The organism is Streptomyces sp. VTCC 41912 (assembly GCF_045799175.1).
Lineage (GTDB): Bacteria > Actinomycetota > Actinomycetes > Streptomycetales > Streptomycetaceae > Streptomyces > Streptomyces albulus_C.
Genome location: NZ_JBJMAB010000005.1, coordinates 318,250 through 368,816, shown reverse-complemented (window position 1 = coordinate 368,816; position 50,567 = coordinate 318,250). Strand labels below are relative to the sequence as shown.

Sequence of the window (50,567 nt, the reverse complement as noted above, 5' to 3'; positions counted from 1 at the left end):
GAACAGGATCGACAGATTGACGTTGAAGCGCGTGTCCGTGAAACCCATAGGTCCCGGCGCTCCTTCCGGATAGCGGATTTCTGTTTTTGCTTTACGGGATGTTGATGGGGGCCGGGCGCGACCGTCAAGCCGCGCCCGGCACATCGTCCGGATCGGGTCCGGAAACCGACCCCTCGATCAGACCTTGAGCGGCTTGATCGCAGTGGGGGCGTGACCGGGCTCGGTCGCGACCTCTTCCCACTCGTTGACCTTGTCGATCTCCGCGGCGGCCATCGAGATGTTGGTGATCCGCTCCAGGATCGCCTCGACGACGACCGGGACGCGGTGCTCGGCGGCCAGCTTCTTGGCCTCCTCGAAGGCGGCACCCAGCTCGCTGGGGTCCGTGACCCGGATCGCCTTGCAGCCCAGGCCCTCGGCGACCTTGACGTGGTCCACGCCGTAGACGCCCAGCTCGGGCGAGTTGATGTTCTCGAACTCCAGGTTGACCTGGAAGTTGATGTCGAGGTTGCGCTGCGCCTGGCGGATCAGGCCCAGGTACGCGTTGTTCACCAGGACGTGGACGTAGGGGATCTTGTGCTGGGCGCCGACCGCCAGCTCCTCGATCATGAACTGGAAGTCGTAGTCACCGGAGAGCGCGACGACGGGGGTCTCCGGGTCGGCCTTGGCGACGCCCAGCGCGGCCGGGATGGTCCAGCCCAGCGGGCCGGCCTGGCCGCAGTTGATCCAGTGGCGCGGCTTGTAGACGTGCAGCATCTGCGCGCCGGCGATCTGGGAGAGGCCGATGGTGGTGACGTAGCGGGTCTCCGGGCCGAACGCCTTGTTCATCTCCTCGTAGACGCGCTGCGGCTTCATGGGGATGTTGTCGAAGTGCGTGCGGCGCTGGAGCTGGGCCTTGCGCTCCTGGGTGGAGGCGGCCCAGTCACTGCGGTCGGGCAGCTTGCCGGCGGCCTTGAGCTCCTTGGCCACCTCGACGAACAGCTCCAGGGCGGCCTTGGCGTCCGAGGCGATGCCGTAGTCCGGGGCGAAGATCTTGCCGATCTGGGTCGGCTCGATGTCGACGTGGACGAACTTGCGGCCCTGGGTGTACAGGTCCAGCTTGCCGGTGTGGCGGTTGGCCCAGCGGTTGCCGATGCCCAGGACGAAGTCGGACTCCAGGAAGTTCGCGTTGCCGTAGCGGTGCGAGGTCTGCAGGCCCACCATGCCGGCGTTCAGCTCGTGGTCGTCGGGGACGATGCCCCAGCCCATCAGGGTCGGGATGACCGGGGTGCCGGTCAGCTCGGCGAACTCGAGCAGCAGGTCGGACGCGTCGGCGTTGATGATGCCGCCGCCGGCGACGATCAGCGGGCGCTCGGACTCGTTGAGGAGGGTGATCGCCTTCTCGACCTGGGCGCGGGTCGCGGCCGGCTTGAAGGCGGGCAGCGGCTCGTACAGGTCCGGGTCGAAGTCGATCTCGGTGAGCTGGACGTCGATCGGCAGGTCGATCAGGACCGGGCCGGGACGACCGGAGCGCATCAGGTGGAACGCCTGCTGGAAGACGCCGGGGACCTGGGCGGCCTCCATGACCGTGGTCGCGGCCTTGGCGACCGGCTTGGCGATCGAGGCGATGTCGACGGCCTGGAAGTCCTCCTTCTGGATCACCGCGGTGGGCGCCTGGCCGGTGATGCAGAGGATCGGGATGGAGTCACCGGTGGCGGAGTAGAGACCGGTGATCATGTCGGTGCCGGCCGGACCCGAGGTGCCGATGCAGACGCCGATGTTGCCCGGGTTCGTCCGGGTGTAGCCCTCGGCCATGTGCGAGGCGCCCTCGACGTGGCGTGCCAGCGTGTGGTCGATCCCGCCCGCGGCCTTGAGGGCCGCGTAGAAGGGGTTGATCGCCGCACCCGGCACTCCGAAGGCGTTGGTAATGCCCTCGCGCTTGAGGATCTCCACCGCCGCGCGGGCGGCTGTCATTCGAGGCATCGAGTACTCCTGCGTCGACCTGTCACGGGCTGGCCCGACCGAAGGGGTCGGACTTAATTCCGCATCATGGAATTAATGTTTTGCTTTATGGAAGGAGAACGTAGAGCGAGAGCTTCGACCCGTCAAGGGGGGTTTCCGGCTCGGCCGCCCCGCCGGACGTGCGACGAGCCCGGGAAGCGCCCGGTGGCGGGCGGCGGACCGGAGCCCGGCGGGGCCGCACTCGCGGCACGGGCGGCCGTCCGACCCGGCAGATGCACGGCCGCGCCCGCCCCCGCGCGTACCGTGAGCGGGTGGACCGTGCGCGCGACCGACTACAGGCCGTCCTGGAGGCCCTGCCACGGGCGGCGATCGTGCAGGGCGGCGACGCGCACGTGGTCGCCGTCAACCGCCGATTCATCGAGATGTTCGCCCTCGACGGGGTGGACCACTCCCCCGGTGCACCGCTGGGCCCGGTCGTCGACGAGGTGGCCGGCCGGTTCGCGGTGCGCCCGGACCCGACCGCCGCGCGCACCACCGCCCTGGCGGCGCGCCGAGTGCACCGCGTCGCCGAGTTCCCACTCGCGGACGGCCGGATCATCCGGCGCGAGACGGCGCCGCTGTACGACCCGGACGGGCGGCCCAGCGGATCGCTGTGGACCGCCGAGGACGTCACCGAGACCAAGCGCCGCGAGCAGGCCCTGCACCGCGCCAACGCGGCGCTCGCCGAACTCGCCCGCCGGCGCAACGAGTTCCTCGCCTCCGCCTCGCACAACCTGCGGACCCCGCTGACCTCCGTCCTGAGCTTCTGCGACCTGCTCGCCGACCCGGCCTCCGGTCCGCTCGGGCCCGAGCAGCGGGAGTTCCTGGCCGCGATCCGGCGCAACGCCGAGCGCATGGCGTCGGTGATCACCGCGCTGCTGGAGACCGCCGTGCTGCGCGAACCGCGGCGCCGGCTGGAGTGCGCCGCGGTGGACGTCGCCCGGCTGGTCGAGCACGCCGTACTGGACCGGATGCCGACCCTCACGGCGGCCGGCGTGTTCACCGTGCTGCGCTGCGAACCAGGACCGCCACTGCGCGGTGACGAGCACCGGCTGGCGCAGGTGCTGGACAACCTCCTGGAGAACGCCGCGAAGTTCACGCCGTCCGGCGGCCGGGTCGGGATCGACGCCGCGCCGGACGGCGACGCCTGGCGCATCGAGGTGACGGACAGCGGCATCGGCGTACCGGCCGAGTACCGCGAGGAGATCTTCGCCGGCTTCGTGCGGGCCCCCAACGCCGAGCACGGCGGCTTCCCCGGCACCGGCCTCGGGCTGGCCTTCAGCCGCGACATCGTGCGCCGGCACGGCGGCGACCTGACGCTCTCCGACGCGCCGGGCCGCGGGGCGGTCTTCACCATGCGGCTGCCGACCCGGGGGCCCGGACCGGACGACGACACCGAGGGAACGGACGGGCCGTGACCCGGATCCTGGTGGTCGAGGACGACGCCGACGTGGCGATGGCGCTGCGCACCCTGCTCACCAGGGCCGGCTACGAGGTGCTGGCCGCCGCGGACGGCCGCGCGGGCCTGCGCCGCCTCTTCGCCGACGACCCCGACCTCATGGTGCTCGACGTCGGGCTGCCCGGTCTGGACGGCTGGCAGGTGCTGGAGCGCACCCGGGACCTGACCGACCTGCCGGTGCTGCTGCTCACCGCGCGCGGCGCCGAGAGCGACCGGGTGCGGGGCCTGCGGGCCGGCGCCGACGACTACCTTCCGAAGCCGTTCGGCAACGACGAGCTGCTGGCCCGGATCGAGGCCCTGCTGCGCCGCGCCGGCCCCGTGCGCTGGGCCGGCGCGGCGCAGGACGAGGCGCTGCGGCTGGTGCCCGAGCGCCGTTCGGCGGTCTGGCGCGGCGCGGAGGTCCGGCTCAGCGACATCGAGTACCGGCTGCTCCAGGTGCTGGTCCGCAACCGGGGCCGGGTGGTCACCACCGACCAGCTGCTCGACCAGGTCTGGGACGATCCGCAGGGCATCGGCCGGGACCGGGTGAAGTTCGCGGTGCTTCGGGTGCGGCGCAAGCTCCAGCAGGCCGCGGGCGGCCCGGACACCGACCCGATCGAGGCGGTGCGCGGACTGGGCTACCGCTACCGCGGCGACGGGGCCGGGGACGCCTGACCGCGCCCGGCGCCCGTACGGACCGGGACCGCCGGGACGGCTGACCGCGGTCGGCCGCGGGGTGGCGGACGTCCCGCCCGCACCGGGACCAAGGTCCCGCGCCGCGGCACGGCGAAGGTCCCCTCCTGCGGGCCCGGGCGGGAAAGCAACCCTCGGGCAACCGAACATCAGCCGTCGCGGCAACGGACGGCGGCGACCGTGGCGGACGTCCCCACCGCCCGTCCCCTGGGAGTCGCCTTGTCCGCCCTGCCGCCGCGCAGCGTCGCCGTCGTCCTCGGTACCCGCCCCGAGCTGGTCAAGCTCACCGAGCTGATCCGGCTGCTGGGCCCCGCCGCCCACGTCGTGCACACCGGGCAGCACTACGACGAGGAGCTCTCCGGCCGCTTCCTGGCCGAGTTCGGGATTCCCGAGCCGACCCGTCTGACCGGCGTCGGCGGGCAGCCGCGCGCCGTGCAGATCTCGGCGGCGCTCGGCCAACTCGATGCGGTGTTCCGGGCCGGGCCGACCCGGGCCGTGGTCGTCCAGGGCGACACCAACGCCGCCCTGGCCGGCGCACTGGCCGCCAACGCCCGCGCGCTGCCGCTCGTCCACGTCGAGGCCGGGCTGCGCAGCCACGACCGGAACATGCCGGAGGAGCACAACCGGGTGCTGATCGACCGGCTCGCCGACGTGCTGTGCGCGGCGACGCCGCAGAACCGCGACAACCTCCGCGCCGAGGGCGTCCCGGCGGACCGCATCGCCGTCACGGGCAACACCGTGGTCGAGGCGGTGCACCGCCAACTCCCCTCCGCACCCGCACGGTTGGCGCAGTTGACCCGGCGCGGACTGACCTGCGACGGCTTCGTCCTGGCCACCGTCCACCGGCCCGAGAACACCGACGACCCGGCCGCGCTGCGGGCCGTGCTCGGCGAGTTGGCCGCGCTCGCGGCCGAAACTCCGGTCGTGCTGCCGCTCCATCCGCGCACCCGGGCCCGCGCCGAGGCCGCCGGGCTGACCGACCTGCTCACCCCGCTGCGGGTCACCCGTCCGCTCGGCTACCGCGACTTCCTCGCGCTGGCCCGGCACGCGGCGCTGCTGGTCTCCGACTCCGGCGGCGTACAGGAGGAGGTCACCGTGCTGGGCCGGCCGCTGGTCGTGGTCCGCAACTCCACCGAACGCCCGGAGGCGATGGGCGACTTCGCCACGCTGGTCGCCCCGGGACCGGCGCTCGGCCGGGCCGCGCGGGAGCGCCTGGCACTGGGCACGGCCGGCCGCGCCCGCCTCGCCGCGCTGCCCAGCCCGTTCGGCGACGGCCGCGCCTCGCACCGGATCGCCGGCCTGCTGACCGGTCTGGTGGCCGAGCGGACCGCACCGTACGCCGCGGCCGCCTGACCCGCCCGCCCCAACGCGCCCCGGAGTAACCCGTGTTCGACAGTCTCCTCCTCTTCCTCTTCCCCCTCGTGCTGCTCGCCTGCTTCCTGCTCTACTGGGCCGGCGCCCGGCACGCCTACCGTCACCGCCCCCGCACCGAGGCCGGGGATCCGACCGCGCTGGACTGGCACTTCTTCGTGCCCTGCCGCGACGAGGAGGCGGTGGTCGGCGCCACCGTCACCCAGTTGCGGGGCGACTTCCCCGCCGCCCACGTATGGGTGATCGACGACGACAGTGACGACCGCACCGGGCACATCGTCGCCGCGCTCGCCGAGGAGGACCGCCGGATCCACCTCGTCCGCCGCGTGCGCCCCGACGCCCGCACCGGCAAGGGCGACGCCCTGAACGCGGCCTACGACCAACTCGGCGAGTTCCTGCCGGCGGACACCGACCGCGCCGGGGTCGTGGTGTGCGTGGTCGACGCCGACGGGCGGCTGGATCCCGGGGCCCTCGCCGCCGTGTCGGGACCGGCCGGCTTCGACGATCCGGAGGTCGGCGGGGTGCAGGTGGGCGTCCGGATGCGCAACGTGGACGAGCACCGTCCGCTGCCCGAGCGCGGCCGGGTCCCCAACGCCCTGGCCAGGCTCCTGGTCCGCGTCCAGGACATGGAGTTCGCGGTGTCGAACGCGGGGATGCAACTGCTGCGGGTGCGCACCGGTTCGGTCGGACTGGGCGGCAACGGCCAGTTCACCCGGCTGTCCGCCCTCGACCGGATCGCCGCCGTCGAGCGCCGGCCCTGGAAGCGGGGCGCGCTGCTGGAGGACTACGAACTGGGTCTGCACATGATCCTCGCGGGCTACCGGGTCACCCACGTCGCCGACACCTGGGTCTCCCAGGAGGGCCTGCCGCGCCTGCGTCGACTGCTGGCCCAGCGCACCCGGTGGGCCCAGGGCAACCTCCAGTGCGTCCGCTACGCCCCGCGCATCGTCTCCTCCCGCCACTACGGCGGCCGCGGCGTACTGGAGACCCTCTACACCTTCTGCCAACCGGTGGCCCACCTGGTGACGCTGGCGCTGACCGCGGCGCTGCTGGTGCTCGGCGGATGCGGGGCCCTGGTCCTGTGGCCGGTGGCACCGGTCCTGGCGGTGCTCGCCGTCGGCCCGTTCGTGCTGTGGGGTCCGGTGTACCGTCGCGACCACGCGCCGGAGGCGTCCCGCCTGACGGCCGTCCTGTGGGGGCTGGCACTGTGGCTGTACGCCTACCACCTGTTCGTGGTGTCGGCCCGAGGCTTCGTGCGGATGCTGCGGGGCCGCAACGGCTGGGCGAAGACCCGACGCAACGCGGAGCCGGTGACGGACGGCCCGGTGGCACGGGAGTCGTGACCGCCCTTCAGGCACTACGTCTCACCATCCGGACGTGGAACTGATCACATCGGAGGCGGTGAATGGGCTCGGCGTGATTGGGTAGTCGGGCGCCGGCGGCGCGCACCGTGCTCGGCTGCCGCCGTCTGCCCGATCGATTTTCAGGAGTAACCCATGCCCGCCCCCCTGCCAGCCCCCGCGCCCGCCCCGGCGAGCGGTTCACCGATCTACGAGAGCCTGGTCTCGAAACACGGCGACGTGGTCGCCGAGAGCCGCCGCGTCGCGCAGGAGACCCAGCGGGAGGCCGACCGGCTGCTGCACTTCGCCCCGCGCGACGGGCGGGACTGACCCCGCGCGGGAGGGCGGCCCGGGACACGCCCCGGAACCGCCCTCCGGCCCGCACCGGAGCAACACCCCGGTAGCACGCCGCCTTTGACGTTCCGGAACGCCCCTCGGCCCGGCCTCCGCAGTGCGGCATTCCCTTCTCAGCATTCCCTCATCAGCATGCACCGATGAGCAATAGCCCATGGGCAATCGGCAATCGGGCGAACGAGTTGACGCCGTGATCGGCGCACGCACACCACACGGGCGCGATTCCGCATGGTTCGGGGCGGCCCCCAAAAAAGGCGCCGAGCCCCGCATTCCCCGTCCCTCTCCCTCTCCCTCTTCGCACCACGCCAAGGCGGCGGAATCACCGGACGGATTGAGGACTGGCGATTACGGCTCGACCTTCTCCCGGGACGCCGCGGGCATTCCCCGTCGAGCCTCACCCGGAAATCCAGGACCGTGGCGCCGATCCGGAATTCACCGCACCCCGGAACGACGAAAGACCCCGCCCCTCCTTCTACGCCGAAGCGGAAGGAGGGGCGGGGTCGCGAAGGCTCTACTCCTCGTCCGGAACCTGCTCGGTGCCGTCCGCCTTGGCTTCCTTGCCGTGGTCGCCGCCCTTGGCTTCCTTGCCGCCCTCGTCCTCCTTACCGCCCTTGGCCTCCTTGCCGCCCTTGTCGTCCTTACCGCCCTTGTCGTCCTTACCGCCCTTGTCCTCCTTGCCGTGCTCCGAGCCGGCGTCGAAGATCCAGGCGTTGCCGCCGTCGTCATTGTTCACGTCCTGGAAGTTCATGGTGCCGGTGTCCTGCACCCCTCCCGTGTGGTCGTCGGCGACGGCGATGCCGACGGGACCGAGGAGGGCAGCCGAACACATCAGTGCGGCAGTGAGTGCAGTGCGCATACGCATGCTGAGCTCCGAAATACGTCGGGGTCGCTAGGACGTCGAATTCATGCCACCAATCCCCGGCCATCACGCCACGAATCACCCGCTCGGCGGTTTGACTCCCTCTTCCGCCCCGGCGTTTTCCAGCGGGTTTTCGGCATCGCACCTATGATGCGCCGCGACCTGCGGCAGGAATGCGCCCCAGGAGGACCGCTGCCGTCGCTGGCACACCTCTTCGGGCTCAATGGCGCCAGGCCGCGACGGCAGCCGATGCGTAAGCGGTGAAGTCCCCCGGCGGCCGGCCGAGGGCGCGTTGCACGCCGTCCGAGAGGTGGGCGTCCAGGCCGCGTCGGCTCCGCGGCGCGCGACGTACGGGCGGGTGAGGGGCTCCCCGTGGAGCGGCACGAGGTACACCGCCCGTACGCCGGTCAGCGCCGGGTCCCAGGCGGTGCGTTCGCGCCAGTCGCACCGCGGCGCACCGGAGCGCGCCGCCACCCGGACCGGAACGCCTCGCTCCCGCAGCAGGGACACGACCTGGCCGCCGGACTTGCCCGTACCGCAGACCGTGATCGACAGCACCGACTACTGCCGACCCTGCACCGCGGACGAAACGGCCGACGACGCGGCGGACGGCGCGGCCCTGCTGCTCAGCGGCGCCTACGCCGGCCGGGGCGAGATCAGCGAACGGCTGCTCCGCGCACTGCCCGAGGTGCTGGTGCTGCCCGCCGTCGACTGCCACCGCCCGCCGCAGAACACCGCGTCGACGAGCCGCTGCTGCGCCTGCTGGAACGCGGCCGCCGTGGCGGCGAAGTCGAGTTGGGCGTCCCCGGTGGTGAGCGAGGCGGTCAGGGTCGTGCCGCCGTCGGCGGTGCCGTACATCAGTGCCGCCCAGCCGAAGAAGCCGCCGTTGTGGTGGAAGACGGTGCCGCCGCCGTCGGTCTCCTGCACGAACAGCCCCAGGCCGTAGCCCAGTTTGGGGTGCGGCGTGCGCATCTCCGCCAGCAGCGGGGCCGGCAGGAGCTTCCCGGCCATCAGCGCGGAGAAGAACACGTGGAGGTCCTCGGTGGTCGAGATCATGTCGCCGGCGGCGGAGATCCAGGAGACGTTGTAGCGGGTGAGGTCGACCGTCTTCCACTGGCCGGCGTCCTGGAAGGTGTAGTAGCCGTGGGCGTGCGGCGCGGGGATCTCCGGCGAGGTGCCAGGCACCGAGGTGCCCGACAGTCCGAGCGGTCCGAGGATCCGCCGCTGCATCTCTTCGGCGTAGGGGCGGCCGGTGACCGCCTCGACCAGCAGCTTGGCCAGCACGTAGTTGGTGTTGGAGTAGTTCCAGTCCGTCCCCGGCGCGAACCGCGCCGGCTTGGACAGCGCCAGCCGTACCAGTTCTTCCGGCGGGTAGGTGTGGAACTGGTTGGCCACGAACTCCGGCCCCTGCCAGGGGATCCCCGGTGCGAACGTCCCGTCCTCGTAGTACTCGCCGGTGAAGTTGAACACCCCGCTGGTGTGCTGGAGCAGCATCCGCACCGTGATCCGCCGGTCCAGCTCGAACTGCGGCAGGTGGTCGGCCGCCGGCGCGTCCAGCCCCAGCTTGCCCTCCGCCACCAGTTGCAACACCAGTGTCGCGGTGAAGGTCTTGGTGCTGCTGCCGATCCGGAACCGCCCGTCGGTCGACGGCTTGGCGCTCGCGCCGAGCTTCCGCACCCCGGCACTGCCGACCCACGCGCCCCGCTCGTCGTGCACGCGCAACTGCACCCCGGCGAAACCGGAATCGACGATCTCCTGGAGGGCCTGCTGCAACTCCGGGCGCTCCGGACCGGCAACGGCTTTCTGGTCGGTATGGGGGAGGGACATGACGGGTGCTCCTTCTTCTCGGTCGTGCACGTCGGTCGAGCGAACGGCTGGTGCGGTGCGGGCCCTTGGCTCGATCCGCAGGACACCGTCGCCGTACGCGACCTCGGCCTGCTCCGCCGCCTTCGCGTCACGGTTCTTGGCGGCGTCCGTGGGCCGGGCCTCGACAGGGGTGTCGAACCTCCGCATCGTGCGCTCCCCCGATCCACCCACCGTTTCCAATGACCGAAACGCTACGTTGCATTCAAAATGCAAGCAACGATCCCGTTGCGCATAAATGCCATCGCCCCAGGTGGAGAACGCTAAATCATTGCAACGACCTCAAAGCTAACGCAACGACCCCACCCCGCCCGTTGCAATGAACTGAGAGTGAACGCTATGCTGACCGCGCCAGGCGCAGGAGGCGCACCAGGGACCACGCACACGCACGACGCACGAAGGAGGCCGCGATGCCGGGCGGCAGGCTCACCCAGCAGGAACGCCAACAGATCTCACTGGGGCTCGCCGACGGCCTCGCCTACGCCGAGATCGCCCGCCGCCTCGACCGCCCCACCTCGACCGTCACCCGCGAAGTGATGCGCAACGGCGGCCCCACCGGCTACCGCGCCGAACTCGCCCACCGCGCCACCGAACACCGCGCCCAACGCCGCAGGCACCCCACGCCCCACGGCCCCGACGCGCCCCCGCAGGCCCACGGGCGCGACCCCGAAGCGGTACGCGCGTACGAGGAGACGTTCACCACCGTCCTGATCCAATCGGGCACCCCCAAGATGAGCGCCCGGGTGCTGACCTGCCTGTGCACCAGCGACACCGGCAGCCTCACCGCCGCCGAACTCGTCCAACGCCTCCACGTCAGCCCGGCATCCGTCTCCAAGGCCATCGCGTTCCTCGAAAGCCAGGACCTGGTCCGTCGCGAGCGCGACGACCACCGGCGCGAGCGCTACGTCGTCGACGACGACGTCTGGTACCAATCGATGATGGCCAGCGTCCGCGGCACCGCCCACCTGGCCGAAACCGCACGCCAAGGCGTCAGCGTCCTCGGCCCCGACACCCCGGCCGCCACCCGCCTGGAAAACATCGCCCGCTTCGTCGACCACGTCTCCGAAAGCATCGCCCGCGCCGCCGACGAAGCCCGCGACCTCCTCCACGCGCAACCCGAGCAGGCCCGGGACGCGTCCACCCGGTAGGCGGGGCCGTACGCGCACCACACCACCGGCAAGCGACAGGGGCGGGGAGGCAGCACCCTGCCTCCCCGCCCCTACTCCCCCGCGGGATCGCCGTACCCGGCGGGACTACTACCTGGCGCGGATCGCGAACGGCAGCGACCGGTAAGAGAGCGACGTGTCACCGTTGCCCACCGACAGGCCCGCCTCCACCTTGGCCACGGGAGCGTCCGGCGCGACCGCCAGCCGCAACCGGTAGACGGCGGTGGCACCGGGGGCCAGCGGCTTCTTGGCGGTCGGGACCAGTCCGGCGCTCATGCCGGGGTCGCAGCCGCTGGGCACCAACGGCACGTGCTGCCAGCCGTGTTCGGGCACGTACTGCTGCAGTACCAGGTCCTTGGGGGCCACGAAGCGGTCGCCGCCCTGGCCGTAGGCGGAGAACCCGGCGTTGAGCTCCGGATAGGCCCGCTTGGTGGTGTTCTTGACCCTGAGGTCGAACTCCTTCGCCGCACCGCCGCGCACCAGGCCGGCACCGTCCGACCACCCCGTGACGCTGGTGGTGGGCCGATCGACGACGGTGCTGCGCGTCGGCGCGCGGTAGGTGTGACCGTGGCCGTCGTCGACCGAAGCGGAAACGTCCAGGCGACCGGGACGGTCGATGGCCTGGACCCGGAGCGCCACGGTGGCGGGGCGGCCGGGGCTCGCCGCCGCCGAGACCGGGAAGGAGAACCTCCCCTTGTTCGGACTGCCACTGCCGGCCGATCGGACGTCCAGGTCGACCCAGCGGTGCGTCTTCGCGTCGTACCGCTGCATCAGGAGGGAATCGGCGATGAAGCCGTGCGTGGTGACGTCCAGGTGGACGGTGCCCTTGGCGACCGGGGTGCGCAGGGTGACGTTCGAGGACGACCACAGGCCGATCGGCGCCTCCGGGGCGAGGCCGTAGGCGAGCTTCTGCGCCACGCTTCCGGTGACGGCCGTGGCCGGGGCCGCCTCCGTCGCCGCCGCGGCGTGCGTCCGCTGCGCCGCGGGCACCCCCGTCACCGTGGCCGCACCGCAGTTCGGCACGGACCGTGCCCCCGCCGTCGCCGCCACGGGCACCGCCTGCCCGGGGGCCGCCGCCCCGATCACCAGGGCCAGTCCGGCGACCACCATCGCCGCGGAGCCGACGGTCGCCTTCCGCGCGCTCATCGACTGTCGCGCCATACGTGTCATATTGCCCCCACTTCGTACGGGACGCACCAGTGTGCATCTCCGTGAGTGAGGAGTCGAATCTGCCGGACGAGGTTGCGGCGAACTCCTGAAATGGCGGGTTTTGACGGGAAAGTTACGCACCCGGAGCGGTCCACGTCCGTCAACGTTCAGGCGGGGTGCGGCCCTTGTCGACGAAGCGACCCGGGCGCCTGGACCCGCTACCGACGACCTCACGACCCCAGCAGACCGGACAGCGCATCGTCAACACGGTGCCCGGAGACGCCGAAAGCCCAGTCCGAGTGGGCGCCTTCACCCACCGCGCCCGGCCTCGACATGGGCAGCATCCGTGACATGCCAGACGCCAGCCCGCACCGGTTCCAGGCAGGTCGGACCGGACTCATCGTCAGGATCCCGGAGGCGGAACCAGCCGTTAGCGCGTGGCGTGAACGGTTCGATCCGTCAGCCCGAGCAGGGGTTCCCGCGCACGTCACCGTGGTCTTCCCGTTCCTCGACGGGAGTCGCGTGCAGGGGCACGTCCATCGGGCCCTCGCCGAGGTGCTCGGCGGCCATCACGCCTTCGACGTGCGGTTCGCACGCTGCGAGCGGTTCCCGGGAGTGCTGTACCTCGCCCCCGAGCCGGACGCACCCTTGCGGCGCCTCACCGAGGCGGTCGCCGAACGGTGGCCCGAAGCCCCTCCCTACGGCGGTGCCTTCACCGAGGTCCTACCGCACCTGACCGTCGCGGACGGTCAGGACGACACCGTCCTGACCGAGGTCGAGACCGCCCTACACACCGAACTCCCCTTCACGGCCCGGGTCTCGTCGGTGGACCTGATGGTGCACGACGGCGTGAAATGGCAGTTGCAGGCGACGTTCGACCTCCCGGCGTCCCCACGGCCCGCTCGCGAGTGATTTTCCGTCAGCCCTCCCGTGAACCATGACGTCCCTCATCTCGCCGCACGAATGACGGGGTCGATCGCGGCGGTGACGTTCTCGGCGACATGGGTCGGGCCGGAAGGAATCCTCAACCCACGACTGTCCGTTCGACACCCAGACGCCACGAAGCCCGAGCCCGTGATTCTGAGCCGCGCTCGGTCTCGGACATCGAACTTCGCGCATGGGCCAGATCACGCGGCATGACGACCAAAGCACCGGCGTGCCATCGCATAGGGTGACGAACTGGCAACGGCGAGGGCTCCATAGCGTGCCCTCACGGACCAGAAATACGAGAGCAACGGGGAATCGGGGGATCGTGTCGACCACGAAAGTCGACCCATCCGCACTGAGTGCGGCCGCTGGACACGGCGAAGAGATGCAAGCCGACACCGGGGCCGCCCTGGGTAGTTTGAGCGCGCACCACCAAGCCGTGCCGAGGCAGGCCGAGGGCCTCGACATGGTTGCGGAACGGGTCAAGTTCATCAGCCCTGACACAACCGATTCGAGAATGCCGAGAAAGAACGTGCCGGTGGTACGGGCCTCCCCACGCGAAGAGGGGATCCCCGCGGGCGACGTCGCCCTGGTGGGTAGCACCGGAACGGGCGCCCAAAAAACCTCGCAGTCTGCTGTCGGAGCAGGTCACGTGTGGGTGAGTGCGACAGGCAGCGCCCCGGTGACCCACGCCCCGTCCAACTACGAAATCGTCCTCGGTGGCGCCATTGCGTACAGCATGGACCACCCGGAAAAAGCCTTCTTCCAGAGGAGGTGAAAATGATGCGCCGCCGAACTTTTCGCCCCATAGCCCTCATCGCCATCCTCGCATCGAGCAGCCTCAGCGCCTGTTCTGTATTGCGCGACGGAGAGCCCAAGGCAAACATCGGCGTCCCGTAGGCCGTCAAACAGGACGACTCGGTTCTGGACCACACCTTCAAGGCTGTACGACCCCAGCTCAAATTGCGAGAAGGCCCGGCCCACATGTCGGAAGTGAAGAATTCCTTCACTAACAAGTCGACTGGCGAAGTACGCGTCGGCAGACATCGCTATGTGCGCACCGAGATTTCAGAGAAGAAGATCACTAAGCTGCTCGCGATTGTCGGCGATCACTGGAAGAAGGAGGGGTTCGAGATCAGCGCCTCGAACTCCCGAGTGCCTTCGCTCTCCGGTAAGGCACAGACGGCAGCGTCGGTGGGTTCACGGTGGGTGGGGCCGGCGACGTAGATATTTCTGCCGGCACCGGCACCCTGTCTGACGGACCCAGCGGTGACGTCCAAGGAGAGGAAGGCGACAAGGTCCCCAAGGCCCCGGCTAACAGGCGGGGCCTTTTTCATGGTCTGGGCCAAGCGGTCACCGACTCCTTGTGGAAACACCGCCAGACATCACCGGCAACCACGACCGCGGCGCCCGCGCTCCGTTTGGATCACCAAGCTCGGCCTTTCAGGCGATTGATTGCCTCCACGCGAGCCAGGCGGCCGACGCAGGGGTACGGCGAATCAGCAAACCACCACCCGGAGCCCCCGAGAGGAGAACGGCCATGTACGCAGCAATCCGACGCTACGAAGGGGTAACCAATCCCGCCGAAGCAGCGCGTCTCGTCAACGAGGGGTTCGTACCGCTCATGCGCCAACTCCCCGGCTTCGTGGCCTACTACTGGATCGACGCCGGCAACGGAGTGATGACCTCAACCAGCATCTTCCAGAACCAGGCCAGCGCCGAAGAATCAGTCTCCACGGCGGCGGACTTCGTGCAGCACAACCTGGCGTCGCTGCTCCCCAACCCGCCCCAGGTCACGGCCGGCGAGGTCGTAGCCTCCGGGTGATGAGACGTCCTCTCGGGGGGCCGAGAGAGACCAGCCCGCTCCCCAAGGGGTCACCCTGTGGTCGCCCGGATCAGACCGCCAGTGCCTCCTCGCGCAGGAACGTCGCCGGACACCGCCGGCAAATCCACGACCGCGACCACTTGGCCCGCGCATCCTCCGCAGCCCGCGCACGCCCCGACAACCAGAAGCCCACGCCCACACCACCAGCCAGCAGCACGACCCCCGCAGCCACACCGCCCGTCACCAACGCCACGACCCCAAGTGCGCCAGCCGCCACCGGATACAGCCACTGCATCCTGTACTCCAGCGGCGGCGCGTACTCGTCGCGCAGCTCCGACTCCCTCGGCAGTGACTTCCAAAACTCCGGCAGATGCAGGACCTGGTTCGACTCCTTGCAACGCGGACACCCGAGCGCCATCCATCCCCCTCAAGTCAGAAGAACGACACCCTGCCAGAGCACGGCAGCACCCGAAAGGGCGCACGACAGCCAACAGGGCGCACAGCAAGCCGAGTTGAAGGCCGCACATACCGATCTGCACCAACACGCCCCACTGATCGCCACGGCCGAAACTCGCCGCGTCATCCAAGTGGCCGACGGGGAGCCTCCCGCTGAACGGCCAGCCATCAACACCGTGGGGGGAAAGTGGCATTCGGCATCGGACGCCGGCTCGACAGGCTCAGCGAAGAAGTCGATGGGCTCAGCGAAAGAATCGGCCACGCGCAACAAGCCATCACCGACGCACTCGACCGCAGCCTCACCAGCCTCCGCACCACCATCGAAGCAACCCTCAACGCAGCCCAAAACGCCCGCGACACAGCAGCCCTCACCCACGCCAGAACCGACGCCATCCACAGCGAACTCCAGGGCCTCCGCAACGAAACCCAGCGCCTGCAGCCCGCCCCACCCCCGCGTGACGAACAGCAAATCCTCAACCAACTCGCCGAACTCCGGCACAGCATCGAAGGGCTCCGCACCGACCTCGCGGCCGTCAAGACTCCCGAGCCGCCAACACCCCCAACGAAGCCGGACCCACAAGTCGCGACCCAACCCCCTTCCGAGGGCGACGACTTCGAACGCCTCCTCGGCCTCGCCGCCCGCATCGCATACGCCCAACTCACCTGCCACCGCGACCACTGGGACTTCCTCGTCGCACAATCCAGCAGCGGCCAACACTTCCGACTCCCCGCAGGCGTCAAAGAAGCCAACGGACTCATCCAAGCCGAGATCTCCGGCCGCACCCTCATCGCCGCACTCGACGCCCTACGCGCCACCGAACAAGACCCCGCCGCCCCCATCGGCACCCGAACGTTCGCCGCCGTCATCTACGAACGCATCGGCGCCGCCCTGTACAAAGTCGACGGCGACCAAGCCGACGCCCACTACCAAGCCGGCAACAACTGCCCACCCGTCACCCACATCATCATCGACGACCGGCCACCAGCCAGCGGTAGCTGATACGGAGACGCCCCGCTCGTGCCTAGAGCCGAGCGGGGCTTTCCCTACCGTCACAGGAACCAATGCGCCCCGGCCGCCCCCGAACTCAAGCTCGCCAGCCACAACAGCAGTGCCGGCGACGCCATCACGTGCAAATGACAGCCACGTTGGATGGAGCGATGCTCAGCTCATCGAAACCAATCCGGCTCACCTCGCGGGCTGCTTCATGGACGACGTGACAATTGGCCACGACGAAGAGAGCGCTACAGACCTCAGCGGAGCTGATCTCTCCGGCGTGACAGGGCTACAAGCAGCTTCCCTCGTAAAGGCGCGCACAGCTCACTCCATGATCATCCCTGCACAACTCGCTACGGACCCGCAGATTGGAGCGCACCTCGCAGAGGGTGCCCCGAACTGCTGAAGCGACGGATCGGACACTCCTCCGCCGAAAAGGCTGTCTCTCCCCCCGACACGCCAGCCCGCCCTGTGCTATTCGCCCACGAACTCAGCTCCTTCACTGGCACGACGAAGCCCCGCCCACGGCGGGCGGGGCTTCTCCACCTTTCAGCTCAAGCCGCCAGCGCTCCTTACGCAGACACGTCGCCGAGCACCGCCGGCCGATCCACGACCGCGCCTACATCGCCCGGACATCCCTCGCAGCTTGCGCGCGCCGCGCCGGACGGCGGCCGATCCTGGCCGGTGGGGCAGCGATCAGGTGCTTTGCCCTAGCGGATCGGCATCCCCGACAGTGTGCGGGCGATGACCAGGCGCTGGATTTCGCTGGTGCCCTCGAAGATGGTGTAGATCGCGGCGTCGCGGTGCATGCGCTCGACGGGGTATTCGCGGGTGAAGCCGTTGCCGCCGAGGATCTGGATCGCCTGGGCGGTGACCTTCTTGGCGGTCTCGCTGGCGAAGAGCTTCGACATCGAGCCCTCGGCGCTCTCGAACTTCTTGCCCGCGACCGCCATCCAGGAGGCGCGCCAGACCAGGAGGCGGGCGGCGTCGATCTGGGTGCGCATGTCGGCCAGTTGGAAGGCGACGCCCTGGTTGTCGATGATCGGGCGGCCGAACTGCTCGCGGGTCCTGGCGTACTCCAGGGCCTCCTCGTAGGCGGCGCGGGCGGTGCCGACGGCCATCGCGCCGACGGCCGGGCGGGAGGCCTCGAAGGTGGCCATCGCGGCGTTCTTGACGCCCTTGGCGCGCTCGCGGGCGCGGGCCAGTCGCTCGTCGAGCTTGTCCTTGCCGCCGAGCAGGCAGTGGCCGGGTACGCGGACGTCCTCCAGCACCACCTCGGCGGTGTGCGAGGCGCGGATGCCGTGCTTCTTGAACTTCTGCCCCTGGGAGAGGCCGGGGGTGTTCGGCGGGACGATGAAGGAGGCGTGGCCCCTGGAGCCGAGGTCCGGGTCGACGACCGCGACGACGACGTGGACGCCCGCGATGCCGCCGTTGGTGGCCCAGGTCTTGGTGCCGTTGAGCACCCACTCGTCCTTGGCCTGGTCGTAGACGGCGCGGGTGCGCATCGAGGCGACGTCGGAGCCGGCGTCCGGCTCGGACGAGCAGAAGGCGGCGACCTTCACGTCGTTCGCGTCGCCGTACATCTGCGGGACCCAGGTGCCGATCTGCTCCTCGGTGCCGTTGGCCAGGACGCCGACGGCGGCGAGGCCGGTGCCGACGATGGACAGGGCGATGCCGGCGTCGCCCCAGAACAGCTCCTCCATGGTCATGGGGATGCCGAGGCCGGTGGGGTCGAAGAACTGCTGGGCGTAGAAGTCGAGGGAGTACAGGCCGATCTTGGCGGCCTCCTGGATCACCGGCCAGGGGGTCTCCTCGCGCTCGTCCCACTCGGCGGCAGCGGGGCGCATGACGTCCGCGGCGAAGCCGTGGATCCAGTCACGGACTTCCTTCTGCTCGTCGTTGAGTTCCATGGTGAACTCGGCCATGTCCCCTCCAGTGGTGCGTACAGCCAGCCGTTACTTGCGGTAACCAGAGTGTGTTACTCGTGAGTAATAGATGTCAACTCCTCCCGGCCGCCGATTTGGCGGTGGAGATCGCGCGAAGTTCGGGCATCACCGAGTCCGGGTGTTACGTTGCGCGAGCGCCACGGATTCACAAGGGTGGGGAGCACGACCATGGACAGCATCGACAGCGCCGGGCGGACCGGCGCGGAGCGGCCCGCCGGCACGGAACGGGCCGGCACGGGCGGCGGCGACCGGCAACGCAGTGCGACCGAGCGCAGACGCCGGGAACTGCTGGAGGCCGCCGAACGGATCGTGCTGCGCGACGGCCCGGAAGCGTCGATGAACGCCATCGCCGCCGAGGCCGGCATCACCAAGCCGATCCTCTATCGGCACTTCGGCGACAAGGGCGGTCTCTACCGCGCGCTCGCCGTCCGGCACACCGACGCCCTGCTCGCCAACCTCCGGGCCGCGCTGGACGCCCAGGTCGTGCGCCGGGAGCGGGTCGAGGCCACCCTCGACGCGTATCTGGTCGCCATCGAGACCCGGCCGCAGGTCTACCGCTTCCTGATGCACCCGGCGGACGAGGACCACCCCGCGGAGTCCGGCTTCGACGTGGGCCGGCACTCCGCTCCCCTGCTGCGCCGGCTCGGCGAGGAGCTGGCCGAGGTGATCGCCGAACGGCTCGACCTGGGGCCGGAGGGCGCGGAGCGGGCCCGGGTGTGGGGGCACGGCATCGTCGGCATGATGCACGCGGCCGGTGACTGGTGGCTGCGCGAACGCCCGTGCTCACGCGAGCAGTTGGTGAGCCACCTCACCGATCTGCTGTGGGGCCAGCTGGCCACCGTCAAGGACCTGGCCGGCGGCCCCGGATTCTGAATCGCGGGCGGGCCGGCGTCAGACCCGCGCCGCCGCCCGCTCCTCCGTCGCCGCGGCCCAGGGCGCCCGGGTCACCGCGCGCAGCGCCCGGCGGCGGCGCAGACCGGTGAGCCGGTCGACGTAGAGGCCGCCGCCGAGGTGGTCGCACTCGTGCTGGAGGCAGCGGGCGAAGAAGCCGGTGCCGGTCACCGTCACCGGTGCGCCGGTCAGGTCGAACCCGGTCACGACGGCGTGGTCGTGACGCGGCGTGCCGGCCTCGATGCCGGGCAGTGACAGACAGCCCTCGGGGCCGCGGACCACCGGCCCGTCCGCCTCGACGAGGCGGGGGTTGACGACGTGCCCCAGGTGCCGGCGGTCCTCGTCGTCGGGGCAGTCGTAGACGAACACCCGGAGCGCGACGCCGACCTGGTTGGCGGCCAGCCCGACGCCGTTCGCCGCGTACATCGTCGCGTACATGTCCTCGATCAGCGCGGCCAGTTCGCCGTCGAAGGCGGTGACCTCCGCACAGGGGCGGGTGAGGACGGGATCGCCGTACAGGCGCAGCGGTCGGGGGCGGCCGGAACTGCCGGGGATGGTGCGGTGGCGCATGGGCCCAGCGTACGGGCCGGGCCTTGCGGATGACGTCACGGAGGTGGCGGAGTTCGGGCCGGACGCCGGATCTCGATAGGCTGATCCCCGACCGAAGCCTCCGCCGGTCGACGACCGCGGAGGAGGTGCATTCTTCCGGCAGCCTCAGGGCGGGAGTGCGCCGGATGCAAGGAGGATCGAAGACGATGGCAGGCAACACGGAGCCGCTGTCGCCGCGGGCCAAGCTGGCTGTGACGGCCGGCAAGGCCGCGGCAGCGGTGTCGCGCGCGGCGGGCCGCGGCAGCGGATCGGTGATCGGCGGCCGGGTGGCGCTCAAGCTCGACCCCGACCTGCTGGCCGCGCTGGCCAAGCACCTGGACGTGGTACTGGTGTCCGCCACCAACGGCAAGACGACCACCACGCGACTGATCGCCGAGGCGCTGCGGGCCAGCGGCCCGGTGGTCTCCAACGCGCTGGGCGCGAACATGCCCGCGGGCATCACCTCGGCCCTGGCGGGCGGCTCGGACGCCAAGTACGGCGTCATCGAGGTGGACGAGAAGTACCTGGCGACGGTGGCCCGGGACGTCACGCCCAAGGCCATAGCGCTGCTGAACCTCTCGCGGGACCAGCTCGACCGGGCCGCCGAGACCCGGATGCTGGCCGAGCACTGGCGCGAGGGCCTGTCCGGCTCCAAGGCGCTGATCATCGCCAACGCCGACGACCCGCTGATCGTCTGGGCGGCGTCGTCGTCCGCGAACGTGGTGTGGGTCGCCGCCGGCCAGGAGTGGAAGGACGACGCCTGGTCCTGCCCCTCGTGCGGCGGTGTGATGCAGCGCCCGGGCGACGACTGGTTCTGTGCCGAGTGCGGCTTCCGCCGTCCGACGCCGAGCTGGGCGCTCTCCGGCGACCACGTGCTCGACCCGCACGGCAGCGCCTGGCCGATCAAGCTCCAGCTGCCGGGCCGCGCCAACAAGGCGAACGCCACCACCTCCGCCGCGGTCGCGGCCGCCTTCGGGGTGCCGCCGCAGGTCGCCCTGGAGCGGATGTTCGCGGTGCAGGCCGTCGCGGGCCGCTACGACGTGGTCACCTTCGCGGAGCGCGAGCTGCGGCTGCTGCTGGCGAAGAACCCGGCCGGTTGGCTGGAGACCTTCTCGCTGATCGACGGACCGCCGACCCCGGTGATCATGTCGGTGAACGCCCGCGGCGCGGACGGCACCGACACCTCCTGGCTGTGGGACGTGGACTACACCCGGCTGGCCGGGCACCCGATCTTCGTGCTGGGCGACCGCCGGCTGGACCTGGCGGTGCGCCTGGAGGTCGCGGGGCTCGACTTCGAGGTCTGCGAGACCCTCGACGAGGCGGTGCAGATCGCACCGCCCGGTCGGATCGAGGTCATCGCCAACTACACGGCCTTCCAGGACCTGCGCCGCCGCGTGGGCAACTGAGTGCGGTCCACGGACAACAGCGACAAGGACGAGCGAGCATGAGTGACAACAGCCTGCGCGTGGTGTGGATCTATCCGGACCTCCTGAGCACCTACGGCGACCAGGGCAACGTCCTGGTGGTGGAGCGGCGGGCGCGCCAGCGCGGCCTGGACGTCCAGCGCCTGGACGTCCGCTCCGACCAGCAGATCCCCACCTCCGGGGACATCTACCTGATCGGCGGCGGCGAGGACCGCCCGCAGCGGCTGGCGGCCGAGCGGCTGATCCGCGACGGCGGCCTGGACCGCGCGGTCTCCAACGGCGCGATCGTCTTCTCGGTGTGCGCCGGCTACCAGATCCTCGGCCACGAGTTCATCAACGACCTCGGCGAGCGCCAGCAGGGCCTGGGGCTGCTGGACGTGGTGAGCACCCGCGGCGAGGGCGAGCGGTGCGTCGGCGACGTGCTGGCGGACATCGACTCGCAGTTGGGGCTGCCGCCGCTGACCGGTTTCGAGAACCACCAGGGCGTCACGCACCTGGGGCAGACCGCCCGGCCGTTCGCCAAGGTCCGGTTCGGCAACGGCAACGGCGTCGGCGACGGCTACGAGGGCGCGTGGAACGACACCGTCTTCGGGACGTACATGCACGGCCCGGTGATGGCCCGCAACCCGCACATCGCGGACCTCCTCATCAAGCTCGCGCTGGACGTCAACGCGCTGCCGCCGGCCGACGACCGGTGGTACGACGCGCTGCGCGAGGAGCGGATCGCGGCGGCGACGCAGAACGTCTGACGGGTTCCGCCGCCCACGACGGCCGGATCCGGGGCATCGGCCCGGATCCGGCCGTTTTCCGTGCACCGGTGTCCGCTCTGCGGTCATCCGTGTGTCGGGGTGCCGCGCACTTGTAGGCTGAGCGGGATCCAACCGGACGACGGGGTCCGGGCGTCCGGTTGAATTGCGATGGGTTGCTACACAATGCGTATGGGTGTCCTCACGTCCGGGGGCGACTGCCCCGGCCTGAACGCCGTCATCCGGTCCGTCGTCCACCGCGCCACCGCCGACCACGGCGACGAGGTGATCGGCTTCATGGACGGCTGGAAGGGCCTGCTGGAGTGCGATTACCGCAAGCTCGACCTGGATGCCGTCGGCGGCATCCTGGCGCGCGGCGGGACCATCCTCGGCTCGTCGCGGGTGCAGCCCGCCCATCTGCGGGACGGGGTGGAGCGGGCCCGCGGCCACGTCGCCGAGCTGGGGCTGGACGCGATCATCCCGATCGGCGGTGAGGGCACGCTGAAGGCGGCGCGGCTGCTGTCGGACGCCGGACTGCCGATCGTCGGCGTGCCGAAGACCATCGACAACGACATCGCCGTCACCGACGTGACGTTCGGCTTCGACACCGCGGTGGGAGTGGCCACCGAGGCCCTGGACCGGCTCAAGACCACCGCCGAGTCGCACCAGCGGGTGATGATCGTCGAGGTGATGGGGCGGCACACCGGCTGGATCGCGCTGCACTCGGGGATGGCCGCCGGCGCGCACGCCATCGTGGTGCCGGAGCGGCCGTTCGACATCGAGGAGCTGACCGCCCGGGTCGCCGAGCGCTTCGAGGCCGGCAAGAAGTTCGCGATCGTGGTGGTCGCGGAGGGCGCCAAGCCGCGCGAGGGCACCATGGCCTTCGACATCGGCGGCACCGACGTCTACGGGCACGAGCGGTTCGCCGGGGTCGCCCGGCAGCTGTCGGTGGAGTTGGAGGCGCGACTCGGCAAGGAGGCCCGCCCGGTCATCCTCGGCCACGTCCAGCGCGGGGGTACGCCCACCGCGTACGACCGGGTGCTGGCCACCCGCTTCGGCTGGCACGCGGTGGAGGCCGCGCACCGCGGGGAGTTCGGGATGATGACCGCGTTGCGCGGCACGGACATCACGCTGGTGCCGCTGGCCCAGGCCGTGGAGAGCCTGAAGACGGTGCCCGCCGAGCGCTACGACGAGGCCGAGTGCGTGCTCTGAGACCCCGGTAGCCCATGCGCGGGGTTCGGTTCCGTTCGGGCGCCCCCGGCCGCTGCACCGGCCGGGGGCGCCTCTACGCTTGTCGCCGGAGCATTGGTACGAATCAGGAGCGAGCGGATGCATCACAGCGGGCACGGCATGGACGGCATGAACATGGATCTGCCGCCGTTCACGCTGGGGCGGGGCCTCGCGTTCGGCGGTGATGCGTTCTTCCTGGTCGGCTGCCTGGTGGGGTTGGGGCTGTACGGCTGGGCGGTCCTCCGGCTGCGGCGGCGCGGTGACGCGTGGCCGATGGGCCGGGTCGTCGCCTGGGTGCTGGGCGTGCTGACGGTGGCGGTGACGATGTGCACCAAGCTGAACGACTACGGCATGGCGATGTTCAGCGTCCACATGGTCCAGCACATGATCATCAGCATGCTCTCGCCGATCCTGCTGCTGCTCGGGGCGCCGGTGACGCTGGCACTGCGCGCCCTGCCGGCCGCCGGGCGCGGGAGCAAGGGGCCGCGCGAGCTGCTGGTGGCGCTGCTGCACAGCCGGTACATGCGGATCATCACGCACCCCGCGTTCACCATCCCGCTGTTCATCGCGAGCCTCTACGCGCTGTACTTCACCCCGCTGTTCGACCTGTTGATGCAGTCCCGGGCCGGGCACATCGCGATGATGGTGCACTTCCTGGCGGTGGGTCTGGTCTTCTTCTGGCCGATCATGGGCGTGGACCCGGGCCCGCACCGGCCGGGATACGTGATGCGGATGCTGGAGCTGTTCGCCGGGATGCCGTTCCACGCGTTCTTCGGCATCGCCCTGATGATGGCGACCGAGCCGATGGTGAAGACCTTCCTGCACCCGCCGGCCTCGCTGGGCATCGAGGCGCTGGCCGACCAGCAGGCGGCCGGCGGGATCGCCTGGGCGTTCAGCGAGATCCCGTCGGTGGTGGTGCTGATCGCGCTGGTCTTCCAGTGGTACAAGTCCGAGGAGCGCACCTCGCAGCGCGCCGACCGGGCCGCGGACCGCAACGGCGACAAGGACCTGGCGGAGTACAACGCCTACCTGGCGTCGCTCAACGCGCGGGGGCGGTAGCGCGCGACGCGGGGCGCCGGGGCGGAACGCCGCGGTGCGGTAGGTCATCTGGCGGCACGGGCCGCGGCCGGGGACGATGGTCTCCTGGCCGCGGCCCGCGGCGTTGGGCCCGCGGCCGCCGGGAGGAGGGTGCGGGTATGCCCGGATCTACCAGAGCGATGGCCGTCTGCACGGGGTGCGGACTCGTCGCGGCGACCGCCTACACGGTGGCGTTGGGCGGCAACGGCTGGGTGTGGTTCCTGTGGGTGGTGCTGGCGCTGCTCACAGTCGGTGTGGTGACGGCGCGGCGGGTCTGAGCCGCGCCGCGGGCGCCGACCGGTCGCGGGTCAGAAGCGGAACAGCGGGCCGGTGGCGGCGTCCATGGTGCAGGCGTTGGGGTACTCCCGGCGCCATTCGACCGGCGCGCCGCGCCAGCTGCCGGAGGCGGTGACGGTCACCGGGTCGTACTCCCGGGTGCAGACGTGCGGGTCGCCGCGCAGCGCGTCCGGATCGCCCTGGACCGCGGCCAACTCGGCGCAGGCGGCGGCGCCGTGCGGATGGGTGCCGCGGGTGTCCGGGCAGCTCAGGCGCACCCCGCGGATCCAGGTGTCGCCGGCGCCGGAGACGGTCAGGAAGAGCCCGTCGGCGCCGTCCGGAACGGCGGCGCGGGCCGAGGCCGCGCCGAGTGCGGTGCACAGCGCCACGGTCACGCCCGCCGCGACGGCGGTACGGGGGATTCGGCGTCGGCGGCTCACGGGCATCGGGGTCTCCTGGAACGCTCGGGGCGGTGGCCCGGTGGGGCACGCGGTGGGCGGGCGGCGGCGCCCGGTGGGGACGGCGGACGGTGCCCGGCGGCCCCAGGCCACCCCGCCGGGCCGCGGCGCACAAGCGGCCACGCCGTGCGGTCGCCCGGACGGGTCGGCGGATGCCCGGGCCCGGGGGACGTCGACGCCGCGGCGCGGCGGCGTGACCGCTCGCGGGTCGGGCCGGCGACGAAGCAGGAGGGGCCGGTCGGGAGGAGCCAGGAGCTCCCCCGACCGGCCCCGGTGGTGGGTCAGCCGGCGGCCTTGGCCGTCTGCTTCGCCGGGACGGGCGTGGCGTGCGGGGCGCACGTGACGTCCGTCGGGTCCGTGGTGCCCTTCAGGAAGTACGCGTCGACCCGCTCGTTGATGCACGGGTTGACCAGCCCGGTGACGCCGTGCGAACCGGCGTCCCGCTCGGTGATCAGGCGGGAGCCGGCGAACCGCTTGTGCAGTTCGACGGCGCCGCCGTACGGGGTCGCCGCGTCACGGGTGCTCTGCACGATCAGGACCGGCGGCAGGCCCTTGCCGGACTTGACCTCGACGGGCGTCTGCTGCTTGACCGGCCAGGTGGCGCACGGCAGGTTCATCCAGGCGTTAGTGCACAGACCTCAGCATCCTGGCTCGTGCTCATCTCCGAGAACTTGTAGAGCCTCGGATCGATGTTGCCGGTCACCTCAAACGGCGGCAGCGGCGGCGTGCGGGGTGGTGCCGGCACCAGCAGGGGCTCGACGATGCTCGCCCACACTTCGTCCTTCCAGGCCCTCCAGCGGGCACGCAGGGCCTCCTTCGGCGGGAAGCGGTCGGGGATCTCGTCCCAAGGGCAGCCGGTGCGCGCCTTGTGTAGCAGTCCTTCGACAAGCAGCCGGAGATCATGGCTCTTCTTGGTGATGCGGAATTGGATCCGCGGTCGGACTTCCTCCCACAGATCATCGGTCATTTCCACGGGCAGGACGCCGCGGTCGTCGAACCACTTCTCGATGTCGGCGCCCGGACCGAAGCGGCCTTCCAAGGGGACCGAACCGATGAGCTTCACCTTGATGTCGGCCAGATCGAGGACTTCGGCCTTATGGCGGTCTGAAAGCCCTTTGAGGTTGAAGGTGGCCGTCTCAACCAACCTCTCCAGTTCCTCGGAGCGTTGAGCGATTTTCCTGGCGTCGTCGAGCATGCTCTTCGCTTCGGCCCGCAGGCTGATCTTCTTTTCTTGGTCGGCCTTCAGGGTAGCCATCGCCTTGGCTACCTGCTCGGGGTCCACCCCGGCCTTGGCGAAGCCGAGGAGTTGTGTGGTGCTCAGCTCGTCGAGCGCCTCGATCTCCTTGTCCAGCTCGGCGATGCGCTCTTCGTAAATGTGGGTGTAGTCGGGAGCTTCGCCCTGCCACGTCTTCGCCAGGTCCCGGAGCTTCTCCTTGTCGTCGAAGAACGTGACGAGGCTGTCCCAAACGACCTTTTCCATGGCGACGGCGTCGATGACGCTGTCTCCGCAGCCTGCGCCTCCAGAGCATCGATAGGTGCGACGCTGTTCCGCCTTCACCCAGACCCCGGTGTAGTGCTTGGTGCAGGTGCCGATGATGCGGGTGCTGAGCGGGTGGTACTTGTAAGGGCCGTCCATAGTCCAGCCATTGCGCTTGAGGGCGGCCCGGACGGAGTAGACGGTCTCCAGTGGTAGTGCGAGCGGAGTGTCGATGACCACGGTGGGGCCGTGCTTCGGCTGTCCGTCCTCCCCCACTATGGTGGCGCGGCGACGCCGCCTGTTGATGACGTCGTCGGTGTTGCGGAAGACGACGAAGCCGTCGAGGGCGGTGTTGTAGAACTTGTGGCGGAGGTTATGTCCGGTCCACTCGGCACCGCTGCGCGTGAGCTTGCCGATGAGGGTGAGCATGTGGGCGGCGCGATCGGCGTTGTATCCGCCTTCGACGATGAGTCGGCCAGCCAGTGCGAGTACGGCCGCTTCCTCCGGGCACACGGCGAGCTTGGAGTCGCGGCTGCCCTTGTTCACGATGTAGTAGCCGTAGGGCGGGGGACCACCAGTCCAGCCACCAACAGCGGCCTTCATTTGGAGGCCGTTCTGGGTCCGCTCCAAGATGGTGCGCCACTCCATCTCGGAGAAGGACGCGAGGTTTTGGAGGGCGACTGTTCCGTGAGTGGTGGTGGTGTCGATCTCCTGGGTGACGGAGATGATCGAGACCCCGGCGTCTTCGAGGGCCCAGACCCAGTGCCAGAATGCGCGACCGGTGCGGCCGATGCGGTCGAACTTGTGGACGGCGACGACGTCGATCTTCTTGGCACGGACGTCGCGCTCCAGGCGCATGATCTCCGGGCGATCCTGCTTCGCCCCGGACTCTCCGGCGTCCTCGTAGACCTCAGCGATCTCCCAGAGGATGTTCTTGTCGCGGTCCAGGATGTTCTTCTTGCCGACGTAGTCCTCGATGCCTGCGATCTGGACGTCGAGTCCGTAGCCGAGTATCTGGTCCTTGGTGGACACGCGAAGGTAGGCACCGACACGCTTGATCATGAGCTTGGCGCGGGCTGGCGAGTCGAAGGTGCGAGGTAGGGATGGCGGTTTCAGAGAAACCGGTACCGTGGTGGTCAAGGTTGGTCTCCTCACAGACTGACCTAATGCCCTGGCGGTGTACGTGGCCCGTTCGCCGCCAGGGCACTCTTGTGTTCAGTCGAGTATATGAGGCCAACCATCCCCGTTTCGGGGGTTTTTGACAGCTCGTCAGGCAGCCGCTTGGCCCTGCTCGTTCTCATCGTGTTCGGTGAACAGGATCGCGAGAAGGCGGTTGAAGCGGGCGTCGGGCATCTTTTTGTTGGTGTAGCGGAAGGTGACCCGTGCTGGCGCCGGCCGCGGCTGAAGCGGAATGACGTCCGCGAGCTTCTCGTTGATGGCGCGCTCCTTGATCGTGCGACAGGGTGTGGAGCTGCCGGCTGGGCGTGCCGACCATGAGTCGAGGTGGGTAATCTCGACTTGTTACTCATGCCCGAAAACTTGTTGCTCAACTTATGGCACAAGCGCGGCGCGGTCAACCGATCTCCACGGTGCCATCACCTTCGCAGACGACGCAGGCGTCCATCTCGGGCCAGCGACCCTTGCAGTGCGGACAGGGGCGCTCGGTCGCACGACCGTGGTCGCTGGTGTCGTCCACGTCGGTCCAGTTACTCGTGTGGTTCATGGGGCTCTGTCCTCGATCACTTCGGCGTCGACGAATCCCGTCTCAATGGCGGCCCGCTCGACGGTCACGGGCTCGGGTAGCGAGCGGGCCCGTTCGCCCTCGTCGCGACCGAACAGCCTGCTGATGAGGCCGGTCTCGGCACCCTTCTGGGTGGCGGTGATCCGCACGGAGACGGAGTTCTCCTCCATGTCCTCGACCGTCCTGAGCATCTTGTTGAGGCGTTCGAGTTCACCCGAGAGCACTGGATTAGTAATTCCACCCTCCAGCTCTTCGGCGAATCGAAGGCCAAAGACGCGCCCGGCCTGCATTTCCAGAAGTGCGGCGGCAACGTCGGCGCGCTGGTCCTTGGTGCGGATCTCGACGGGGAGGCTGAACGCGCAGGCCGATCCGGGCTGCGCTGCGGGGCAACTGCTGGAGAGGTAGCAGCGATCGCAGATCCGGACGCCGGGGTCGACGGTCTTGAGGACGGGCCTGCCCCCGGTGCCGTCCTGGGCGGTCTCCTGGACCACTGCGAGGCCGGGGAACGGGATCTTCTCGCGGGGCGTCGCGACGGCCGGAGTTACTCCTGCGTGCCGCGCCTGCTGGGGCAGTCGATCAACTGCTTCGGGGGCCGGATCCACGTTCTCGTCTGTATGGGTGTTTCCGGGGGCAGTTACTCCTGTGCTGCCGTTGATGTGGTCGGTGAACTGCCGCCAGGACCATACAGACAGGCGCAGGACCTCGGTGGGGTCGTCTGCGATGACTGCCTCGGCGTCGAAGCCGGCGTCGGCGATGGCGTGCTTGTGTCGGGCGCGGGCCATGTCCTTGTAGCGGCGGGGATAGCGGTGCAGTTCTTTGCCGGCCCAGACGATGGTGTCGCCGAACTGGCTCGGGGAGATCCATGAGGTGGAGGCGGCGCCGTACCAGTGGCCGTGCTCCAGGGCCGCCGTCTTGGTCATGCCGAGGCCGAACAGCTTGGTGTCGGTGGTCTTGGCGAGCTGGGGCAGCAGGTGTGCGCCGTCGAGGCGGTCGGTGCCGGCCTGGGTGATGCCGACGTTGGCCCACTCGTCGCAGAGCAGTTCCAGTCCCTCACGACCGGTCTCTGGGTTCCACACCACGATGGCCTTGTCCCGTAGTGGTTCGAGCCGCTGGCGCTGCTCGCGGGTCCATTCGTGGCCGAGTTGGTGGGCGTCGAACTCGACGAAGTAGCTCAGCCGGCTGAGGTTGTCGGCAATGAAGACGTCGTAGTAGTGCCCGGCGATGTCGAGCAACTCGGCGTCGGTGAGGTCGCTGTTGGGCTTGGCGTTGATGGAGTGGCAGCCGGAGTCGATGAGGATCTCCGGGGCGTCCACGAACTTCTCGGCCAGGTCGTAGGGCTTGGTGAACTTGGTGCGCCTGCGCAGGCCCCAGTAGGAGAGGGCCACGGTGGGGTAGCCCTCCAAGGCGAGCAGGCCACGGTAGGCCGGGATCTCGCACCCGGCCAGGTAGAGCTTCACGAGGGGTGTCTCCTACAGGGGGCCGGCAGTGCGCCGGGAGTCCTGGGCGTAGTGCTGGTCCTGGGCCTCGATCTCGGCGACGAGGTCGTCCCACTCGCGGGGTTCGCCGCGGTAGTCGGGTTTCCACTGGGGGCGGCTGTAGCGGGGGTGGCTGAACAGCACGGTGGTGTAGCCGGCGGCGAGGAGGTCGCTGGCCTGGTGGGGGGCGGCGACGACGACCAGGTCGACGTGGAGGTCGGGGCGGAGAGCCTGGAGTCCGCCGAGGAGGCCGTAGCGGTCGCTCATCTGTGGCTTGATCAGGCGGATGTGCTTGGTGAATCCGTTGCGCGTGAGCCAGTGCTCGGCGAGCGCCTTGGAGGAGTTGAAGGAGTCGGGCTCGTCGACCAGGTGCACGACGTGGGTCTCGGCGAGGCCCTGGTAGAGGAGGAGGCCGGCGGGGATGATGGCGTCGCTGTCGGGTCGCTTGAGGACCCCGTCGATGGCGATGACGACGTTCACCTGGACCGCCACAGGGCGGCGTTTCGGAGGGCGAGTTGGGCGTCGCTGATGGGCTGGCCCCAGGCGTCTCTCTCGACCTGGTGGTGGGTGGCGACCTGGACGTCCTTGATGCTGCGGAGCATCTCGACGGCCCCAGACTCCTTGGCGGCCTGCCATCGGTAGTTCGCGAAGTCGCCGTAGCCGGAGCCGCCGGGGGCGAAGGCAGCGCGCCGGCCGAGGTGGATGTCGTCGAAGAGTTGGGCGGCCTGGGCGACGATGGTCTTGAGCTGGGAGCCGAGGGTGACCCAGTGGCCGCCGCCCTGCGGGGAGTGCTGCATTTCCTCGGCGGTGGCGTTGTAGGCCGTGACCAGGCGGTGGGCTTCGGTGGTGTCGCGGTCGGCTGCGTCCTTGAAGTCGTCCGAGTACAGGTCGCGGGGGTTGGCCGGCAGCTCGGGGGGCCGGACGGTCCACTCGTCCCTGGTCAGGGAATAGGCTGCGTACGGGTTGATGTTCTTGATTTCGCGGCTGTTCGGGTTGACGTAGTAGGTGACCTCATACACCCGGTCCCCGATTTGCGTGGTGGCGATGTCGGGCCAGAGTTCTGCCTTGAGTTCTTCATCGAAGAGGTCGGCGATTTCCTGGCTCGTCATTCCCGCGTAGTCGGGGTTGTACCAGCCGAATGCAGAGAAGTCGACGCCGATGAGAACGTCGAGGTCCCCGTTTCCGCGGTCGGCTGCCCATTGGTAGCTGATACCGGAGCCAGCGAGCCACACCTCGCTCCACTGACCTGCGCCGTTGTACCGGGTTCCCCAGAACTCGTAGAGGGTGTTGAGGAGCCACTTGCGGACATCGAAAATGATATGGTCGCCGATGAATAGGTTCGGGTCAAGGTGGTCAGCCGGGCTGGAAAAATAGCCGGAAGCGCCGATGGCGGCCTCCCTGATGGGCTGAGCGTTATCCCCGAGACGACGGTAGAAAGAGTTCGTCTCCATAGCCCAGACTCTACCGGCGAAATGGCGAATTTAAAGGGGCTGCAAACCTGGCCCAGAAAAAGGCGAAGGCCCCCCTTTTTTATGGAGATTGGTGGTCTCCGGGGGGCCTTCCCTTGAGAGGAGAGAGCATCTCCGCCGAGGCAGAAAGCTCAACTCACCTACGACAGTACATCAAGATCACAGCTTGAGGCTCTGGACGAGGGCCTGGGTTCGCTGCTGGTCGACCATGGCGGCGGTCATCTGCATCATCTGCTGGCCGGTGATCGAGGCGGTTTTGATCGCGATGGCGTCGTCGACCAGGACGTGGCCGGCGCGCTGGAAGTCGTCGAGGTTGGCTGGCCGGCGGGTACGAATCGGGGCGTTGATGTCGGGCTCGGCGAGGACCTGCCCGTCCGGGGTGACGATGACGAGGAATGCGGTCTCGGCGAGCGTGCCCTGCTGCTCTTCAGTGATGCTCGCCTCCTCCCCCATCTTCTTGAGTTGCTCGCGCTGGGCGTCGGTCAGTTCCTCGACGTTCTCAACCGCGGCGTTGGCGAGGGTCGACAGATCAATAGTCACGGTGGTGCTCCTGGTGGTGTCGTGGGTGCGTGGAGGCGTGTGAGGGGCCAGGCGGCGCGGCGATCTTGGCGAGGTACTGGTGCATCAGCCGGCCTTGTCGTAGGCAGCCCGGCGCACGGCGTTGGCGACGGGGCAGAAGTGGCAGAGGTAGATGTCCTTCGAGGACCGGTACTTGGGCAGGCTGGCCGCCTTGCGCTCTGCGGCGGTGTCCGGTGTCAGGCGCTTCTTGTCGGTGCACCAGTCGGAGCAGGTGATGGACCGGCTGTGCTGCTGCCAGCACGTCATCGCGTCTTCCTGGAAGGTGTTCTTGGCGTCGTAGAACGCCGGGTCCAGGCCGGTGTGACCGGTCGAGTCGCGGATGCGCTTGATGATCTCCTCGCGTGTGGACGGGGAGTCCCAGTGGCGCTTCTCGACGCGCAGCATCGGGTGCGCGATGTGCGGGCTGCCGTCGGGGTTGCGGTGCCGTTTGACGAGGGTGTCCAGGAGGAAGTCCTGGCGCGGGTCACCCTCGTAGTCGGGCAGCTCCTCCATTGACCCGCAGGTCTTGCACAGCAGGAGCCGGATGTTCTCGGCCATGGGGTGGAATTCCTTGCTTAGTACCAATGGTGGGATTGCCAGAAGGCCCATGCACCGCAGGGGGTGCCGTACCGGGATTTCACGTAGGAGAGGCCCCAGCGGACTTGAGTTATGCCGTTGACGCGCCAGTCGGGTCCTGCCGAGGCATATTTCTCTGCTGGGAGCGCTTGGGCAATTCCGTAGGCCCCAGAAGTTGGGTTGGTGGCGAACGGGTTCCAGGCGCTTTCACGAGTGAAGACGGCGTCGGCGCACAGGAATTGCGCGGCGCTGAGGACGGTTCGCGCGTACGCCTTGGGCGAGGCGTATGAGGGCCGGCGGGTGGTGGTCGCGGAGCCGGGTTCCCGCGCTGTGGCGGTGCGGGTGGCCTTGGGTCGAGGCTCCACGCTGACCTTGGGCTTCTGGACTCTCTTGGGCTTTGGTGCCGTCTTGGCCGGCAGGCTGTGGGACGGCGAGCTTGAGGCTGTGGGGGGTGGAGCCGGCTCTGGTTGGGTGGCCTGGTGTCGCGTACTGGATGCGATCGGTATGAGGGTCAATACCAGCGCTGCCGATATGCACGACAATGGCCTGCGAGTCACACGGGATTCCTCACTTTGGGGGCATTCCCGTCCGACGTTCCTCGCAGGCCATTCAGACGCTTCGTGAATAGTAACACGAAGCCCCGAGAACCATCTCGGGGCTTCGCTTTGAAATTCGCTATCAACTGTAGGCCAGGGTAAGTAGAAGTGCCCATCCCCTGGGGCCTATTGCCGGGTCGTAGGACCGCCCGGTGTCATTCAGGCTGTGCTTGGCGTTGAAGCCGGCGACGCCCTTCTGGGTCAGCGGACCGTAGTTGTCGGACAGCGTGACGCCCTGGTTCATCCAGCCGGTGGCCTTCAGCGCCTTCTGGAGCGGCTGCGCTGACGGGTTGGAACGGTTGGGCGCCAGGCCCGTCGGGAACGGGGGCGGCGCGTACTTGGTCGGCTTCGGGCTCGGGGTGGGCTTCGGTGCCGGCGCGGAGGCGTAGGCGGGGCGGCCGAAACCGAGGACGACGGAGCGGGGCCGCAGTCGCTGGTAGACGCCGTCGCCATTGCCCTGGGAACCGCTGGCGCCGGAGCTGGTGTTGCCCTCGGTCGTTGGGATCGACGAACCGGCGGTCGCCGCTGCTCGGGCGACGCCGACGTGGTCAGCGACAGGCCCGCCGTCCCAGCTGAAGAAGACAATGTCGCCGAGCTGGACGGCCTCGGTCGGACCGTGCCACTGGCCGCGTGCCTTGAACCAGTTGACCCAGGAGGGGCAGTAGGCGAACTTACCAACGACAGTGTCGGCGCCGATCTGGTTGGCGCACCAGCTCAGGTACATCGCGCACCACGGCTCATAGTTGAGTCCGTACCAGGCGCCGTACTTAGTTTGGTTGTTGGGGCCTTCCTTGAATCCAACTTCGCTGTTGGCCTCGGCGACCATCGCCGCGGCGGTAGGGCTTGCCATCGGAGTGATCTCCTGTCGCGGGAGAGTGCTCCGAGTGGTGGTGCCGTGTCAGCGCTCCAAGTGGTGTTCCGCGGATGAATGGTGGGGGTCAGTAGCCAGGGGCGGTGTTCCGCAGTCCCTGGACAGGCGAGCAGCCCTGGAGGGCGGTCCAGGTGAGGTTCACGTCGCGGTCGTTGAGGGCAGCGCCACCCCAGTTGGGGTTCGGGTGGCGGGAGCGGCCGTCATCGAGGCCCGAGTGAAGATCGCGGTTGAGGCTTCGCTGGGTGGGCAAGCCCATCAGATCAGCGCCTTTCCGCCGAGCGTGATGGACTTACCGCCGAGCTTGCTGCTGCGGTCGTTGAACAGCGCCGCGAGCCGGACCGCGGCCGAGGCGCCGGCCATGTTGCCGTTGTTGCTCACGGTGAACTTCACGTTGTCGCCCCGGCCGGCGCGGCGCCGGTCGAACAGCGACATGGGCTCGTCAGCCACGCTGGTCTCCCTTGCTCATGCCGAGCACGTCGTAGATGGTCGGCTGGTGTGTGCGGGTCTTCGAGGATGGCCTAGGCGGGGTCCAGCAGGCGGGTGCTTGGCTGGCGAGGTAGGCGAGGACGTCGCTGACCTGACGCTCGGGGAGGCTGGCCCATGGGCTGGTGTGGTTGTGGACGCTGTCCTGGTGGAACACGTCACGTCCAGGGGGATCGGAGGTTGCGCAGTGCCGCCAGGCGGTCGGCGTCGGTTTGTTGCATGGCTCCGGTTCCGACGAGGCGGGTGTCAGCCGGCTGGGTGCCTTGAGCTGTCCACTTCTTGCCCCGCGCCTGGTGCTCCAGCGCGGTCATCGGGTTGAAGCCCTTTGGCCACAGGTAGTCGCTGGGGTCCATGCGCTCACCCTTGTGGACACCGACCGTGTAGTTCTTCTGCGCCGAGCGCATCGGTCGGCTGTTGAGGGACTGGTCACCGAGGCGGTCGCTGCGCCGGGTGTTGAGTGTGCCGAGGTACCCGTCGGGGTACTCAGCGGTCGGTGTGCGAGGGGTGGCCGTCATGCGTCGGGCGTCGAGGATGCTGCGGGCGCCGACCAGGTCGGTGCGTCCGCCTCCGCCGTATGTGGGCGTGCCTGGCTGGGGGACGCCCATGGGCGCGACGTACTGTACGTTGCTCATCTTGCGTTCCCCGCGGGATCAGGTGTTGAAGACCGGGTTGGTCTGATGGGCGACGCTTCCTGGGCCAGCCGGAGCGGTGGCGGACCCGCCTCGGGACTCCTGGTGTCCGCCGGCGAAGTGGGTCATGAGTCCGCTGTTGAGGGCGTTGGCGGCGGTTCCGCTGGTTGCTCCTCCGGCAGCGGCAGTAGCACCTTCCGCAGCAGCGACTCCACCGGCGGCGGCACTTTCAACTGCGGCACCTCCTACGACGCCTTCGAGCAGTGGTGCAGCGAGAGCGAACACCATGTCACCGCCCGTCTGTGATGAACTTGGACGGCAGCGTCTTGACGTTGCGTCCTGTGGCGGTGGAGGAGGCGGCGTTGGTGTAGTCCCGGTACACCTTCACGCCTCGGGCTCCGAGCGCGTCGCGGTTGAGGATGTTGCTGCGGTGGTTGGCAGTGGTCGGTTCACCCACGCCGCCCTTGGCGTTGCCAGTCTTCTTGACGAGCGTACCGGCCTGGGGGGTGCGGACGACGAAACTGGTCGCGGCGGATGTCCCCATGGTGGGGAACTCTCCGCTGGAGAGGACGTTCTCAGACACTGTGCTCCTCGCGAGATGCCGTGTGACGCAGTCCGGGCAGATTGCGAGTGAGTTACGAGTGGTGGGACTGCCTCACCAGTTTATGGGCGATTCCGCGCCGAGTGTTATGCGACCTCGTCGAAAACGACGAATGAGAGGCCGGACACTTCGCCCTCGGGGACGGTCGCGGTGAAAAAGGCCGGCCGCATGGCGAGGCGGTGTCCTCGGGAGCCAGCGTAGCCCTGAGCGATCGGCACGCTTTTGACGGCCTGGTTGATGGCACCAGCACCGATGGCGCGCAGCGTGACGTGCTTGTGGGCGTAGATGGCGTGAGCGACCGCAGCCCCGAGGTCGGTGGCGCTGGTCGAACTCTTGACGAAAAACACGGCGTCGTCGGCGCCGGGGTCCTTCTTGGTGTCCATATGCGGTTCTCCTTGAATTGTTTCCCTTTCGTAAGCTAAGGGTATTTTCTGACATTGTGTTAATGCGCTGCGCCTAGCCGGATGGCAGGGCTGTTGCTCAAACGAGGTGGGTTTCGCCTTTGAATCGGGTGAGGTCCTTCAGGGTGTCGGTCTCGGCCTTGGTGCCGGTGCGAGTGGACCAGGTGTGGGCGGCGCGGGCGAGGCCGTAGGCGTCGGCCAGGTTGTCGTCGGTGTACGTGACGCCCCACTTCTTGTAGACCGCCAGCAGCATCTCGGCCTTGGCTGCGGTGCCCTTACTCGTGACGTACTTCTTGAGCTTGGTCGGAGCGACGATCAGCGGGTAGCACGCCGGCCTGTGCAGATCGTCCAGGAGAGCGAGCTTCACGGCTGCCCCGAGTTCGCCGGCCAGTTCCCGACCGAACTTCGCGCCGGGCGCGTAGCCCTCCATGGCGACCACAGCGATCCGACCGAACGTGGACTTGATGTCACCGATGTTGAGGCTGACTTGGGTCTGAACGGCATCGAGGCGGTCGGACTGGGTGACGTACTTGTTGGCGGAGAAAACATGGAGGTAGTCGCGATGACGCTGGGTGTCGCTGTCATAGGCCACCATTGCCAGACCCGAGTAGGACTGGTCGATGCCGAGGGAAATTGTCATGCGGCCTCCCACACAGTCCGCTCAACCAGGTCGTTGCCGTGCCCGTCGCGTTGCCGGCTCGGGGTGTCCCAACCGCGGCGGGCTTTGCGTTGACCGAGGATCTTCCACCCGGCGCCTCGGAGACTGGCACCAGACTCGCCGTCCTGCGTGTAGGTGACCAGGCGCTGGTATCCCAGCGCCTTGGCCGCACGCCATGACGCGCCGTAGAGAGCCGAACACGCGTTTTTCGTGCCGTCCGTGGCGATGCGGGTGACCTCCAACGTCCGGCCGTTATCCCAGGCGCGGGCCACGGGACGACTCAGGATCGCGACCCCTCGAAGGGTTCCGTCGCTGGTGCGGACGCCGAGGCTGACCTTGTGGCCGACTGGTGGACGATGGTGGCGGTGGTGCTCGCGCACGAAATCCTTGGCCTGTTGGAGCGTGACGGGGCAGATCTCCAGCGGCTCCCCGTCTGGAGTCACGACCTCTGCCCCGCCGAGTGCCAGGCTCATGCGGCGAGGTCTCCGGGCATGGTCGGGGAGGGGATGCGCGTCGTTGGGAACTCGGTGTGAGCCCAGCACTTGGGGCAAACCGCGACGACCACGTAGGTGCTGGACTCGGCCTGGCGGAAGAACGTCGGCCGGGCGAAATGACCGTAAGTGACTGTGACCGGGACCCACTTGTGCTTCGAGAGGTCGGTGCAGGCGCTCGGCAGCCGAGAGACGTTGCCGTAGTGGGCGACGCTCATGGCCTGGAGTTCGTCCGGGTGACAGATCCGGTACTTCTGGTCGTAAAAGCGGGACAGGCCAATGCGGGTGGTGGTGCCGCGACGATCCTGGGCGGCGCCGAACCCGAAGGTGTCGATCTGCTCTTGGACCTCGTAGGTGTTCTGCATGACGGTGCAGAAAACAAAGTTGGCCTTGAGGTCGTCGATGCGTACCTTGCGGCCGGCGCGGCGGGGGTCGTTGTCGGCCCAGATCTGGCCGGGCTCAATTCGCTGAGTCATGGATGATCTTTCTGAGAGGGGCGTCGCGGAACGCCTCGCTGTACTTGCTGACCGCAGGCGGACAGACAGGCTTCGACCGGGGTGGCGCCGAGGGTGATCACGGCGGTCTTTCGACGGATCAGGCTGCTTGCTCCCAGTGGCGGGGGTTGTTGGCGCGGGCTTCGTCGATGGCTGCCAGCGGTCTTTGACGCCAGCGCAGGGCGTAGCGGCGGCAGTTCGAGCAGGTCTTATGGGTGCAGCCGAGAAGTGGGGGACGGTAGCGAGCGTGGAGGCTCCACGACATGGAGTCTGAGGAGGTGAGTAGGTGACCCACTCTCCTGAGCCCTGTGATCTTGAAGCCGAAGCCATGAATTCGCATGCCGCGGTCAGTGGCGTCCGTGATGATGTCGACGGCTGAGTCCATGTGCTGGCGCCGGCAGACGGAGCCGATCCCGACGACGCGTTCGGCGGCCAGGTCGACGCCGGCTTTCTCGTACAGGTCGGCGCATCGCTGGTAATCGGCGCGGTCCCATCCCTGAAGGACGGGGATGAACGGCAGATCAGGAGCTGCTGCTCTGAGATCAAGGTAGTTGCTGACGGTGCGATGCTGGTGCTCGGTGACAGTCAGCCCGGTCTTCTGAGTGATCTGCGGCTCGCACATCCAGTCCTGGGGGCTGGCCCACTGGAGGTTGCCTATCTCCTCGCTGTAACGGCGGACCGCAGCGATGTAGGTGGCAACGCTGATGGTCCACTGTCCGTGCATGGAGATCTCGGTGAAGCCGCCGCTGTCCAGAGCCCAGGCGCTGACGGCTCTGGGGAAGGTCTTGCGGCCGATCAGACGACGGTGCGAGACGAACAGCGGGACGTCGGCGATACCGAGCCAGGAGGGGATGTGCGTTCCGAGGAAGAACGTCACCGAGAGGCGCGGCGCCGCAGCGCCACGGTCAGGGAGCCGAGGAGGACCCCGTAGATCTTGCCGACGAGCTGTCCGCCCAGGAAGTCGAGTGACCCGAAGGCGATCGAAAGGAACAGCAGGGAGTCGAGCAGGATGCCGATGACTCCTCCGGCGAAGACGGCCCGCACCCAGCGCGGGGACAGCTGGCTGAAGACGGCCATGTCGGCGGCCTCGGAGACGCCGAACGCCACGGCGCTTGCCAGGGCGAAGCCAGGGTCGGCGGCGGCGAAGGAGAGGATCACACCGAAGGTAAGGGCGATGAGAGCGGCGCGGCGGCCGAGTGTCCACTGCACCAAGTCCCGCAGGATGAGGGCGGGGCCGGCGAGGAAGACGGCGGCGGGCGCCTTGAAGCCGAAACCGACGGAGACGATCCCGTAGCGGTGCAGTGCCCAGTTGGCGGCCGGGATGGTGGTCATGTAGAGCGTGGCGCCGAGGTAGCCGAGGGCTCGCTTGGGGCCGTCAGTCATGCGAGTAGTCCTCGACCTCGATCTTGTCCTTGTAGACCAAGACCTGGCAGTGGTCGCCGAACAGGTCGATGAGCACGTGGTCGCTCTTGCCAGACTCAATCGCCTCGCTCAGCGCGTTGGCTGCGTCGTACAGATCTTGGTGGTCCCCCTGGTAGTCCTCGTACACCATGCGGTTGTCGTCGTCCCAGTGGTACGGTCGGCCGCCCAGGGTGGGGTGCCGCTCCCTACCGACAGCCAGCTTCGCTTCGAGCATGTACGGGTCGTTCTCGGCGAGGTCCTTGTACTGCTCCAAGTCGTTGTTGGTCACCAGCCAGACCTCGTGGGCGGAGAACTCACACACGTCGCCGTCGTTGAAGTAGGGGGTGTACTGGCGCCAGCCGAGCAGGTGGACGTCCGGGTGGTCCAGGACGGGCTTGAGGAGTGCTGCGAACTCCTCCTTGGTGATCTGCGGGACGCGGGTCGAGCCGGAGGCAATGTCGCCGACGATCGGGATGCCCAGGAAGTTGTGGGTCGCGTCGGCCTTGGTGAGGTTGTCGGTCACTGTGCAGCTCCGAGGAGGTGGGAGATCGGGAGTTCCTTGCGCTTGGCCCCGGACATCCACGGCGCGATGGCCATGCCGTCGATGTAGTCCTTGGGGCTGGGGAGCCAGCCGAGGTCCTCGATGATGTGGCGCTCGGCTATGAGGCGGACGGGGATCTCCTTGCGGCCGATCTTCAGGGTCTTGCCGAAGATCCGCTCGCAGAGGTAGACCCCGAGCGTGTGGTGGTAGAGGGCGCGGTGGCGGACGTCGCCGATGGTCTGCTTGCTGGAGTCGATGAACTCACTGATGGGCAGGTAGTCGGTGGCGGATCCGCCCCACTTCCGGGCCGCCGACTGGGCGTGGAACCAGGAGTTCACAGGGACTCGCTTCCGTGCCGGCGGGGGCGCAGGAGCCAGGCGAGCAGGGCCAGGGGCCATGCAGCGCTTGCGAGGATGACGAACATGCCGGCAATGACGAACTCGTCGGTGTCGCTGGAGTCGTCGAGATCCATCGCCTGGGCGATCGGCCGGCGCAGGATGAGGGCTGCGATGGCTACGGTGGCCAGGTAGGCGAGCGGAGCGTAGACGGAGATGTAGTACCCGGTCATGCGGGAAGCAGCCCCTTGGGGAGGTCGTCATTCTCCAGCAGTGCCTTGTAGCTCTGGTTGGCCTCGACGCTGTAGATGACGATGCCCTCGGCCTTTGCTCCCGGTTCGGCGACGGAGCCGAGGGTGCGCAGCAGCCGCATGGAATCGCGGATGGTCTCGTTGAGGAGGTGTCCGCGCACGCGGGCGAGTTCGGGGACGACGGTCAGTTCGTCTGGCGATCCGTCGGGCAGGCCCTGGCCGCGGGTGCCCCAGCGGGTGGTGTTGAACAGGGCCCACTTGCGCCGGTCCATCCCATAGCCGTGCTGGATGCCGCGGCCGTACCACTCGCCGAAGTGCGTGCCCTCGCCGAGGCTTGTAAGGGCGCTGGCGTTGTCAGCGACCCAGGCTGCGAAGGCGAAGTTGTCGGTGTCTTGGGTGCCGTTCGTCTTCTGCCGGTTCGGGGCGATCCAGCGCTTGCGGCTGCCGGCGCGCAGGACGTACAGGCCGTCCTGTCTGGAGACGACGTTGTATCCGTGGCCGTTGAGGTAGCGGGCGGGGTCCTGGTCTTCGGTGAGGCGCTTGATGGCGACCTGCGAGTTGGTGCCGTCGATCTTCTCCGTCAGGACGAACTCTCGGTTGAAGCGCGGGATCTTCGGCCACGGGCGGAAGTCGGTGACGCTGTCCATGCAGTGCTCCAAGTGGGGTTCAGTAGGTGTCGAATGCGTTGGCGTAGTCGTCGTCCCAGTCCGGGGCTGCGCAGACCTCGCAGATGGTGTGGCTGTCGACCTGGGTGATGTATTCGTCGGCCTCGATCGGCCGGCCGCAGTTGCACCGCGTGGCGTGCTCGGTGCGGGTGAGGGGCATGGCAGTGCCTTCCGGTCTCAAGGGGCGTTACGTCCGAAGGTGTTGAAGGCGGCGTGGGTTTCAGGCGGCCCTGCGGGTGAGGGAGGGGTCGGCTGCCCACTCCGCGATCGAAGGGCCTGGGTCGGCGCCTTCCTCTGCCCACTCGCAGGTGGTGCACAGGCGGCCGGCGGGGGAGGCCCGCTGCTTGGGCGGGCGCTGCCCCCACTTGCAGGCGGTGATGCCTCGGGCCTGGGCCTCTGCTTCAAGGTCGCGGATGCGCTTGGCGGTTTCGGGGAACCAGTCGGCGATCTCGTCGAGTTCGCCCGGCTTGGCGAAGGCGCCGCACAGGCACTCGCCACTCATGTGGAGCAGGTCGGAGACCTCGTTGTGGGGGACCTGGTGCAGGGTGCGGTAGTCGCGCATGTGGCTGTTGGTCCAGTGCACGATGGGCGAGGCCCAGACGATGCTGCCTTCGCGGTCGATCTCGTTGGCGTTGCGCCAGCGTCGGGGGGACTCGAAGACGCGCATGCCGGCGAGGAAGATGATGCGCTGCTGGAAGGGGTTGGAGACGAACTGGTTGCGTACCGTGCGCAGCGCCCGTTCCTTGAGGCGGGTATACATCATCTGGTGGCCGGCGGGGCCGGGGAAGCCTTTCCAGACGGGCTCGCCTTGGTGCTTGCCCTTGGATGCGATGACTTCGCCGCGGACCAACTCGTCGTAAGTGTTTGGCGGGAATGCTTCGATGAGCGGGATGTTCATGTCTGCGGTGGTGGTGCGGACGAACTCGCGGGTCTGCTCGATGCCGATGGTGGTATTGACGTGTACGGCGTGGGTGACGCGGTCGCGGACCAGGTGGAGCATCGTGGTGGAGTCGTTGCCACCAGAGAACAGGGCGCAGACGGCGGTAACTTCCTTGCCGTCGTCCTCGGTCTGAGATATCGCTCGGTCGATGATGGCGTGGGAGCGCTCGACGGCCTCGTCGAGGGTAAGGGAGGCCAGCGCCTCGCCGTTGTCTTCCATCTTGGCGGGCGTGAGAGCCATTCTTTATTTGTCTCCGAAGAGGTCAGGTGGCGAGGCAGCGAAACTGGTTGTGGAAGCCGGCGAGTTTGATCTGGGTGTAACGCCTGCTCTTCTTGGCGAAGTTGTAGGAAATGCAGTTCGCGTAGCCGCCGAAGTTCTGGGTGACGGACTGGATGTAGACGACGCGCTCGCCCTTGCTGGCCTTGTCGAGCCAAAGCTGTCCGGTGTCAACGCGCTGCATGCTTCGGGCCCTTCTTGGGGTTCTCGACAATTTCTGAGCCGATGCTGAAAACGAATGCGGAAGAGGCGATGAGCGCGAACGCAAGGGGAGGCCAGGTGATGATGCCGACGGCGCGGAGCGCGAGGAGTGCTCCAGCGCCAGCCGAGCAGCCGACGGCGATGATGTGTAGGGCGGAGGAGATGACCTGGCGGACGTTCAGGCGGCCCATCGCTGCGCCCTGCTTTCTCGATCGCTGCGGCCGATGCGCCGGGTCAGCTCTCGGGAGGCGACTGCGGCTTTTCGGTCTGCTCCGCTGTAGATGGCCTCGGTGAGCTTTCGGACCGCGTAGGTGTGGCGGTAGTCGTCGTCGGCTGCGAGGACGTCCTCGTCGGAGGCTGCTGCGGCCTTCTGCGCGGTGACCGACTTCTCGTTCTTGGCCTTGACCGCAGCCATCGCTCTGCACCGGTCGAGGTGGGCTTCAGCGTCCTTCTCGTCGACCGCAGCTGCTGCTAGCTGTGTTCCTGCGTACTCGGCCCACCGGGTCAGCTCGACGAACAGCTCCATCAGCCTGTCGTCGGTCAGTTCCGTCAGGTTCGCCGGCAGATCTGGCATGTCGTCCTCGGGCCGGCTTCGTAGTTTCAGGCCCCTGCGTCCGAGCTTCTGTGTCGTCCTCGTCGAGAGCCTGTCGTCGTCCTCGTCGAGGGGCCTTCTCGCCATCGCTGGTCTCCTGGTAGGGCTTGCACTGCTTGCAGACATCGCCGTTGACGCAGTCGGGGGCGGGCTTGTCGGCGTCGATCCGTGCCTTGATGTCGAGCGCCGTTTCGAGGAGTGGGTCGACGATGGCGGGGTTGAAGCGGACGACGAATTGCTTGACGTCTTGGTTGAATTTCGACTCGTAGACGAAGGTCATCCGGTCGACGTTGAGGCCGCGGTTCCTGGCCAGCCAGAGGTAGATCTGGCCTTGGCGGATGTGGCTTGGGAAGGGGACCTTGATCGATGCCCACATGGCCGGCAGGTCGACGATGTCGCGGCCGTCGTCGAGCTTGACCTTGTACTTGGCCAGGCGCTCGGGCTCCTCGAAGCGGACCGTCCCCTCCCCCACGGTTTTGATCTCCAGCAGGCTGTGGGCGGGGGTGAGCATGCCGTCGCTGTGGCCGACTATCAGGTGGGTGCCCTCTGCGGACAGGGGTACCTCGGCGTAATCAAGCGCGTGGCTCTTGCAGTACGGGCACTGGTTTGGGCTCTTCGCCCACCATCGGTCGTAGCAGTTGAGGCAACTGAACATGCCCTCCAGCCAGCCGATGTCCCAGGCCCTCCGCTGCCACTTGCGGTGGCTTTCGTGGCCTGTGTCGAAGATATTCAGGGACTGGAATCCGAAGGATTGCTTGTGGTGGATGCCGGTGGTGATGCGCAGGAACGTGGCCCTGGGGCACCAGTCATCTTTGGCCATCTCCGAGGGGTGGATGATGTCCTGCCGGCGTGTGGTGTCTTCCTTGTTCTTCTCAACGATGTGAGTGCGGACGACCGCGAGGAAGTTCTCTTCTCCGGCTCCCCGCCTCTCGGCGAGGAATGAGGTGAGGTCAGTGGGTATCGCGGCCCGACGCTTTACGGCTCGGGGAGCCTTTCGCTTGGGGGCTGCCATGGCCACGTCTCCGGTTTCTTCTGGTTGTAGTACTTCTTGCGTAGCTTGGCTCGGTCGTTTGGAAGCATTCCGCCCCAGACTCCGTAGCGTTCGCAGTTCGCCATGGCCCAATCCAGGCAGCGCTGGCGCATGGGGCAGCGTTGGTCGTCGACGTCCCCGTTACAGATCGCGGCGGCTTCCCGGAGGTCGTCGAACCAAGGGTCTTCGTCACGCGAAGGGGTCTGGTGCTTACGGCACTTCGCCTCGTATTCGGCGTCGTCGCCGCCAGTCCAGTCGGGGGCCGAGCATCGGGAGAACAGTGCCACTAGGTCTCCAGGATGGTGTCGAAAGTTTCCTGGGAGAGCACCATCCAGTTCCTCCCTCCCATCTCGATGACGAAGACCATTTCTCTCCCTGAGAGCAGTGCGTGCTGTTCGGCGAGTTTGAGTTCGTCGAGCTTGAGCGGGTACTGGCGCTTCTCGGTGGTCTTGGCTTCGAAGGAGAACTCGTCGTTGCGGACGTCGTTCTTGTGTATCCATCCGTTTCCCGAGCCGGGACTGCGTTTGCCGTCGTATCTCTCGGCGAGCCCCTTCTCCTGCCGTTGGGATCTCTTAAGACCGCGGTTCGTCACCCGTGAGCCTCTTTCGGATCAAGTCCAGGAGTTGGTCGATCTCTTCGGACTTACGCCGCAGGTATCGGCTGGCGCGCCAGGAGATGAACACGACGTAGAGGGCCTCGGTGACAGCGAGGGCGGCGAGGCCGGCGGTCACGCGGCGGCGTCCAACTCGTCTGGGCTGAAGGCGGCATGGAGGACCGCTGCGGCGACGGCGTCCTGGAGGTCGAGTTCGCCGCGCAGGGCGTCGATGATGGCGTCCTTGGTGTCCCAGGTGCGGTCGGCGACGTCGAAGTACCTGCCGCGGCGCCGGATGACGTCGTGGTAGACGCCCCAGGTCATGAGGTCTCGGACGGCGTCCCAGTTGCCTGCGGTGATGCCCCGGCTGGGTGAGTCGGCCCAGCAGAAGTGCGACTCGGCGGTCTTCTGGGGGCCGGCGGACTTGTGCTTGATTGTCTTGAACTTCATGGCCTGGCCCACGCGGCTCTTGCCCTTGCCGGGGATCGCCTCGTCGAGGAACTCGGCTCGGGAGACCTCCAGGCGGGTCCAGTAGGCGAAGTTCTTGCCCATGCCTCCCGGCGTCGTCTTGGGGGTGCCCTGGGGGCTGAAGGCCCCGACCTTCTCTCGCCATTGGTTGATGACGATGCCCATGACGGCGCGCTCTTCAGTCAGATGGGAGCGCTTCGTGGCCTTGCCGGCTTTCCTGTAGAACTTGTTGGTGACCTTGGCGCCGACCGACACGGTCAACTCGTCCATGGCCTTGGCGTCCTCTTCCGCGGGGATGAGCGCCGGGTAGGAGTCGAGAACGATGGCGTCGACCGCGCGGGAGGCGGCGAACTCCAGCATGACCTCGTACGCCTCTTCCATGGCCCGGATTTCCGCGACCACGACCTGGTCGGTGTCGACGCCGAGCTGCGCGGCCCACTCTTTGTCGTAATCCTCGGCCGCGATCCACAGCGTGGAGAACTCGGGGTTCTTGGCCTGCTGGTGCGCGATGGTCTTGTGGGCGACGGTGGTCTTGCCGGACGATTCGAAGCCGATGATCTCGGTCCACTTGTTCGCCGGGAACCCGCCCCCGAGGATGATGTCAAGCGGTAGGCAGCCGGTGGCGAACGGCGACACCTGCCGCATCTGAGAGGCCATGAGCATGGTCTCGGGCCCGTACCGCTTGTTGAGCTGGGCCATGAGTGCCAGAGCCTCGACTGAAGGCGCCACACAGTCCCCCCTTCTTGTTCAACAAGTTCATTCAACTTGTTGCTCAAGTAGGAGATTAGGCGTCAGCGCGGATCACAGACAGGGAGTCGAGTTGCTCATGAACATCACAGATAGATCACAGCATCCAGGCGCAAAAAGGGCCCCCGACCGCGAGGTCAGAGGCCCATGGATTCAGCAGTTCAGGCCGCTGTCGCCATACCGGCAGCCATATACACGACGAGGCCGGTGCTGAGATGCACCACGCACTTCACCAACCCGTCCTCGACGGCCTGAGCAAGCGCATCGCCGACCAGCGCCTCATCCACGACCTCGGCGGCCGACACGGGCATTCGACTCCCCCGGTCTTCAACATTCACGACGACGCTCCCCGACTCCCCCGGACGCCGCAAGGCGCGCCTCTCACGCATAGAGGGACCAACCGGTGCACACCCGGCAGTCAACGTCCGCTTAGTGAGCATGCGTTCCACCACGTAACGTTGTCAACTAAAGTAGGCAGTAGATCAACTAACAACGCTGCGCAGCCCCCCAGAAAAGACCCCCCATGGTGATGAATCGGGCAGCTAGTGACATCACATCAGCGAGAGCGAGTCTCGTCCCGTGAGGCCAGGAAAGTCCGTAGCCTCCAAGCTCGCGGCGTTGATGGACCGTCACCGGATAACCCCTCGCCCCCTGTCCGCGGCCATCGAGCAACTCCCCGAGGCCAAGCCCGTGTCCCACGCGACCATCTCGGGCATCCTCAACGGCTCCAAGCCGAACCCGACGACAGAAACCATCCTGTCGCTGTCCAAGGCATTGGAAGCCCCGCCGGCACATCTACTCCCTCACCCGAGCTACGACGACCTCGACGCCCTGGCCGCCTTCGAGGACACCTCCGCACGCCGCATCGTCCGCCTTCTTGACGGCCTCCCCGAGACGGAGGTGGAAAACGTGATTGCAGACCTCCAACGCCGGCGTGACGATCTTGGTCTACAGAGGGTCAACTTGCAGGAGGAGAAGCCAGTTAAGCCCAAGCCTGCAAAACGTCGTAGCGTAGACGAGGCTGCACAATATGCAGCCGATGCACTGGAAGGGTAAGAGTTGGATACCGCCATATGGGTCGCTTGCACCGTTATGGGCCTGATCGTCACCGTGCTCTGCACTCACCGAGCACGGAGGCAACCGCGAGTCTTCACCTGGTCGATCGCTGCGGCCTTCGGAATCTGTACGCTCGGCGTGTTCTGCGCGGTACCGGCCGTGGAAAGCGTCGCGGTGAGCATCACGAGCGTACCCAATTTCGCCAAGATCATCGCCCATGTCTGCGCGATCCTATGGTGCGCGAGCCTCCAGATCGCGATGGTTGACCTGGCCTACCGTCCGGACTATCTCCGGACCGCCTCGATCCAGCGGTCATTCGTAGCGCTCATCTGGCTCTGCATCATGGTCCCGCTGTTCCTTGCGACTAACGGTCCCAGCGTCACATTCACCACAGATCACGTAGACAACCCCCGGATCGCCTCGTACCTGCTCATCTACCTGACATACGTCCTGATCACCTGTGCCGAACTCGCCTTCATGTGCGGCACAACCGCCAAGCGCAACTGGCACACCCGCCCCTGGACGGGATGGGGCTTCGCCTTGTCCGCCCTTGCCGCCGCGCTAGGGGTCGCGTACACCGTGAGCAAGGGTTCGTACGTACTGCTCTACGCATTGGGCCACCCGTACTCGTTGAGCGTGGAAGAGAAGCTCAGCCCTGCATTTTCCGGCCTGGCAGTGCTCTGCCTCTTCGGTGGCTTGACGCTGCCTATGCTCGGCGGTGCACTGCGGCGCCTTCGAAGTAACAGGGCACAACCGGATCAGGAATCCGTATCAACGTGACGATGGGGCCGCCCAGTGGGCGGCCCCATCGTCGTTCGGATTCAGCCAGCGACCAGGTCGACGACCTCACACGCTCCAGCAGTACATGCCAGCTCCTGGCTTCCCACTGTGGAGTCTTCGACTTCCCAGAACGGCAGATCCTCCCACGGGATTTTCGCCGGCATGCGGGCCAGCAACTCCTCATACGCCTCGCGGGAGCACTCCTCGTAGGGGGCCTGCTGATACGTGTGGTCCGAGTGCGGCAGGAAGCTCACGCCACTGATCTCGGGCAGGTGCTCCCACACCCACTCCCCGACCTGGTCCCACTCCTCGCTGCGCACCGAGATGGTCACTGACGGCTTGTGATCGCACCAGTGCCGCTGAACGTCGAGCCAGAGCGTGAGGTGGTCGACCGCGGTGAGTTGGTCGCGGGTGATCGCGCCAGCCGGCGCCTTGATGGGGAATGTGAAGACGTTGTTCGAGGGCGACATGACATCGTCCTCGCACGGCACCCCGTACGTCTGCATGAGCTGGGACAGCGGGTCCTGCTTGTCGGCCCGGACGCGCCGAATGTAGTACTCGCTGTGCCAGGTGTGCAGACCCGAGGACACCCCGGCGAGTTGGGAGACGGTGCCGGAGGGCTTGACACAGGTGATGGCGTGCGAGCGGTTGATGCCCAACTCGTCGGCGTAGACAGCATTGACCTCGGTGGCCAGTTCCCGCAGGGCGTCGAGCAGGTCGTTGCGCCGGGCAGTCGGCTGCGTGACGAGCAGGCCGGAGCCGAAGAACCCGGTGAGGGAGACGCCCAGGAGGCGCTCGCGCTCGGCGGAAAGGCGCCACTCCTCGCGCAGGAAGGGGTAGTCGGTCAGAGTGCTCTGCCAGGTCCCCAGGATCGTGGCTAGCTCGACCTTGCGGGCGAGCGTGTCCTCGGTGTCGTTGGAGCGGACCACGACCTCGCTCAGGTTGCAGAAGCTGAAGGGACCCAGAATTATCTCGCTACACGGGTTTGTCCCGTACACAATGTCTGCGTCACGTCGTCCGTATTTGACTGCCTGTCGCTGAGCGGCGCCGCGGTGGAAGATCCCTCGCTCACCAGAGCCCGACGCCACGAGGTTGGCCCACTCCGCGTCGAACGCGTGGCGGTCCATGCCGTCGTGATAGACGGCGCTGTTGTTGGCCAAGGCGCGGAAGGAGTGATCGACCCACCACTCCCCCGACTTCGCCTGTGCCATCTCCTGATCCGAGAGATCGGACAGGGAGATCATCGCCGAGCGCCGAACACCGCCGACCACGATCACCGAAGCGATCTTGCACGCGAGGTCGTGCGCCTCGATCGGCCTGAGCCGCCGACCTGAGGCACCGTGCAGGAGCTGGATGGCGAAGGTGAACAGGTCCTCCAGCGGTTCAGGGCCGCTGGCCCGGCCGCCGAAGGTCCGAAGGCGAGCGCCAGCCGGCCGCACGCGCGAGTAGTCGACATCCGGGACGTGACCGTCGAGCCAGACCATGCGCAGCAACTCGTCGAACGCCTGCGCCCAGCCCAGCTTGGAGTCCTCCACCACGAGGGCGCGGCCTTCCGGATCCGCGCGGATGTCGGCTGTCACGGGCGGGAGCTGGTCGACGTACTGCGCCTCCACGCTGTAGCCGACCCCGGTGCCGTTCATCAGGATGAAAAGCAACTCGGAGAAGGCGCGCAGGTCCTGCAACGGTAGGTAGGAGCAGTTGAAGCCGGCGATGTTGGACAGCTCCAGCGCATCACCGGCTGTCATGACCGCGCGCATGCTCGGCATGATGTCGTGGTGGAGCACGGCGTGCCGCATCGCGTAGAGCAGGTCCTTGTCCGGGCGGTAGTCGAACTTCTCTGCCAGGTGCTGGGTCATGAAGGTGAAGTACCGGTCGACGGTCTCCGCCCACGTTTCCCTGCGCTCGTCGAGTTCCAGATAGCGCGCGTATCGGGACAGAGCGATGTAGTTCCGGTACGGGTCCTGGAGCGTTCCGTCCGCGTTGAGAATGGTACTCAAGTGCTCTCCGGTTATCCGAGGCGGCCGACTACAGTCATCGAGAAGCCGCCTTGTTTGTTCGCCACCGTCTGTCGCGCGGGACTTGCCTTGCCCTCGGACTTGATGGTGAGTCCGGAGGTTGAGTGGAGCTTGGGGTATCCGCATTCGTAGCAGCGCTTGCCGGCCCGAGGTTCTGCGGGGATGGCGAAGTAGTTACCGCCGCCGCATTCCGGGCACATCTCAGAGTTTCTGGCGTGGGTGGCCTGCCGGGGCGGCGGGGCCTGCTGGTCGTACTGCGGCTGATGCTGCGGCGCCGACTGCTGATACGTCGGTACCGGCGGTTGGTAAGCGGGCACAGGAGCGCCAAGGTGCTTGTTCCAGAAGTTGCTCACTGCGCCACTCCGCTTTGAATGAGGCCCTTGTCCTGGAGGTTGGAGATCACCGCGATGACGGAGGCGGTCAGAATGGCCTGATAGTCCGTGCGGAACGCCGAATTCTCGGCCGGGTCGTCATCCAAATCAGAGGTGTCCAGGATACCCCCGAAAAGGATGTCAGTGACGAGTGCGCCGTACAGCGCCAACAGCGGGAAGAGCGGCTCCACTGCCTCCAGGCGCGCGGCCGATTCGAGTTGCTCCATTTCGAGCACTTCCTCGCTGCGCCCGACCTGGCCGCTCTTGACGAACAGTTCGTTGCCTGCTCGGCCGGCATTGAGGTCCTGTGCCAGTTCAGCCTTGAGGACCTCGAAGGGAATCGTTCTCATTGCTCAATCCTTGGCGTCGGACCAGCGGTCGCAGACGACCACGTCGGCGGTGAGTGGGACGTTGATAAGGTGCTGAATTCCCTCGCCGATCATGGCCTCCTGGAGGATCTTGGAGCCGACGTCGACCAGGTCATCTGGGCAGATGACGACGAGTTCGTCGTGCACGGTGAGGGAGAGCTCGATGCCGTCGTGGCCGGACTCCTTGATGGCCTTGTGGAGCCGGACCATGGCGAGCTTGATCAGGTCGGCCGAGGAGCCCTGGATGAGCGAGTTGACAGCTCGGCGCTCGCCCTTGGAGCGCAGCCAGTTCAGGTTGGAGGCGATCTCCGGAAGTCGGCGCTTGCGCCCCATGAGGGTGGTGAGGTCGTGGGTGTCACGACGGCGGACG

General features: G+C 67.9%; 64 protein-coding genes and 2 pseudogenes (1 of these 66 running past the window's edge). 20 read left to right on the top strand and 46 right to left on the bottom strand.

Annotated elements, in window-relative coordinates; all coding sequences use genetic code 11:
- Window positions 1-177: 177 nt before the first annotated feature.
- Entirely contained in the window at window positions 178-1,959 is a 1,782-nt protein-coding gene (gene gcl / locus ACJ6WD_RS11390; RefSeq protein WP_016574397.1) for a glyoxylate carboligase, read from the bottom strand.
- A gap of 290 nt (window positions 1,960-2,249) precedes the next feature.
- On the opposite strand from gcl, the gene ACJ6WD_RS11385 reads away from it, so the two are divergent.
- The 5 genes from ACJ6WD_RS11385 (at window position 2,250) to ACJ6WD_RS11365 (ending at window position 7,149) form a co-directional block, all read left to right on the top strand.
- Window positions 2,250-3,395, top strand: a complete 1,146-nt coding sequence (locus ACJ6WD_RS11385; protein ID WP_407615727.1) for an ATP-binding protein — start codon at window positions 2,250-2,252, stop codon at window positions 3,393-3,395.
- Entirely contained in the window at window positions 3,392-4,090 is a 699-nt protein-coding gene (locus ACJ6WD_RS11380; protein ID WP_407615726.1) for a response regulator transcription factor, read from the top strand. Before ACJ6WD_RS11385 ends, ACJ6WD_RS11380 begins: the two co-directional genes overlap by 4 nt.
- 237 nt (window positions 4,091-4,327) lie before the next feature.
- Window positions 4,328-5,461, top strand: coding sequence for a non-hydrolyzing UDP-N-acetylglucosamine 2-epimerase (gene wecB / locus ACJ6WD_RS11375; protein WP_407615725.1), 1,134 nt, complete (start codon window positions 4,328-4,330; stop codon window positions 5,459-5,461).
- 32 nt (window positions 5,462-5,493) lie between these two features.
- Complete coding sequence (locus ACJ6WD_RS11370; protein ID WP_331246503.1) at window positions 5,494-6,822, top strand: glycosyltransferase; 1,329 nt, start codon at window positions 5,494-5,496, stop codon at window positions 6,820-6,822.
- A gap of 153 nt (window positions 6,823-6,975) precedes the next feature.
- Window positions 6,976-7,149, top strand: coding sequence for a hypothetical protein (locus ACJ6WD_RS11365; RefSeq protein WP_020930342.1), 174 nt, complete (start codon window positions 6,976-6,978; stop codon window positions 7,147-7,149).
- A gap of 535 nt (window positions 7,150-7,684) precedes the next feature.
- Here the strand turns inward: ACJ6WD_RS11365 and ACJ6WD_RS11360 are convergent.
- Window positions 7,685-8,035, bottom strand: a complete 351-nt coding sequence (locus ACJ6WD_RS11360) for a hypothetical protein (RefSeq protein WP_233659068.1) — start codon at window positions 8,033-8,035, stop codon at window positions 7,685-7,687.
- A gap of 633 nt (window positions 8,036-8,668) precedes the next feature.
- Window positions 8,669-9,859 (bottom strand): serine hydrolase domain-containing protein, encoded by a 1,191-nt coding sequence (locus tag ACJ6WD_RS11355; RefSeq protein WP_407615734.1) that lies wholly within the window; start codon window positions 9,857-9,859, stop codon window positions 8,669-8,671.
- 446 nt (window positions 9,860-10,305) lie between these two features.
- Here ACJ6WD_RS11355 and ACJ6WD_RS11350 point away from each other — a divergent pair, with 446 nt between their 5' ends.
- On the top strand, window positions 10,306-11,043 hold the full coding sequence (locus tag ACJ6WD_RS11350) for a helix-turn-helix domain-containing protein (protein ID WP_233659067.1): 738 nt from the start codon (window positions 10,306-10,308) through the stop codon (window positions 11,041-11,043).
- A gap of 108 nt (window positions 11,044-11,151) precedes the next feature.
- On the opposite strand, the gene ACJ6WD_RS11345 is transcribed toward ACJ6WD_RS11350, so the two are convergent.
- Window positions 11,152-12,222: a hypothetical protein gene (locus tag ACJ6WD_RS11345; RefSeq protein ID WP_407615724.1), complete on the bottom strand. Its 1,071-nt coding sequence runs from the start codon at window positions 12,220-12,222 to the stop codon at window positions 11,152-11,154.
- A gap of 99 nt (window positions 12,223-12,321) precedes the next feature.
- On the opposite strand from ACJ6WD_RS11345, the gene ACJ6WD_RS11340 reads away from it, so the two are divergent.
- From ACJ6WD_RS11340 to ACJ6WD_RS11325, 4 genes are all read left to right on the top strand, one after another.
- Entirely contained in the window at window positions 12,322-13,122 is an 801-nt protein-coding gene (locus tag ACJ6WD_RS11340) for a 2'-5' RNA ligase family protein (protein WP_407615723.1), read from the top strand.
- Between the two features lie 340 nt (window positions 13,123-13,462).
- Window positions 13,463-13,915: a hypothetical protein gene (locus tag ACJ6WD_RS11335; RefSeq protein WP_407615722.1), complete on the top strand. Its 453-nt coding sequence runs from the start codon at window positions 13,463-13,465 to the stop codon at window positions 13,913-13,915.
- Between the two features lie 206 nt (window positions 13,916-14,121).
- On the top strand, window positions 14,122-14,364 hold the full coding sequence (locus ACJ6WD_RS11330) for a hypothetical protein (protein WP_376446961.1): 243 nt from the start codon (window positions 14,122-14,124) through the stop codon (window positions 14,362-14,364).
- A gap of 313 nt (window positions 14,365-14,677) precedes the next feature.
- Window positions 14,678-14,962, top strand: coding sequence for a hypothetical protein (locus ACJ6WD_RS11325; RefSeq protein ID WP_037634800.1), 285 nt, complete (start codon window positions 14,678-14,680; stop codon window positions 14,960-14,962).
- A 70-nt stretch (window positions 14,963-15,032) separates the two neighbouring features.
- Here the strand turns inward: ACJ6WD_RS11325 and ACJ6WD_RS11320 are convergent, their stop codons facing one another.
- Window positions 15,033-15,380, bottom strand: a complete 348-nt coding sequence (locus ACJ6WD_RS11320) for a hypothetical protein (protein ID WP_016574091.1) — start codon at window positions 15,378-15,380, stop codon at window positions 15,033-15,035.
- A 225-nt stretch (window positions 15,381-15,605) separates the two neighbouring features.
- Here ACJ6WD_RS11320 and ACJ6WD_RS11315 point away from each other — a divergent pair, with 225 nt between their 5' ends.
- Window positions 15,606-16,418 (top strand): hypothetical protein, encoded by an 813-nt coding sequence (locus ACJ6WD_RS11315; RefSeq protein ID WP_407615721.1) that lies wholly within the window; start codon window positions 15,606-15,608, stop codon window positions 16,416-16,418.
- Between the two features lie 704 nt (window positions 16,419-17,122).
- Here the strand turns inward: ACJ6WD_RS11315 and ACJ6WD_RS11310 are convergent.
- Window positions 17,123-18,337, bottom strand: coding sequence for an acyl-CoA dehydrogenase family protein (locus tag ACJ6WD_RS11310; RefSeq protein ID WP_233659062.1), 1,215 nt, complete (start codon window positions 18,335-18,337; stop codon window positions 17,123-17,125).
- Between the two features lie 189 nt (window positions 18,338-18,526).
- Here ACJ6WD_RS11310 and ACJ6WD_RS11305 point away from each other — a divergent pair, with 189 nt between their 5' ends.
- Entirely contained in the window at window positions 18,527-19,231 is a 705-nt protein-coding gene (locus tag ACJ6WD_RS11305) for a TetR family transcriptional regulator (protein WP_016574094.1), read from the top strand.
- A gap of 18 nt (window positions 19,232-19,249) precedes the next feature.
- Here the strand turns inward: ACJ6WD_RS11305 and def are convergent, their stop codons facing one another.
- Window positions 19,250-19,819: a peptide deformylase gene (gene def / locus ACJ6WD_RS11300; RefSeq protein WP_233659061.1), complete on the bottom strand. Its 570-nt coding sequence runs from the start codon at window positions 19,817-19,819 to the stop codon at window positions 19,250-19,252.
- Window positions 19,820-20,004: 185 nt separating this feature from the next.
- Between def and ACJ6WD_RS11295 the strand changes: the two genes are divergently transcribed.
- From ACJ6WD_RS11295 to ACJ6WD_RS11275, 5 genes are all read left to right on the top strand, one after another.
- Window positions 20,005-21,243: a MurT ligase domain-containing protein gene (locus tag ACJ6WD_RS11295; protein WP_233659060.1), complete on the top strand. Its 1,239-nt coding sequence runs from the start codon at window positions 20,005-20,007 to the stop codon at window positions 21,241-21,243.
- 38 nt (window positions 21,244-21,281) lie between these two features.
- Window positions 21,282-22,010, top strand: a complete 729-nt coding sequence (locus ACJ6WD_RS11290; RefSeq protein ID WP_233659059.1) for a type 1 glutamine amidotransferase — start codon at window positions 21,282-21,284, stop codon at window positions 22,008-22,010.
- Window positions 22,011-22,193: 183 nt separating this feature from the next.
- On the top strand, window positions 22,194-23,219 hold the full coding sequence (locus ACJ6WD_RS11285) for a 6-phosphofructokinase (RefSeq protein WP_016574098.1): 1,026 nt from the start codon (window positions 22,194-22,196) through the stop codon (window positions 23,217-23,219).
- 117 nt (window positions 23,220-23,336) lie between these two features.
- Window positions 23,337-24,296: a cytochrome c oxidase assembly protein gene (locus ACJ6WD_RS11280; RefSeq protein WP_233659057.1), complete on the top strand. Its 960-nt coding sequence runs from the start codon at window positions 23,337-23,339 to the stop codon at window positions 24,294-24,296.
- Between the two features lie 137 nt (window positions 24,297-24,433).
- Entirely contained in the window at window positions 24,434-24,592 is a 159-nt protein-coding gene (locus tag ACJ6WD_RS11275) for a hypothetical protein (RefSeq protein WP_331246511.1), read from the top strand.
- A gap of 30 nt (window positions 24,593-24,622) precedes the next feature.
- Here the strand turns inward: ACJ6WD_RS11275 and ACJ6WD_RS11270 are convergent, their stop codons facing one another.
- The 14 genes and pseudogenes from ACJ6WD_RS11270 to ACJ6WD_RS11205 form a co-directional block, all read right to left on the bottom strand.
- On the bottom strand, window positions 24,623-25,036 hold the full coding sequence (locus tag ACJ6WD_RS11270; RefSeq protein ID WP_233659055.1) for an SSI family serine proteinase inhibitor: 414 nt from the start codon (window positions 25,034-25,036) through the stop codon (window positions 24,623-24,625).
- A gap of 293 nt (window positions 25,037-25,329) precedes the next feature.
- Window positions 25,330-25,674, bottom strand: a pseudogene (locus ACJ6WD_RS11265) (alpha/beta hydrolase); the annotation flags it as partial.
- Window positions 25,662-27,587: a recombinase family protein gene (locus ACJ6WD_RS11260; protein WP_407615733.1), complete on the bottom strand. Its 1,926-nt coding sequence runs from the start codon at window positions 27,585-27,587 to the stop codon at window positions 25,662-25,664. The pseudogene ACJ6WD_RS11265 and the gene ACJ6WD_RS11260, both read right to left, overlap by 13 nt.
- 511 nt (window positions 27,588-28,098) lie before the next feature.
- On the bottom strand, window positions 28,099-28,248 hold the full coding sequence (locus ACJ6WD_RS11255) for a hypothetical protein (RefSeq protein ID WP_407615720.1): 150 nt from the start codon (window positions 28,246-28,248) through the stop codon (window positions 28,099-28,101).
- Window positions 28,245-29,723, bottom strand: a complete 1,479-nt coding sequence (locus ACJ6WD_RS11250) for a hypothetical protein (RefSeq protein ID WP_407615719.1) — start codon at window positions 29,721-29,723, stop codon at window positions 28,245-28,247. Before ACJ6WD_RS11250 ends, ACJ6WD_RS11255 begins: the two co-directional genes overlap by 4 nt.
- Before the next feature lie 12 nt (window positions 29,724-29,735).
- Window positions 29,736-30,233, bottom strand: a complete 498-nt coding sequence (locus ACJ6WD_RS11245) for a hypothetical protein (protein ID WP_407615718.1) — start codon at window positions 30,231-30,233, stop codon at window positions 29,736-29,738.
- Window positions 30,218-31,192 (bottom strand): hypothetical protein, encoded by a 975-nt coding sequence (locus tag ACJ6WD_RS11240; protein WP_407615717.1) that lies wholly within the window; start codon window positions 31,190-31,192, stop codon window positions 30,218-30,220. Before ACJ6WD_RS11240 ends, ACJ6WD_RS11245 begins: the two co-directional genes overlap by 16 nt.
- A 177-nt stretch (window positions 31,193-31,369) precedes the next feature.
- The gene (locus tag ACJ6WD_RS11235; protein WP_407615716.1) at window positions 31,370-31,750 is read right to left on the bottom strand and encodes a hypothetical protein; all 381 of its coding nucleotides are present in this window, start codon (window positions 31,748-31,750) and stop codon (window positions 31,370-31,372) included.
- An 84-nt stretch (window positions 31,751-31,834) separates the two neighbouring features.
- Window positions 31,835-32,326: a hypothetical protein gene (locus ACJ6WD_RS11230; RefSeq protein WP_407615715.1), complete on the bottom strand. Its 492-nt coding sequence runs from the start codon at window positions 32,324-32,326 to the stop codon at window positions 31,835-31,837.
- 17 nt (window positions 32,327-32,343) lie between these two features.
- Window positions 32,344-32,553 (bottom strand): annotated as a pseudogene (locus ACJ6WD_RS11225) (lytic transglycosylase domain-containing protein); the annotation flags it as partial.
- A 469-nt stretch (window positions 32,554-33,022) separates the two neighbouring features.
- Entirely contained in the window at window positions 33,023-33,790 is a 768-nt protein-coding gene (locus ACJ6WD_RS11220) for a CHAP domain-containing protein (RefSeq protein WP_407615714.1), read from the bottom strand.
- Between the two features lie 88 nt (window positions 33,791-33,878).
- A complete protein-coding gene (locus tag ACJ6WD_RS11215) occupies window positions 33,879-34,067 on the bottom strand; it encodes a hypothetical protein (protein WP_366408129.1) in 189 nt (62 codons plus the stop codon).
- Complete coding sequence (locus tag ACJ6WD_RS11210; protein WP_366408127.1) at window positions 34,067-34,258, bottom strand: hypothetical protein; 192 nt, start codon at window positions 34,256-34,258, stop codon at window positions 34,067-34,069. The genes ACJ6WD_RS11215 and ACJ6WD_RS11210 overlap by 1 nt, the downstream gene beginning before the upstream one ends.
- Window positions 34,259-34,452: 194 nt before the next feature.
- Window positions 34,453-34,926 carry a hypothetical protein gene (locus ACJ6WD_RS11205; protein ID WP_407615713.1) on the bottom strand — a complete coding sequence of 158 codons (474 nt, stop codon included), beginning with the start codon at window positions 34,924-34,926 and terminating at the stop codon, window positions 34,453-34,455.
- Window positions 34,927-34,971: 45 nt separating this feature from the next.
- Here ACJ6WD_RS11205 and ACJ6WD_RS11200 point away from each other — a divergent pair, with 45 nt between their 5' ends.
- Window positions 34,972-35,229, top strand: a complete 258-nt coding sequence (locus ACJ6WD_RS11200; protein ID WP_407615712.1) for a hypothetical protein — start codon at window positions 34,972-34,974, stop codon at window positions 35,227-35,229.
- Here the strand turns inward: ACJ6WD_RS11200 and ACJ6WD_RS11195 are convergent.
- From ACJ6WD_RS11195 to ACJ6WD_RS11095, 21 genes are all read right to left on the bottom strand, one after another.
- Window positions 35,213-35,506, bottom strand: coding sequence for a hypothetical protein (locus ACJ6WD_RS11195; protein ID WP_407615711.1), 294 nt, complete (start codon window positions 35,504-35,506; stop codon window positions 35,213-35,215). The genes ACJ6WD_RS11200 and ACJ6WD_RS11195 overlap by 17 nt on opposite strands.
- A 104-nt stretch (window positions 35,507-35,610) precedes the next feature.
- Window positions 35,611-35,907, bottom strand: coding sequence for a stage V sporulation protein S (locus ACJ6WD_RS11190; protein WP_366408121.1), 297 nt, complete (start codon window positions 35,905-35,907; stop codon window positions 35,611-35,613).
- Between the two features lie 97 nt (window positions 35,908-36,004).
- Window positions 36,005-36,565 (bottom strand): hypothetical protein, encoded by a 561-nt coding sequence (locus ACJ6WD_RS11185; RefSeq protein WP_407615710.1) that lies wholly within the window; start codon window positions 36,563-36,565, stop codon window positions 36,005-36,007.
- The gene (locus ACJ6WD_RS11180; protein WP_407615709.1) at window positions 36,562-37,056 is read right to left on the bottom strand and encodes an XF1762 family protein; all 495 of its coding nucleotides are present in this window, start codon (window positions 37,054-37,056) and stop codon (window positions 36,562-36,564) included. Before ACJ6WD_RS11180 ends, ACJ6WD_RS11185 begins: the two co-directional genes overlap by 4 nt.
- A complete protein-coding gene (locus tag ACJ6WD_RS11175) occupies window positions 37,053-37,550 on the bottom strand; it encodes a hypothetical protein (protein ID WP_407615708.1) in 498 nt (165 codons plus the stop codon). The genes ACJ6WD_RS11180 and ACJ6WD_RS11175 overlap by 4 nt, the downstream gene beginning before the upstream one ends.
- 118 nt (window positions 37,551-37,668) lie before the next feature.
- Window positions 37,669-38,445: a hypothetical protein gene (locus ACJ6WD_RS11170; RefSeq protein ID WP_407615707.1), complete on the bottom strand. Its 777-nt coding sequence runs from the start codon at window positions 38,443-38,445 to the stop codon at window positions 37,669-37,671.
- On the bottom strand, window positions 38,442-38,951 hold the full coding sequence (locus tag ACJ6WD_RS11165; protein WP_407615706.1) for a VUT family protein: 510 nt from the start codon (window positions 38,949-38,951) through the stop codon (window positions 38,442-38,444). Before ACJ6WD_RS11165 ends, ACJ6WD_RS11170 begins: the two co-directional genes overlap by 4 nt.
- Window positions 38,944-39,492, bottom strand: coding sequence for a hypothetical protein (locus ACJ6WD_RS11160; protein ID WP_366408116.1), 549 nt, complete (start codon window positions 39,490-39,492; stop codon window positions 38,944-38,946). The genes ACJ6WD_RS11165 and ACJ6WD_RS11160 overlap by 8 nt, the downstream gene beginning before the upstream one ends.
- Window positions 39,489-39,848 (bottom strand): DUF6915 family protein, encoded by a 360-nt coding sequence (locus ACJ6WD_RS11155; RefSeq protein WP_366408115.1) that lies wholly within the window; start codon window positions 39,846-39,848, stop codon window positions 39,489-39,491. The genes ACJ6WD_RS11160 and ACJ6WD_RS11155 overlap by 4 nt, the downstream gene beginning before the upstream one ends.
- Window positions 39,845-40,078 carry a hypothetical protein gene (locus tag ACJ6WD_RS11150; RefSeq protein WP_366408114.1) on the bottom strand — a complete coding sequence of 78 codons (234 nt, stop codon included), beginning with the start codon at window positions 40,076-40,078 and terminating at the stop codon, window positions 39,845-39,847. The genes ACJ6WD_RS11155 and ACJ6WD_RS11150 overlap by 4 nt, the downstream gene beginning before the upstream one ends.
- Window positions 40,075-40,743 (bottom strand): RNA ligase family protein, encoded by a 669-nt coding sequence (locus tag ACJ6WD_RS11145; RefSeq protein WP_366408113.1) that lies wholly within the window; start codon window positions 40,741-40,743, stop codon window positions 40,075-40,077. Before ACJ6WD_RS11145 ends, ACJ6WD_RS11150 begins: the two co-directional genes overlap by 4 nt.
- Window positions 40,744-40,762: 19 nt before the next feature.
- Window positions 40,763-40,921, bottom strand: a complete 159-nt coding sequence (locus ACJ6WD_RS11140) for a hypothetical protein (protein ID WP_366408112.1) — start codon at window positions 40,919-40,921, stop codon at window positions 40,763-40,765.
- A 60-nt stretch (window positions 40,922-40,981) separates the two neighbouring features.
- On the bottom strand, window positions 40,982-41,941 hold the full coding sequence (locus ACJ6WD_RS11135; RefSeq protein ID WP_407615705.1) for a phosphoadenosine phosphosulfate reductase family protein: 960 nt from the start codon (window positions 41,939-41,941) through the stop codon (window positions 40,982-40,984).
- 22 nt (window positions 41,942-41,963) lie between these two features.
- Window positions 41,964-42,161, bottom strand: coding sequence for a hypothetical protein (locus ACJ6WD_RS11130; protein ID WP_366408110.1), 198 nt, complete (start codon window positions 42,159-42,161; stop codon window positions 41,964-41,966).
- The gene (locus ACJ6WD_RS11125) at window positions 42,148-42,369 is read right to left on the bottom strand and encodes a hypothetical protein (protein WP_407615704.1); all 222 of its coding nucleotides are present in this window, start codon (window positions 42,367-42,369) and stop codon (window positions 42,148-42,150) included. Before ACJ6WD_RS11125 ends, ACJ6WD_RS11130 begins: the two co-directional genes overlap by 14 nt.
- Window positions 42,357-42,593, bottom strand: a complete 237-nt coding sequence (locus ACJ6WD_RS11120) for a hypothetical protein (RefSeq protein WP_366408108.1) — start codon at window positions 42,591-42,593, stop codon at window positions 42,357-42,359. Before ACJ6WD_RS11120 ends, ACJ6WD_RS11125 begins: the two co-directional genes overlap by 13 nt.
- Before the next feature lie 25 nt (window positions 42,594-42,618).
- On the bottom strand, window positions 42,619-43,782 hold the full coding sequence (locus ACJ6WD_RS11115) for a hypothetical protein (RefSeq protein ID WP_407615703.1): 1,164 nt from the start codon (window positions 43,780-43,782) through the stop codon (window positions 42,619-42,621).
- Entirely contained in the window at window positions 43,746-44,087 is a 342-nt protein-coding gene (locus ACJ6WD_RS11110) for a WhiB family transcriptional regulator (RefSeq protein ID WP_366408106.1), read from the bottom strand. Before ACJ6WD_RS11110 ends, ACJ6WD_RS11115 begins: the two co-directional genes overlap by 37 nt.
- Window positions 44,087-44,392 (bottom strand): hypothetical protein, encoded by a 306-nt coding sequence (locus ACJ6WD_RS11105; protein ID WP_366408105.1) that lies wholly within the window; start codon window positions 44,390-44,392, stop codon window positions 44,087-44,089. The genes ACJ6WD_RS11110 and ACJ6WD_RS11105 overlap by 1 nt, the downstream gene beginning before the upstream one ends.
- A gap of 135 nt (window positions 44,393-44,527) precedes the next feature.
- Entirely contained in the window at window positions 44,528-45,589 is a 1,062-nt protein-coding gene (locus ACJ6WD_RS11100) for a hypothetical protein (RefSeq protein ID WP_366408104.1), read from the bottom strand.
- 179 nt (window positions 45,590-45,768) lie between these two features.
- Window positions 45,769-45,945: a hypothetical protein gene (locus tag ACJ6WD_RS11095; protein ID WP_366408103.1), complete on the bottom strand. Its 177-nt coding sequence runs from the start codon at window positions 45,943-45,945 to the stop codon at window positions 45,769-45,771.
- Between the two features lie 352 nt (window positions 45,946-46,297).
- Here ACJ6WD_RS11095 and ACJ6WD_RS11090 point away from each other — a divergent pair, with 352 nt between their 5' ends.
- Window positions 46,298-46,663: a hypothetical protein gene (locus ACJ6WD_RS11090; protein ID WP_407615702.1), complete on the top strand. Its 366-nt coding sequence runs from the start codon at window positions 46,298-46,300 to the stop codon at window positions 46,661-46,663.
- A gap of 36 nt (window positions 46,664-46,699) precedes the next feature.
- The gene (locus ACJ6WD_RS11085) at window positions 46,700-47,443 is read left to right on the top strand and encodes a hypothetical protein (protein WP_366408102.1); all 744 of its coding nucleotides are present in this window, start codon (window positions 46,700-46,702) and stop codon (window positions 47,441-47,443) included.
- Window positions 47,444-47,484: 41 nt separating this feature from the next.
- On the opposite strand, the gene ACJ6WD_RS11080 is transcribed toward ACJ6WD_RS11085, so the two are convergent.
- The 4 genes in view from ACJ6WD_RS11080 to ACJ6WD_RS11065 are tightly spaced (at most 11 nt apart) and all read right to left on the bottom strand, a layout consistent with a single transcriptional unit that may run on beyond the window.
- Complete coding sequence (locus ACJ6WD_RS11080; protein ID WP_407615701.1) at window positions 47,485-49,440, bottom strand: hypothetical protein; 1,956 nt, start codon at window positions 49,438-49,440, stop codon at window positions 47,485-47,487.
- A gap of 11 nt (window positions 49,441-49,451) precedes the next feature.
- Window positions 49,452-49,811, bottom strand: coding sequence for a hypothetical protein (locus tag ACJ6WD_RS11075; RefSeq protein WP_407615700.1), 360 nt, complete (start codon window positions 49,809-49,811; stop codon window positions 49,452-49,454).
- A complete protein-coding gene (locus ACJ6WD_RS11070; protein ID WP_407615699.1) occupies window positions 49,808-50,179 on the bottom strand; it encodes a hypothetical protein in 372 nt (123 codons plus the stop codon). Before ACJ6WD_RS11070 ends, ACJ6WD_RS11075 begins: the two co-directional genes overlap by 4 nt.
- A 3-nt stretch (window positions 50,180-50,182) precedes the next feature.
- Window positions 50,183-50,567: the end of a DNA polymerase gene (locus tag ACJ6WD_RS11065; protein WP_407615698.1), read on the bottom strand. It continues 1,562 nt past the right edge of the window; 385 of the gene's 1,947 nt are visible here — the last part of the coding sequence; the start codon falls outside the window, past its right edge; the stop codon is at window positions 50,183-50,185.

What these genes read in the sequence shown, in the direction of transcription:
- ACJ6WD_RS11290 (WP_233659059.1), top strand. Translation starts at nt 21,282, where the DNA reads ATGAGTGACAACAGCCTGCGCGTGGTGTGGATCTATCCGGACCTCCTG.
- ACJ6WD_RS11305 (WP_016574094.1), top strand. Translation starts at nt 18,527, where the DNA reads ATGGACAGCATCGACAGCGCCGGGCGGACCGGCGCGGAGCGGCCCGCC.
- ACJ6WD_RS11345 (WP_407615724.1), bottom strand. Translation starts at nt 12,222, where the DNA reads ATGGCGCGACAGTCGATGAGCGCGCGGAAGGCGACCGTCGGCTCCGCG.
- ACJ6WD_RS11355 (WP_407615734.1), bottom strand. Translation starts at nt 9,859, where the DNA reads ATGTCCCTCCCCCATACCGACCAGAAAGCCGTTGCCGGTCCGGAGCGC.
- ACJ6WD_RS11070 (WP_407615699.1), bottom strand. Translation starts at nt 50,179, where the DNA reads ATGAGAACGATTCCCTTCGAGGTCCTCAAGGCTGAACTGGCACAGGAC.
- ACJ6WD_RS11175 (WP_407615708.1), bottom strand. Translation starts at nt 37,550, where the DNA reads ATGACTCAGCGAATTGAGCCCGGCCAGATCTGGGCCGACAACGACCCC.
- ACJ6WD_RS11135 (WP_407615705.1), bottom strand. Translation starts at nt 41,941, where the DNA reads ATGGCTCTCACGCCCGCCAAGATGGAAGACAACGGCGAGGCGCTGGCC.
- ACJ6WD_RS11185 (WP_407615710.1), bottom strand. Translation starts at nt 36,565, where the DNA reads ATGACAATTTCCCTCGGCATCGACCAGTCCTACTCGGGTCTGGCAATG.
- ACJ6WD_RS11260 (WP_407615733.1), bottom strand. Translation starts at nt 27,587, where the DNA reads ATGATCAAGCGTGTCGGTGCCTACCTTCGCGTGTCCACCAAGGACCAG.
- ACJ6WD_RS11215 (WP_366408129.1), bottom strand. Translation starts at nt 34,067, where the DNA reads ATGGGCTTGCCCACCCAGCGAAGCCTCAACCGCGATCTTCACTCGGGC.
- ACJ6WD_RS11320 (WP_016574091.1), bottom strand. Translation starts at nt 15,380, where the DNA reads ATGGCGCTCGGGTGTCCGCGTTGCAAGGAGTCGAACCAGGTCCTGCAT.
- ACJ6WD_RS11330 (WP_376446961.1), top strand. Translation starts at nt 14,122, where the DNA reads ATGTCGGAAGTGAAGAATTCCTTCACTAACAAGTCGACTGGCGAAGTA.
- ACJ6WD_RS11200 (WP_407615712.1), top strand. Translation starts at nt 34,972, where the DNA reads ATGGGCGACGCTTCCTGGGCCAGCCGGAGCGGTGGCGGACCCGCCTCG.
- ACJ6WD_RS11125 (WP_407615704.1), bottom strand. Translation starts at nt 42,369, where the DNA reads ATGGGCCGCCTGAACGTCCGCCAGGTCATCTCCTCCGCCCTACACATC.
- ACJ6WD_RS11340 (WP_407615723.1), top strand. Translation starts at nt 12,322, where the DNA reads ATGGCGGGTTTTGACGGGAAAGTTACGCACCCGGAGCGGTCCACGTCC.
- ACJ6WD_RS11295 (WP_233659060.1), top strand. Translation starts at nt 20,005, where the DNA reads ATGGCAGGCAACACGGAGCCGCTGTCGCCGCGGGCCAAGCTGGCTGTG.
- ACJ6WD_RS11365 (WP_020930342.1), top strand. Translation starts at nt 6,976, where the DNA reads ATGCCCGCCCCCCTGCCAGCCCCCGCGCCCGCCCCGGCGAGCGGTTCA.
- ACJ6WD_RS11270 (WP_233659055.1), bottom strand. Translation starts at nt 25,036, where the DNA reads ATGCCCGTGAGCCGCCGACGCCGAATCCCCCGTACCGCCGTCGCGGCG.
- ACJ6WD_RS11205 (WP_407615713.1), bottom strand. Translation starts at nt 34,926, where the DNA reads ATGAGCAACGTACAGTACGTCGCGCCCATGGGCGTCCCCCAGCCAGGC.
- ACJ6WD_RS11165 (WP_407615706.1), bottom strand. Translation starts at nt 38,951, where the DNA reads ATGACTGACGGCCCCAAGCGAGCCCTCGGCTACCTCGGCGCCACGCTC.
- ACJ6WD_RS11255 (WP_407615720.1), bottom strand. Translation starts at nt 28,248, where the DNA reads ATGAACCACACGAGTAACTGGACCGACGTGGACGACACCAGCGACCAC.
- ACJ6WD_RS11220 (WP_407615714.1), bottom strand. Translation starts at nt 33,790, where the DNA reads ATGGCAAGCCCTACCGCCGCGGCGATGGTCGCCGAGGCCAACAGCGAA.
- ACJ6WD_RS11150 (WP_366408114.1), bottom strand. Translation starts at nt 40,078, where the DNA reads ATGACCGGGTACTACATCTCCGTCTACGCTCCGCTCGCCTACCTGGCC.
- ACJ6WD_RS11325 (WP_037634800.1), top strand. Translation starts at nt 14,678, where the DNA reads ATGTACGCAGCAATCCGACGCTACGAAGGGGTAACCAATCCCGCCGAA.
- ACJ6WD_RS11140 (WP_366408112.1), bottom strand. Translation starts at nt 40,921, where the DNA reads ATGCCCCTCACCCGCACCGAGCACGCCACGCGGTGCAACTGCGGCCGG.
- ACJ6WD_RS11130 (WP_366408110.1), bottom strand. Translation starts at nt 42,161, where the DNA reads ATGCAGCGCGTTGACACCGGACAGCTTTGGCTCGACAAGGCCAGCAAG.
- ACJ6WD_RS11190 (WP_366408121.1), bottom strand. Translation starts at nt 35,907, where the DNA reads ATGGACACCAAGAAGGACCCCGGCGCCGACGACGCCGTGTTTTTCGTC.
- ACJ6WD_RS11120 (WP_366408108.1), bottom strand. Translation starts at nt 42,593, where the DNA reads ATGGCTGCGGTCAAGGCCAAGAACGAGAAGTCGGTCACCGCGCAGAAG.
- ACJ6WD_RS11085 (WP_366408102.1), top strand. Translation starts at nt 46,700, where the DNA reads ATGGGCCTGATCGTCACCGTGCTCTGCACTCACCGAGCACGGAGGCAA.
- ACJ6WD_RS11310 (WP_233659062.1), bottom strand. Translation starts at nt 18,337, where the DNA reads ATGGCCGAGTTCACCATGGAACTCAACGACGAGCAGAAGGAAGTCCGT.
- ACJ6WD_RS11360 (WP_233659068.1), bottom strand. Translation starts at nt 8,035, where the DNA reads ATGCGTATGCGCACTGCACTCACTGCCGCACTGATGTGTTCGGCTGCC.
- ACJ6WD_RS11240 (WP_407615717.1), bottom strand. Translation starts at nt 31,192, where the DNA reads ATGGAGACGAACTCTTTCTACCGTCGTCTCGGGGATAACGCTCAGCCC.
- ACJ6WD_RS11230 (WP_407615715.1), bottom strand. Translation starts at nt 32,326, where the DNA reads ATGGCCGAGAACATCCGGCTCCTGCTGTGCAAGACCTGCGGGTCAATG.
- def (WP_233659061.1), bottom strand. Translation starts at nt 19,819, where the DNA reads ATGCGCCACCGCACCATCCCCGGCAGTTCCGGCCGCCCCCGACCGCTG.
- ACJ6WD_RS11115 (WP_407615703.1), bottom strand. Translation starts at nt 43,782, where the DNA reads ATGGCAGCCCCCAAGCGAAAGGCTCCCCGAGCCGTAAAGCGTCGGGCC.
- ACJ6WD_RS11350 (WP_233659067.1), top strand. Translation starts at nt 10,306, where the DNA reads ATGCCGGGCGGCAGGCTCACCCAGCAGGAACGCCAACAGATCTCACTG.
- ACJ6WD_RS11285 (WP_016574098.1), top strand. Translation starts at nt 22,194, where the DNA reads ATGCGTATGGGTGTCCTCACGTCCGGGGGCGACTGCCCCGGCCTGAAC.
- ACJ6WD_RS11275 (WP_331246511.1), top strand. Translation starts at nt 24,434, where the DNA reads ATGCCCGGATCTACCAGAGCGATGGCCGTCTGCACGGGGTGCGGACTC.
- gcl (WP_016574397.1), bottom strand. Translation starts at nt 1,959, where the DNA reads ATGCCTCGAATGACAGCCGCCCGCGCGGCGGTGGAGATCCTCAAGCGC.
- ACJ6WD_RS11180 (WP_407615709.1), bottom strand. Translation starts at nt 37,056, where the DNA reads ATGAGCCTGGCACTCGGCGGGGCAGAGGTCGTGACTCCAGACGGGGAG.
- ACJ6WD_RS11280 (WP_233659057.1), top strand. Translation starts at nt 23,337, where the DNA reads ATGCATCACAGCGGGCACGGCATGGACGGCATGAACATGGATCTGCCG.
- ACJ6WD_RS11145 (WP_366408113.1), bottom strand. Translation starts at nt 40,743, where the DNA reads ATGGACAGCGTCACCGACTTCCGCCCGTGGCCGAAGATCCCGCGCTTC.